Origin of the sequence: Pseudomonas sp. W15Feb9B (assembly GCF_000828175.1) — a bacterium.
Classification (GTDB): Bacteria; Pseudomonadota; Gammaproteobacteria; order Pseudomonadales; family Pseudomonadaceae; genus Aquipseudomonas; species Aquipseudomonas parakoreensis.
Genome location: NZ_JTKF01000006.1, coordinates 1 through 57671 on the forward strand (window position 1 = coordinate 1; position 57671 = coordinate 57671).

Annotated in this window: 51 protein-coding genes (1 of these 51 running past the window's edge); 27 read left to right on the forward strand and 24 right to left on the reverse strand. The window is 60.5% G+C overall.

Going from position 1 to position 57671, the window contains the following annotated elements:
* From pdxJ to lptF, 8 genes are all read right to left on the reverse strand, one after another.
* Positions 1-746, reverse strand: a 746-nt coding sequence (gene pdxJ / locus OC71_RS04220) for a pyridoxine 5'-phosphate synthase (RefSeq protein WP_065118207.1), incomplete at its 3' end; no start/stop codon positions are given.
* A gap of 39 nt (positions 747-785) precedes the next feature.
* Positions 786-1475 carry a DNA repair protein RecO gene (gene recO / locus OC71_RS04225; protein WP_041064726.1) on the reverse strand — a complete coding sequence of 230 codons (690 nt, stop codon included), beginning with the start codon at positions 1473-1475 and terminating at the stop codon, positions 786-788.
* Positions 1476-1642: 167 nt separating this feature from the next.
* On the reverse strand, positions 1643-2545 hold the full coding sequence (gene era, locus OC71_RS04230) for a GTPase Era (RefSeq protein WP_041064729.1): 903 nt from the start codon (positions 2543-2545) through the stop codon (positions 1643-1645).
* Entirely contained in the window at positions 2538-3227 is a 690-nt protein-coding gene (rnc, locus tag OC71_RS04235) for a ribonuclease III (RefSeq protein WP_024011703.1), read from the reverse strand. The genes era and rnc overlap by 8 nt, the downstream gene beginning before the upstream one ends.
* A gap of 183 nt (positions 3228-3410) precedes the next feature.
* Positions 3411-4265: a signal peptidase I gene (gene lepB / locus OC71_RS04240; RefSeq protein WP_041064734.1), complete on the reverse strand. Its 855-nt coding sequence runs from the start codon at positions 4263-4265 to the stop codon at positions 3411-3413.
* 9 nt (positions 4266-4274) lie between these two features.
* A complete protein-coding gene (gene lepA / locus OC71_RS04245; protein ID WP_041064736.1) occupies positions 4275-6071 on the reverse strand; it encodes a translation elongation factor 4 in 1797 nt (598 codons plus the stop codon).
* Between the two features lie 172 nt (positions 6072-6243).
* Entirely contained in the window at positions 6244-7305 is a 1062-nt protein-coding gene (lptG, locus tag OC71_RS04250; RefSeq protein ID WP_041064739.1) for an LPS export ABC transporter permease LptG, read from the reverse strand.
* A complete protein-coding gene (gene lptF / locus OC71_RS04255; RefSeq protein ID WP_041064742.1) occupies positions 7298-8419 on the reverse strand; it encodes an LPS export ABC transporter permease LptF in 1122 nt (373 codons plus the stop codon). Before lptF ends, lptG begins: the two co-directional genes overlap by 8 nt.
* A 308-nt stretch (positions 8420-8727) precedes the next feature.
* Between lptF and OC71_RS04260 the strand changes: the two genes are divergently transcribed.
* From OC71_RS04260 to rlmF, 5 genes are all read left to right on the forward strand, one after another.
* A complete protein-coding gene (locus OC71_RS04260) occupies positions 8728-10218 on the forward strand; it encodes a leucyl aminopeptidase (RefSeq protein ID WP_041064745.1) in 1491 nt (496 codons plus the stop codon).
* Positions 10219-10278: 60 nt separating this feature from the next.
* Positions 10279-10707 (forward strand): DNA polymerase III subunit chi, encoded by a 429-nt coding sequence (locus tag OC71_RS04265; RefSeq protein WP_041064748.1) that lies wholly within the window; start codon positions 10279-10281, stop codon positions 10705-10707.
* A gap of 8 nt (positions 10708-10715) precedes the next feature.
* The gene (locus OC71_RS04270) at positions 10716-11102 is read left to right on the forward strand and encodes a hypothetical protein (protein WP_041064751.1); all 387 of its coding nucleotides are present in this window, start codon (positions 10716-10718) and stop codon (positions 11100-11102) included.
* A gap of 265 nt (positions 11103-11367) precedes the next feature.
* Positions 11368-14214: a valine--tRNA ligase gene (locus tag OC71_RS04275; protein WP_041064754.1), complete on the forward strand. Its 2847-nt coding sequence runs from the start codon at positions 11368-11370 to the stop codon at positions 14212-14214.
* Between the two features lie 226 nt (positions 14215-14440).
* Positions 14441-15460 (forward strand): 23S rRNA (adenine(1618)-N(6))-methyltransferase RlmF, encoded by a 1020-nt coding sequence (gene rlmF, locus OC71_RS04280; protein ID WP_041064757.1) that lies wholly within the window; start codon positions 14441-14443, stop codon positions 15458-15460.
* Between the two features lie 225 nt (positions 15461-15685).
* Here rlmF and OC71_RS04285 read toward each other — a convergent pair whose 3' ends face one another.
* Positions 15686-15967: an HU family DNA-binding protein gene (locus tag OC71_RS04285; protein WP_003221909.1), complete on the reverse strand. Its 282-nt coding sequence runs from the start codon at positions 15965-15967 to the stop codon at positions 15686-15688.
* A gap of 395 nt (positions 15968-16362) precedes the next feature.
* On the opposite strand from OC71_RS04285, the gene yejK reads away from it, so the two are divergent.
* Positions 16363-17367, forward strand: coding sequence for a nucleoid-associated protein YejK (yejK, locus tag OC71_RS04290; protein WP_027610948.1), 1005 nt, complete (start codon positions 16363-16365; stop codon positions 17365-17367).
* Entirely contained in the window at positions 17367-17717 is a 351-nt protein-coding gene (locus OC71_RS04295; protein ID WP_041064764.1) for a glutaredoxin family protein, read from the forward strand. Before yejK ends, OC71_RS04295 begins: the two co-directional genes overlap by 1 nt.
* Positions 17718-17858: 141 nt before the next feature.
* Here OC71_RS04295 and OC71_RS04300 read toward each other — a convergent pair whose 3' ends face one another.
* From OC71_RS04300 to OC71_RS04340, 9 genes are all read right to left on the reverse strand, one after another.
* Positions 17859-18794 (reverse strand): glutathione S-transferase family protein, encoded by a 936-nt coding sequence (locus OC71_RS04300; RefSeq protein WP_041064767.1) that lies wholly within the window; start codon positions 18792-18794, stop codon positions 17859-17861.
* An 84-nt stretch (positions 18795-18878) separates the two neighbouring features.
* Positions 18879-19181, reverse strand: coding sequence for a GIY-YIG nuclease family protein (locus tag OC71_RS04305; RefSeq protein ID WP_041064772.1), 303 nt, complete (start codon positions 19179-19181; stop codon positions 18879-18881).
* A gap of 39 nt (positions 19182-19220) precedes the next feature.
* The gene (locus tag OC71_RS04310; RefSeq protein ID WP_003221901.1) at positions 19221-19691 is read right to left on the reverse strand and encodes a nuclear transport factor 2 family protein; all 471 of its coding nucleotides are present in this window, start codon (positions 19689-19691) and stop codon (positions 19221-19223) included.
* A 236-nt stretch (positions 19692-19927) separates the two neighbouring features.
* The gene (locus OC71_RS04315; protein ID WP_041064775.1) at positions 19928-21214 is read right to left on the reverse strand and encodes a CynX/NimT family MFS transporter; all 1287 of its coding nucleotides are present in this window, start codon (positions 21212-21214) and stop codon (positions 19928-19930) included.
* Entirely contained in the window at positions 21204-21863 is a 660-nt protein-coding gene (locus OC71_RS04320) for a FadR/GntR family transcriptional regulator (RefSeq protein WP_041064777.1), read from the reverse strand. The genes OC71_RS04315 and OC71_RS04320 overlap by 11 nt, the downstream gene beginning before the upstream one ends.
* Positions 21864-22095: 232 nt before the next feature.
* A complete protein-coding gene (locus OC71_RS04325) occupies positions 22096-22860 on the reverse strand; it encodes an amino acid ABC transporter ATP-binding protein (RefSeq protein WP_003221897.1) in 765 nt (254 codons plus the stop codon).
* Positions 22861-22873: 13 nt separating this feature from the next.
* Positions 22874-23971 (reverse strand): amino acid ABC transporter permease, encoded by a 1098-nt coding sequence (locus OC71_RS04330; protein ID WP_041064780.1) that lies wholly within the window; start codon positions 23969-23971, stop codon positions 22874-22876.
* A gap of 10 nt (positions 23972-23981) precedes the next feature.
* A complete protein-coding gene (locus OC71_RS04335; protein ID WP_041064783.1) occupies positions 23982-25163 on the reverse strand; it encodes an amino acid ABC transporter permease in 1182 nt (393 codons plus the stop codon).
* Positions 25164-25228: 65 nt separating this feature from the next.
* Complete coding sequence (locus OC71_RS04340; protein WP_007965188.1) at positions 25229-26260, reverse strand: amino acid ABC transporter substrate-binding protein; 1032 nt, start codon at positions 26258-26260, stop codon at positions 25229-25231.
* 468 nt (positions 26261-26728) lie between these two features.
* Between OC71_RS04340 and OC71_RS04345 the strand changes: the two genes are divergently transcribed.
* The 5 genes from OC71_RS04345 to OC71_RS04365 all read left to right on the forward strand — a co-directional run bounded on the left by OC71_RS04345 (position 26729) and on the right by OC71_RS04365 (position 32018).
* Positions 26729-27385 carry an alpha/beta hydrolase gene (locus OC71_RS04345; protein ID WP_041064786.1) on the forward strand — a complete coding sequence of 219 codons (657 nt, stop codon included), beginning with the start codon at positions 26729-26731 and terminating at the stop codon, positions 27383-27385.
* Positions 27386-27481: 96 nt separating this feature from the next.
* Positions 27482-28954 (forward strand): ATP-dependent RNA helicase RhlB, encoded by a 1473-nt coding sequence (gene rhlB / locus OC71_RS04350; protein WP_041064789.1) that lies wholly within the window; start codon positions 27482-27484, stop codon positions 28952-28954.
* Positions 28955-29091: 137 nt separating this feature from the next.
* The gene (locus OC71_RS04355) at positions 29092-30036 is read left to right on the forward strand and encodes an ornithine cyclodeaminase family protein (RefSeq protein WP_041064792.1); all 945 of its coding nucleotides are present in this window, start codon (positions 29092-29094) and stop codon (positions 30034-30036) included.
* A gap of 135 nt (positions 30037-30171) precedes the next feature.
* Positions 30172-31299, forward strand: coding sequence for an FAD-binding oxidoreductase (locus OC71_RS04360; RefSeq protein WP_041064796.1), 1128 nt, complete (start codon positions 30172-30174; stop codon positions 31297-31299).
* Between the two features lie 92 nt (positions 31300-31391).
* The gene (locus OC71_RS04365) at positions 31392-32018 is read left to right on the forward strand and encodes a transcriptional regulator (RefSeq protein ID WP_041064798.1); all 627 of its coding nucleotides are present in this window, start codon (positions 31392-31394) and stop codon (positions 32016-32018) included.
* Between the two features lie 123 nt (positions 32019-32141).
* On the opposite strand, the gene OC71_RS04370 is transcribed toward OC71_RS04365, so the two are convergent.
* The 6 genes from OC71_RS04370 to OC71_RS04395 all read right to left on the reverse strand — a co-directional run bounded on the left by OC71_RS04370 (position 32142) and on the right by OC71_RS04395 (position 37414).
* On the reverse strand, positions 32142-32918 hold the full coding sequence (locus OC71_RS04370) for an ABC transporter substrate-binding protein (protein WP_041064800.1): 777 nt from the start codon (positions 32916-32918) through the stop codon (positions 32142-32144).
* A gap of 269 nt (positions 32919-33187) precedes the next feature.
* On the reverse strand, positions 33188-33640 hold the full coding sequence (moaE, locus tag OC71_RS04375) for a molybdopterin synthase catalytic subunit MoaE (protein WP_041064803.1): 453 nt from the start codon (positions 33638-33640) through the stop codon (positions 33188-33190).
* Positions 33641-33643: 3 nt separating this feature from the next.
* Positions 33644-33886, reverse strand: coding sequence for a molybdopterin converting factor subunit 1 (gene moaD / locus OC71_RS04380; protein ID WP_041064806.1), 243 nt, complete (start codon positions 33884-33886; stop codon positions 33644-33646).
* Positions 33883-34356 carry a cyclic pyranopterin monophosphate synthase MoaC gene (moaC, locus tag OC71_RS04385; RefSeq protein WP_008080206.1) on the reverse strand — a complete coding sequence of 158 codons (474 nt, stop codon included), beginning with the start codon at positions 34354-34356 and terminating at the stop codon, positions 33883-33885. The genes moaD and moaC overlap by 4 nt, the downstream gene beginning before the upstream one ends.
* A 249-nt stretch (positions 34357-34605) precedes the next feature.
* Positions 34606-36000: a PhoH family protein gene (locus tag OC71_RS04390; protein ID WP_041064814.1), complete on the reverse strand. Its 1395-nt coding sequence runs from the start codon at positions 35998-36000 to the stop codon at positions 34606-34608.
* 337 nt (positions 36001-36337) lie between these two features.
* Positions 36338-37414 (reverse strand): polysaccharide deacetylase family protein, encoded by a 1077-nt coding sequence (locus OC71_RS04395; protein ID WP_371260339.1) that lies wholly within the window; start codon positions 37412-37414, stop codon positions 36338-36340.
* Between the two features lie 373 nt (positions 37415-37787).
* Here OC71_RS04395 and yaaA point away from each other — a divergent pair, with 373 nt between their 5' ends.
* The 15 genes from yaaA to OC71_RS04470 form a co-directional block, all read left to right on the forward strand.
* Positions 37788-38567 carry a peroxide stress protein YaaA gene (gene yaaA, locus OC71_RS04400; protein WP_041064818.1) on the forward strand — a complete coding sequence of 260 codons (780 nt, stop codon included), beginning with the start codon at positions 37788-37790 and terminating at the stop codon, positions 38565-38567.
* Between the two features lie 810 nt (positions 38568-39377).
* Positions 39378-40694: a nucleotide sugar dehydrogenase gene (locus OC71_RS04405; RefSeq protein WP_041064820.1), complete on the forward strand. Its 1317-nt coding sequence runs from the start codon at positions 39378-39380 to the stop codon at positions 40692-40694.
* Between the two features lie 196 nt (positions 40695-40890).
* Positions 40891-42372 carry a glycosyltransferase family 2 protein gene (gene alg8 / locus OC71_RS04410; RefSeq protein ID WP_217436834.1) on the forward strand — a complete coding sequence of 494 codons (1482 nt, stop codon included), beginning with the start codon at positions 40891-40893 and terminating at the stop codon, positions 42370-42372.
* Between the two features lie 35 nt (positions 42373-42407).
* On the forward strand, positions 42408-43577 hold the full coding sequence (locus OC71_RS04415; protein WP_041064824.1) for an alginate biosynthesis protein Alg44: 1170 nt from the start codon (positions 42408-42410) through the stop codon (positions 43575-43577).
* A 9-nt stretch (positions 43578-43586) separates the two neighbouring features.
* Positions 43587-45098, forward strand: coding sequence for an alginate biosynthesis TPR repeat lipoprotein AlgK (gene algK, locus OC71_RS04420; protein ID WP_177327903.1), 1512 nt, complete (start codon positions 43587-43589; stop codon positions 45096-45098).
* On the forward strand, positions 45095-46576 hold the full coding sequence (locus tag OC71_RS04425) for an alginate export family protein (protein ID WP_041064826.1): 1482 nt from the start codon (positions 45095-45097) through the stop codon (positions 46574-46576). The genes algK and OC71_RS04425 overlap by 4 nt, the downstream gene beginning before the upstream one ends.
* A 26-nt stretch (positions 46577-46602) precedes the next feature.
* Positions 46603-48189, forward strand: coding sequence for a mannuronan 5-epimerase AlgG (gene algG / locus OC71_RS04430; RefSeq protein WP_041064886.1), 1587 nt, complete (start codon positions 46603-46605; stop codon positions 48187-48189).
* A 10-nt stretch (positions 48190-48199) separates the two neighbouring features.
* A complete protein-coding gene (locus OC71_RS04435) occupies positions 48200-49660 on the forward strand; it encodes an alginate O-acetyltransferase (RefSeq protein WP_041064828.1) in 1461 nt (486 codons plus the stop codon).
* An 8-nt stretch (positions 49661-49668) separates the two neighbouring features.
* Complete coding sequence (locus OC71_RS04440; protein ID WP_041064830.1) at positions 49669-50781, forward strand: mannuronate-specific alginate lyase; 1113 nt, start codon at positions 49669-49671, stop codon at positions 50779-50781.
* Between the two features lie 322 nt (positions 50782-51103).
* Entirely contained in the window at positions 51104-52669 is a 1566-nt protein-coding gene (locus OC71_RS04445; protein WP_041064833.1) for an MBOAT family protein, read from the forward strand.
* 10 nt (positions 52670-52679) lie between these two features.
* Positions 52680-53852, forward strand: a complete 1173-nt coding sequence (locus OC71_RS04450) for an alginate O-acetyltransferase (protein WP_041064836.1) — start codon at positions 52680-52682, stop codon at positions 53850-53852.
* Between the two features lie 15 nt (positions 53853-53867).
* Complete coding sequence (locus OC71_RS04455; protein ID WP_041064839.1) at positions 53868-54524, forward strand: alginate O-acetyltransferase AlgF; 657 nt, start codon at positions 53868-53870, stop codon at positions 54522-54524.
* A gap of 211 nt (positions 54525-54735) precedes the next feature.
* Positions 54736-56187: a mannose-1-phosphate guanylyltransferase/mannose-6-phosphate isomerase gene (locus OC71_RS04460; RefSeq protein WP_041064843.1), complete on the forward strand. Its 1452-nt coding sequence runs from the start codon at positions 54736-54738 to the stop codon at positions 56185-56187.
* Positions 56188-56421: 234 nt separating this feature from the next.
* Positions 56422-56886, forward strand: a complete 465-nt coding sequence (locus tag OC71_RS04465; protein ID WP_041064846.1) for a hypothetical protein — start codon at positions 56422-56424, stop codon at positions 56884-56886.
* 37 nt (positions 56887-56923) lie between these two features.
* A protein-coding gene (locus OC71_RS04470) for an SDR family oxidoreductase (RefSeq protein WP_041064850.1) crosses the window boundary here: on the forward strand, positions 56924-57671 show its 5' portion. Its footprint extends 77 nt past the window's final position; the window shows 748 of its 825 coding nt (coding positions 1-748); the start codon lies at positions 56924-56926; the stop codon falls past the right edge of the window.

Here is a 57671-nt window from a genome sequence, read left to right on the forward strand (position 1 = left end):
CAGCCTTTGAGCGCAGCCGCCAGAATCAGCGCCTTCATCTCGGACACTGCCGACTTGAAGCCCACGAACAACGCATGCGCCACCAGCGCATGGCCGATGTTCAATTCGTTAATGCCCTTGATCGCTGCCACGGCTTCGACGTTGTGATAATGCAGACCATGCCCGGCATTGACGATCAGGCCCTGCGCCAGACCAAACGCCACGCCGTCCGCCACGCGCTTCAATTCCTCAGCAACTTCGGTCGGGGTCTCGGCATCAGCGTAACGCCCGGTGTGCAGCTCGATGGCCGGCGCACCAACGCGCTTCGAAGCAGCGATCTGGCGTTCGTCAGCATCGATGAACAGCGACACTTCGCTGCCGATCTTCGACAGACGCTCGACCGCTGCCCTGATGCGTTCTTCCTGCCCCGCTACATCCAGACCGCCTTCAGTGGTCAGCTCCTGACGGGTTTCCGGCACCAGGCAGATGTGCGCCGGACGGATGCGCTCGGCGAACGCCATCATTTCTTCGGTGACGCCCATTTCAAAGTTCATGCGAGTCTGCAGCACATCCTTGAGCAGCAACACGTCGCGCTCCTGAATGTGCCGACGGTCTTCACGCAGGTGCACGGTGATGCCATCGGCGCCCGCCTCTTCCGCGTCCAGCGCTGCCTTGACCGGATCCGGGTAGCGAGTGCCACGGGCCTGACGCAGGGTGGCGACGTGGTCGATGTTCACGCCAAGAAGAATGCGATTGCTGGTGGTCACGGATGCGCTCCTGAAGGGAAAGATTCGGCGCACAGCATATCAGGGCTTGCGAAATAGCTCGCGGCTGACGAGGGGGCGACCGCCCAAGTGAACGGCCAGTGCCTGACGCATCAGACGTTTGGCCGCCGACAGTGCACCGGGCGCGGTCCAGTCGGCTTCGGCCATGGCCAGCAGTTCGGTGCCGTTGAACAGCCCCGGCTGCAACAGGAAGACGCGTTCCAGCCCGGCATCCACTTGCAGGCGATAGAGGCCATCCGCAGCCACTGGCTCGCCGTGGATGTCAGTGTTCATCGAGAAGCCGTAACCGAGATCGTCCAGCAGGCGCCATTCGAAGGAGCGCAACAACGGCTCCAGCGGGCGCCCTTCGGCCAGGGCCAGCAGGGTTGCAGCGTAGTGATCGAACACCGCCGGGTGCGGATCTTCGGCGGGCAGCAGGCGGATCAGCAGCTCATTGAGATAGAGGCCGCTGAACAGCGCCTCACCGACCATCCAAGTCGCGTTGCCGGCGCTTTCCATGCGCCCGACATTCTTCAGCTCACCCTTGCCACGAAACTCGACTTCCAGCGGCACGAACGGTCGCGCCAATGTCCCGGCCTTGCCCCGCGCACTGCGCAACACCGCCCGCAGCCGACCTTGCGGCGTGAGGAAATCGACCAGCGCGCTGGTTTCGCGGTAGGCGCGCGAATGCAGGACGTAGGCGGGTTGGGCGGGAGGTGGGTTTGAAGACATGGAACTCTCATGGATAAAACGCGGTTTTATATTCACCCAAAAACCACTGTGGGAGCGAGCTTGCTCGCGAATGCAGGGTGTCAGTCAACAAATATGTCGTCTGGCACTACGCCTTCGCGAGCAAGCTCGCTCCCACAGGTTTTTTCGGTGTTGCGACAACCGCGTAATTACAGGTCGCCGTAACCCAGCGAACGCAGAGCACGCTCGTCGTCGGACCAGCCGCCCTTCACCTTGACCCACAGGTTGAGCATGATCTTGGCGTCGAACAGCAACTCCATGTCCTTGCGCGCTTCGGTGCCGATGCGTTTGATGCGCTCGCCCTTGTCGCCAATGATGATCTTCTTCTGGCCGTCACGCTCAACGAGGATCAGCGCATGGATGTGCAGGGTCTTGCCCTGCTGCTTGAACTCTTCGATCTCGACGGTGATCTGGTACGGCAGCTCGGCACCCATCTGGCGCATGATTTTCTCGCGCACCAGTTCGGCGGCAAGGAAACGGCTGCTGCGGTCGGTGATCTGGTCTTCCGGGAAGAAATGATCGTTCTCCGGCAAGTGATCGGCGATGACCTTTTCCAGGGCGTCGAGGTTGTGCCCTTGCTGCGCGGAAATCGGGATGATCTGTGCGTTCGGCAGCTGTTCCTGCAACCACGACAGGTGCGGCATCAGCTCGGCCTTGTCTTCGATGCGGTCGGTCTTGTTCAGCGCGACGATCAGCGGGCCGGTCACGTACTGCACGCGCTCCAGGACCATCTGGTCTTCTTCGGTCCACTTGGTGCGGTCAACCACGAAGATCACCACGTCGACGTCTTTCAACGCCGCCGAGGCGGTTTTGTTCATGTAGCGGTTCAGAGCCTTTTCGCCACCCTTGTGCATGCCGGGGGTGTCGACGTAGATCGCCTGCACGTCACCTTCGGTCTTGATCCCTAGCATGTTGTGGCGGGTGGTCTGCGGCTTGCGCGAGGTGATCGCGAGCTTCTGGCCGAGGATGTGGTTGAGCAACGTCGACTTGCCGACGTTGGGACGGCCGACGATGGCAACGTAGCCACAGCGAGTTGCGTTTGTATCAGTCATTGCCATTCTCCACGCCCAGGGCAATCAGTGCTGCGGCGGCCGCTACCTGTTCGGCAATACGACGGCTCACACCCTGACCTCGGCTTTTTTCATTCAATAAGACCACTTCGCACTCGACGAAGAAGGTACGGCAGTGCGGCTCACCCTGGATGTCCACCACTTCATAGCGTGGCAGTTCACAACCGCGCGATTGCAGGTGTTCCTGCAGACGGGTCTTGGGATCCTTGTTGGTGTCGACCAGCGTCAGGCCTTCGAACTCACCGGCCAGCCAGGCCAGCACGCGCTCGCGAGCGACGTCCATGCCAGCATCCAGGTAGATCGCGCCGATCAGCGCTTCGAGGGCGTCGGCCAGAATCGATTCGCGACGGAAACCACCGCTTTTCAGTTCGCCCGAACCCAGACGCAGGTAGTCGCCCAGATCGAAACCACGAGCCAGCACGGCCAGTGTCTCACCCTTCACCAGACGTGCGCGCAAACGCGACAACTGGCCTTCGCGAGCCAGCGGGAAGCGATCGAACAGCGCCTCGCCGGCGACGAAGTTGAGGATGGCATCGCCAAGGAATTCCAGGCGTTCGTTGTTACGCCCGGCAAAGCTGCGGTGCGTGAGGGCCAGCAGCATCAGCTCCTGATCCTTGAAGGTGTAACCGAGCTGGCGCTCGAGACGGCTTAGAGAAACGCTCACGGTTTACCCACGCTGAGTTCGTGGCTGGATTCCACTGCCATCGCCGGGGTACGGCGCAGGCCTGGGACAAATAACGCTGTGTTCAAAAATGACGTCCTGAATATCGTGGCTTCATGCCCTGGTGCCGATTTGTGTCGACGCCAGAAATGCATTCGGCGCTGTGGTCAACAGCGCCGTGATTGATTACTTGATCAGGCCAACCCGCGAGAAATTCGGCAGGTGGCTGAGTTTCGGTTCCGGCCAGCTCATCCAGACAGCGAAGGCTTTGCCGACGATATTCTGGTCGGGAACCATGCCCAGCAGATCCTTGGGAATGTTCGGATCATCCCAATAGCGACTGTCGTTGGAGTTGTCGCGGTTGTCGCCCATCATGAAGTAGTGCCCGGCCGGCACGGTCCAGGTATGGTCCGGCGTCGCGCGGTAGCGGCTCATTTCCTTGCGGATCAGGTGCTCGGCGGCGCCGAGTTTTTCCTTGTAGAGTTCCGCGCTGCCCAGCGTGCCCGGCTCGGAGCCGACCAGTTGCTCGGCAATCGACTCGCCATTGACGAACAGACGCTTGTCGGCGGTGTAACGCACCGTGTCGCCCGGCACGCCGACTACACGTTTGATGTAGTTGACGTTCGGGTCGCTCGGGTAGCGGAACACCATCACATCGCCACGCTGTGGATCACCGACTTCGATGATTTTCTTGTCGATCACCGGCAGACGGATCCCGTAAGAAAACTTGTTCACCAGAATGAAGTCGCCGACATCCAGCGTCGGTTTCATCGAGCCGGACGGAATCTGGAACGGTTCTACCAGGAACGAACGCAGCACCAGCACGATGAACAGCACCGGAAAGAACGACTTGCCGTATTCGACCAGCAACGGCTCTTTGTTCAGCTTCTCGACCACCACGGGCTCGGGCTGGCTGACACTGCCTTGATAAGAGGCAATCGCAGCACGCCGGCGCGGCGCCAGGAACAGCAGATCGAGCAACGCCAACAGGCCGCAGACGAACACGGCGATGACCAGCAACAGCGGGAAATTTAGTGACATAGGACCTGACTATTCCAACCTGAGCACGGCGAGGAAGGCTTCTTGTGGAATTTCCACGTTGCCGACCTGCTTCATGCGTTTCTTACCGGCCTTTTGCTTTTCAAGCAGCTTTTTCTTACGGCTTACGTCACCGCCGTAGCATTTGGCCAATACGTTCTTTCTGAGTGCCTTGACGGTTGTCCGGGCAACGATCTGACCGCCAATGGCCGCCTGGATCGCCACGTCGAACATCTGACGAGGAATCAGTTCTTTCATCTTCTCGGTCAACTGGCGACCTTTGAAGTGCGAATTGTCACGGTGCACGATCAACGCCAGGGCGTCGACCTTGTCACCGTTGATCAGCACGTCCAGTTTCACCAGATTAGCCGATTGGTAACGATCGAAATGGTAATCCAGCGAAGCATAGCCGCGGCTGGTGGATTTGAGACGGTCGAAGAAGTCCAGGACCACTTCGTTCATCGGCAGGTCGTAGGTCACTTGTACCTGATTGCCGAGGAACAGCATGTCGACCTGTACGCCGCGTTTCTCGATGCACAGGGTGATGACGTTGCCCAGGTGTTCCTGCGGAACCAGGATATTGGCTCGCACGATCGGCTCGCGCATGTCTTCAATGGCCGACACATCCGGAAGCTTGGACGGGTTGTCGACGTAAATCGTTTCACCGGTTTTCAGCACCAGCTCGAAAATTACCGTTGGCGCGGTGGTGATCAGGTCCAGGTCGTATTCGCGCTCGAGGCGCTCCTGGATGATCTCCATGTGCAGCATGCCGAGGAACCCGCAACGGAAGCCGAAGCCCAGGGCGTCGGAGCTTTCCGGGGTGTACTGCAGCGAGGAGTCATTCAGGGTCAGTTTCTGCAGCGCTTCGCGGAAGTCCTCGAAGTCGTCGGAACTGACCGGGAACAGACCGGCGTAAACCTGTGGCTGGATGCGTTTGAAGCCGGGCAGCACTTCAACGTCCGGGGTCGAGCTCAGGGTCAGGGTGTCACCGACCGGTGCACCGTGAATGTCCTTGATGCTGGCGATGATGAAGCCCACTTCGCCGGCCTTGAGGTCAGCAGTGGCAGTGTGTTTCGGGTTGAACACACCGACGCTGTCCACCAGGTGGATCTTGCCGGTGGATTTCACCAGGATCTTGTCGCCCTTCTTCACGCGGCCATGACGCACGCGCACCAGGGAAACAACGCCCAGGTAGTTGTCGAACCAGGAGTCGATGATCAACGCTTGCAGCGGATCTTCGATGTTGCCGGTCGGCGCAGGAATGGTCGCGACCAGACGCTCGAGCACTTCGTCGACACCCAGGCCGGTCTTGGCACTGCAGGTGACGGCGTCGGTGGCGTCGATGCCGATGATCTTCTCGATCTCGTCCTTGACGCGGTCGGGCTCGGCCTGTGGCAGGTCGATCTTGTTCAGCACCGGCATGACCTCGAGGCCCTGCTCGATGGCGGTGTAGCAGTTGGCCACGGACTGGGCCTCAACACCCTGACCGGCATCGACCACCAGCAATGCGCCTTCACACGCGGCCAGGGAACGGCTGACTTCGTAGGTGAAGTCGACGTGACCCGGGGTGTCAATGAAGTTCAGCTGGTAGGTGACGCCGTCTTTGGCTTTGTAATAGAGGGTAACGCTGTGGGCCTTGATGGTGATCCCGCGTTCGCGCTCCAGATCCATGGAATCCAGTACCTGGGCTTCCATTTCACGCTCGGCCAGGCCACCGCACATCTGGATGAAACGGTCAGCCAGCGTCGACTTGCCATGGTCAATGTGGGCGATGATGGAGAAATTGCGGATATGACTCAAATCACTCACGGATCAACACTCAAAAAGGCTGCAGGCTTGGCCCGCCGAAAAATAGCCGGGAATTGTACCTGATACACGGCGCAAGCGTCACGTTCGCCTGTCACCCGGATTGCATACGAAAACGCCCCGATCTGTCGACCGAGGCGTTTTCGCGGTTAAAGCATTGGCAACAACGTGGCCATCAACCGGCGCGTCGCAGCAACCAGACACCCGCCAGCGCACAGACCGTGGCCGGCACCAGCACCGCGAACAGCGGCGAGAAGCCAAACACCAGGCTCGACGGGCCGAGCAGATCCTGGACGATGCGGAAGGTGAAGCCCACCAGCACGCCGGTGAACACTCGCTGACCGAGGGTTACCGAGCGCAATGGGCCGAAGATGAAGGAGATCGCCATCAGCACCAGCGCAGCGGTGACCAGCGGCTGCAACACCTTGACCCAAAATGCCAGCCAGTAACGACCGTTGCTCAGGCCTTGATCCGCCAGATAGTGGATATAGCCCCACAGACCGGAAATCGACAGCGACTCAGGCGCCATCACCACCGTGTTGAGCAGTTGCGGGCTCAGCGACACGTCCCACTCCTCGCTCGGCGCATTCACCACTTCGGTGCTGCGCTCGTGGAACACCGTGGTGGTCACGTCGCTGAGCAGCCAGCGCTTGCCGTCGAAATCCGCACGTTTGGCGAAACTGGAGCTCAGCAGGTGGCGCTCTTTGTCGAAGTGATAGCGGGTCACCCCATACAAGAGGCCGTTGGGTTGCACAGCGTTGATATGGATGAACTCCTCACCCTGACGGTGCCACATGCCGTGCTTGGCGCTCTGTGCGTCGCCACTGCCTTGCGCCAGCGAGCGATTGGCCTGGGCCATGCTTTCGGTGGCCGGGGCCACGTACTCGCCGATCAGCACGCCAGCCAGCATCAGCACCAGCATCGGCTTCATGACCGCCCAGACAATGCGCCCGATGGACACACCCGCAGCGCGCATGACCGTCAGCTCGCTGCTGCTGGCCAGACTGCCGAGGCCGATCAGACAGCCGATCAGCGCGGCCATCGGCAGCATTTCATACATTCGACGCGGTGCGGTGAGGAGGACGAAGCTCAGCACATCGGTCAGCGTGTAGGTATCGTTGACGTCGCTCATCTCGTCGATGAAGGCAAACAGGGTCGCCAGGCCCAGAATGATCGCCAGCACGGCGATGATCGCCACGAATACGCTGCTGCCGATGTAGCGGTCGAGTTTAACCACGGGCCACCTCCAGCGCAGCGCTGCGACGGCTGGCCAGCTTCAGGCGCAAGGGTTCCCAGTACAACAGGCCGAGACCGATGACCAGGAAGATCCCGTGCACCCACCACAGGCCAAGGGCCGGTGGAATCTTGCCTTTTTCGAGGGCGCCGCGGGCGGCAATCAGAATGGTCAGGTAAGCCATATAAAGAAGAATCGCCGGCAGCAGCTTCAGGAAACGGCCCTGACGCGGATTGACCCGCGACAACGGCACCGCCATCAGGGTCACGATGAACACCAGCAACGGCAGCGAAAGACGCCATTGCAGTTCAGCCTTGGAACGTTCGTCGTTGTTGCCCAGCAGGGTCGAAGTCGAGATCGCGTCTCGGTCGGTGACCTCGTCGCTGGCATCGGGCTTGGGCAGCAAAACGCCGTAAGTGTCGTATTTGATCGCGCGGTAATCGGCCTGACCCGGGCTGCCGTCATAACGATAGCCGTTGTGCAGGATCAGGTAGCGGTTGCCGTCCGGGTGGATCTCCTGACGACCCTTTTCAGCCACCAGCACGGAAATCCCGCGGTCCTTCTGATTGGCCCCAAGGTTTTTCTGCGAGATGAATACGCCGCCGAGGTTGACGCGGTCATCGGTCAGGCTTTCGGTGTAGGTCACCCGGGTGCCGTCACGCAACTCCTGAAAACGGCCAGGCTCGAGGGTATCGAACTCGGTCAGGGCGTCCTGCTTGTTCAGCAGCAGCTGAAACTGGTTGGCGCCCTGCGGGGCCAGGCTCAAGCTCAGCCACGCGACGACCAGCGCCACCAGGGTTGCCGGGAACAGGGTCATGCGCAGCAGACGCTGCTGACTCATACCGGTGGCCGAGAGCACGGTCATTTCGCTTTCGAGGTACAACCGTCCGTAAGCCAGCAGGATCCCGAGAAACAGGCCCAACGGCAGGATCAACTGCATGAAACCCGGCAGGCGGTAACCCATGATCAGGAACAGCGATCCCGGATCGAGTTGGCCCGCAGCGGCCTGGGCAAGGTATTTGATGAAGCGACCGCTCATGATGATGACCAGCAGCACGGCGCTGACGGCGCTCAGGGTCAACATCACTTCACGGGACAGATAACGGAAGACGATCAAACCAGACACTCCAGGGTTGTCAGGCTAAGGCGGCCAAACAAGCAAACGTTTCGAGCGACCCGCAAGGCAGAGCCGTCGAAAAAAGATGCGGCATTATCCTGTGATTGAGGCCGCCTGTCACTGCGCACACTCACCCAAGCGTAGATTCCGTTGAAGATCGCACAACCGAGGGTTGTCAGGCGCGGTGAGCGAGGTTCAAACTGCCGCCTTCGTCGCAGGCACAGACCTGCGCCTCTTCTATCTATAAGCAGGCGACTGCGGACACCGTCGAACGCCTGCGTGTTGACCATTCATTCAGGGATCCGGACATGGAACTGGTTGTAAAAAGCGTTAGCCCAGAAACGTTGAAAACCGCCACCCTGGTGGTTGCCGTCGGCGAAGGCCGCAAACTCGGCGTTGCCGTCAGACAGGTCGACGAGTTGAGCGGTGGCGCGATCAGCGCCGTGCTCAAGCGTGGCGATCTGGCCGGCAAGGTCGGTCAAAGCCTGCTGCTGCACAGCCTGCCGAACCTCAAGGCCGAGCGCGTGCTGCTGGTCGGCGTGGGCAAGGATGAAGAACTGGGTGACCGTCCGTTCCGCAAAATCGTTGCCGGCATCCTCAACACCCTGAAAGGTCTGGGCGGCAGCGACGCCGTGCTGGCCCTGGACGAGATCATCGTCAAAAATCGCGACAGCTACGGCAAGACCCGCCTGCTGGCGGAAACCCTGGTGGATGGCGAATACACCTTCGATCAGTTCAAGAGCCAGAAAGCCGAACCGCGTGCCCTGAAGAAAATCACCCTGCTGACCATCAAAGCCGCTCAGGCCGAAGTGCAGCGCGCGGTGAACCATGCCACCGCGATCGCCAACGGCATGGCCTTCACCCGTAATCTGGGCAACCTGCCGCCGAACATCTGCCACCCGACCTTCCTTGGCGAACAAGCCAAGAACCTGGGCAAAGAGTTCAAGGATCTGAAAGTCGAAGTCCTCGACGAGAAGAAGATCAAATCACTGGGCATGGGTTCGTTCTACGCCGTCGGTCAGGGCAGCGCCCAGCCACCGCGCCTGATCGTCATGCAATACAACGGTGGCAAGAAGTCCGAGAAGCCTTACGCGCTGGTCGGTAAAGGCATCACTTTCGACACCGGCGGCATCAGCCTCAAGCCGGGCGCCGGCATGGACGAAATGAAGTACGACATGGGCGGCGCGGCCTCCGTGTTCGGTACCCTGCGTGCTGTGCTCGAACTGAAGCTGCCGATCAATCTGGTGTGCATCCTCGCCTGTGCGGAAAACATGCCGAGCGGCACTGCGTCGCGTCCGGGCGACATCGTCACCACCATGAGCGGCCAGACCGTGGAAATCCTCAACACCGACGCCGAAGGCCGTCTGGTGCTGTGCGACGCGCTGACCTACTCCGAGCGCTTCAAGCCGCAAGCGGTGATCGATATCGCCACCCTGACCGGTGCCTGTGTGGTTGCACTCGGTGCACACACGTCTGGCCTGCTGGGCAACAATGACGAACTGATCGAGCAACTGCTCAGTGCCGGCAAGGCCGCTGACGACCGTGCCTGGCAACTGCCGCTGTTCGACGAATACCAGGAGCAACTGGACAGCCCGTTCGCCGACATCGCCAACATTGGCGGACCGAAGGCCGGCACCATCACCGCCGCGTGCTTCCTGTCGCGCTTCACCAAGAACCTCAACTGGGCGCACCTGGACATCGCCGGCACCGCATGGACCAGCGGCGGCAAGGACAAAGGCGCCACTGGCCGTCCGGTTCCGCTGCTGACCCAATACCTGCTGGACCGCGCCAAAGCCTGAAACCGATGAACCTGGGCGGCGTCACTCTATGGTGACGCCGTTCCAGGCTCAGGAACCGCAATGACCAAAGTCGACTTCTACATCCTGCCCAGCGCCGACCCTTCGGCTCGCCTGGACTTTGCCTGCAAGCTCACCGAAAAAGCCTGGCGTATGGGCCATCGCATCTACCTGCATTGCAGCGATGCTGCTCAGCGTGATGATCTCGATGCGCGCCTGTGGGCGTTCAAGGGTGAAACGTTCGTGCCGCACGGCCCTGCCGAGAGCGAGCCGGATGGTTTGATCGTGCTGGGACTGAGCGCAGACTGCGGCGAGCATCAGGATCTGCTGGTCAACCTCGACCTGAAAATCCCGGCCTTCGCCAGCAAATTCGCCCGCGTGGCGGAAGTGGTGGTGGAAGATCCGACGATTCGCGCGGCGGCACGGGAGAGTTTCCGTTTCTACCGCGAACAGGGCTATCCTCTGCAAGATCACCGTTTACAGCGACTCTGAGTACGCCGATGGACACTCCAAAACCGCTGCAAAAGCCTGCGCACCTGCTGGACGATCTCGAATCGATCCGCCAGTTGCTCGGCGATGACAACCTGCAACCGCCGCTGCTGACCGACACGGTCGATGACGGTGAACAGGAACAGATTCCGATGCTGTTCGAGGCCGTCGACGCCACGCCGCCGACCATCGAACCGCCACCTGCTCCGGCTCCGGCACCCGCTGCCGCACCTGTGGATAAAGGCCCGGACGCGCTGCTGCACCTGGACAGCGAACTGCGCGCCGCCGCGCAGTTGATCATGCAGGACGTGATCGACGACTTCGCACCGCACATCGAAACCGAAATCAAACGCCGCCTCGAGGCGCGGATGGAACGGCTCCTCAGCCAGTACGAATAACCCGGCCCCCGGTATTTTGTGGCGTGGGAGCTTGCTCCCGCTGGGGTGCGAAGCGCCCCCAAAACCATCCAACAGTGTTTTGTCCGCGAAGCCTGCGTGGCAGTGTTTACGACTGCTGCGCAGCCGAGCGAGAGCAAGCTCCCTCGCCACAGAGTTCGCGACCACATTTAGAGCTCCATCCGGCCCGCCCCGCTCGCCCTCGGCCCCATGCCCCGCTATACTTCCCGGCTTTTCCTGAATAAATGCCAATAGGGTCCCGCCGCGCATGGATAAGACCTACCAGCCGCACGCCATTGAAACTTCCTGGTACAACACCTGGGAGTCCGAGAACTATTTCGCACCGCAAGGCGCGGGCGATTCCTACACCATCATGATCCCGCCGCCGAACGTCACCGGCAGCCTGCACATGGGTCACGGTTTCAACAACGCGATCATGGACGCCCTGATCCGTTTCCGCCGCATGCAGGGTCGCAACACCCTGTGGCAGCCGGGCACCGACCACGCAGGTATCGCCACGCAGATGCTGGTGGAGCGTCAACTGGAAGCCACCGGGCAGAACCGCCACGACCTGGGCCGCGAGAAATTCCTCGAGAAAGTCTGGGAGTGGAAGGATCAGTCCGGCGGCAACATCAGCCGTCAGATCCGCCGCCTCGGCTCGTCCGTGGACTGGAGCCGCGAGCGCTTCACCATGGACGACGGTCTCTCGGAAGCGGTCAAGGAAGCCTTCGTACGCCTGCACGAAGACGGTCTTATCTACCGCGGCAAGCGTCTGGTCAACTGGGACACCAAGCTGCACACGGCGATTTCCGACCTCGAAGTGGAAAACCACGACGAAAAAGGTTTCCTGTGGAACCTCAAGTACCCGCTGGCCGACGGCGCGAAAACCGCTGAAGGTAACGATTTCCTGATCGTCGCGACCACCCGTCCGGAAACCATGCTCGGCGACTCCGCCGTCGCGGTTAACCCGAACGACGAACGCTACAAAGCCCTGATCGGCAAATTCGTCGAGCTGCCACTGGTTGGCCGCCGCATCCCGATCATCGCCGACGATTACTGCGATCCTGAATTCGGCACCGGCTGCGTGAAGATCACCCCGGCCCACGATTTCAACGACTACGAAGTCGGCAAGCGCCACAACCTGCCGCTGCTGAACATCTTCGACAAGAACGCCAACGTGCTGCCCGCAGCCCAGGTGTTCAACCTTGACGGCACGTTGAACCACAGCATCGACGGCAAGATCCCGGCCGAGTACGCCGGTCTCGAGCGTTTCGAAGCGCGCAAGCAGATCGTCGCTGCGTTCGACGCCGCCGGCCTGCTGGTCAGCGTCGACGATCACAACCTGAAAGTGCCGAAAGGCGACCGTTCCGGCACCGTGATCGAGCCGTGGCTGACCGACCAGTGGTACGTGTCGACCAAGCCTCTGGCCGAGCCGGCGATTGCCGCCGTTGAAGACGGCCGCATCCAGTTCGTGCCGAAGCAATACGAAAACATGTACTTCTCGTGGATGCGCGACATCCAGGACTGGTGCATCAGCCGTCAGCTGTGGTGGGGCCACCGGATTCCGGCCTGGTACGACGAGGCGGGCAAGGTCTACGTCGGTCGCGACGAAGCCGAAGTGCGTGCCAAGCACAACCTCGGCCCGGACGTTGCGCTGCAACAGGACAACGACGTGCTCGACACCTGGTTCAGCTCGGGTCTGTGGACGTTCTCCACTCTGGGTTGGCCGGAAAAGACCGAGTTCCTGAAGAAATTCCACTCCACCGACGTGCTGGTCACCGGTTTCGACATCATTTTCTTCTGGGTTGCCCGGATGATCATGCTGACGATGCACCTGATCAAGAACGAGGACGGCACCCCGCAAGTACCGTTCAAGACCGTTTACGTGCACGGCCTGGTGCGTGATGGCCAGGGCCAGAAGATGTCCAAGTCCAAGGGCAACGTCCTGGACCCGCTGGACATCATCGACGGTATCGAGCTGGAAGCCCTGGTGCAGAAACGCACCTCCGGCATGATGCAGCCGAAACTGGCGAAGAAGATCGAGAAGCAGACCCGCGACGAGTTCGCCGACGGCATCGCCAGCTACGGCACCGACGCCCTGCGCTTCACCTTCTGCTCGCTGGCGTCCACCGGTCGCGACATCAAGTTCGACATGGGCCGCGTCGAAGGCTATCGCAACTTCTGCAACAAGATCTGGAACGCCGCGCGTTATGTTCTGGACAAGGGCGAAGACTGCGGCCAGAACGGCGAAGCCTACGAGCTGTCGCTGGCGGATCGCTGGATCATCTCGCAACTGCAGCGCACCGAAGCCGAAGTGACCCGTCAACTGGATCAGTTCCGTTTCGACCTCGCCGCGCAAGCGCTGTACGAGTTCATCTGGAACCAGTACTGCGACTGGTACCTGGAACTGTCCAAGCCAGTGCTGTGGGACGAAAACGCGCCGGTCGAGCGTCAGCGCGGCACCCGTCGCACGCTGGTGCGCGTGCTGGAAGTGGCACTGCGTCTGGCGCACCCGTTCATGCCGTTCATCACTGAAGAAATCTGGCAGCGCATCGCGCCGCTGGCCGGTATTCAGGGCAAGACGATCATGCTGCAGCCTTGGCCAGTGGCCAACGAAGAGCGCATCGATCCGGCCGCCGAAGACGACATCGAATGGCTCAAAGGCCTGATGCTCGGCACGCGCAACATTCGTGGCGAGATGAACATCGGCCCGGGCAAACCGCTGCCGATCTACCTGAAGAACGTCAGCGCTGAAGACCAGCGTCGTCTGACCGAGAACGAAGCGCTGCTGAAGAAGCTGGCGCGTCTGGAATCGATCACCGTGCTGGCCGCTGGCGAAGAAGCACCACTGTCCGCCACCGCGCTGGTTGGCGAGATGGAAGTGCTGGTGCCGATGGCCGGCCTGATCGACAAGGGCGCCGAGCTGGCGCGTCTGGACAAGGAAATCCTGCGTCTGCAAGGTGAAGTCCAGCGAGTTGGCGGCAAGCTGTCGAACGCCGGTTTCGTTGACAAGGCGCCGGCCGAAGTCATCGAGAAGGAACGCGCCAAACTGGCCGAGGCTGAACAGGCCTTGGGCAAACTGGCCGAGCAACATGCGCGGATTTCCAGCCTGTAAGGGCAAGCCGCAATGAAAAAGGGAGGCCAAGTGGCCTCCCTTTTTTATTCCAGAACACCAATCCCCTGTAGGAGCTGCCGAAGGCTGCGATCTTTTGACTTTGATTTTTTTAAAAACAAGATCAAAAGATCGCAGCCTTCGGCAGCTCCTACATGCGTTCGGCGCATGACTCATCAATGTGGGACAATACCCGCCACTTTCAGCCATACCCGAATCGATCACACCCATGAACGCCCCCCGCACCCCCAAACCTGCGCGCAAGAAACCTGATGCCGCGACCCCGGCCAAAGCCGTCGAGCCGCGTGAAAAGGCCAGCCTGCACCCGCGCAATCGCCACCAGGGTCGCTACGACTTCCCGGCGCTGATCAAGACCACGCCGGAACTGGCGAAGTTCGTGATCACCAACCCGTACGGCAAGGAAAGCATCGACTTCGCCAGCCCCGACGCGGTGCGCGTGTTCAACCGGGCGCTGCTCAAGGCGTTCTATGGCATCGAGCATTGGGACATCCCGGCCGATTACCTCTGCCCACCGGTACCGGGCCGTGCCGATTACGTGCACTTTCTTGCGGACCTGCTGGCCAGCATGAACGACGGCAAGGTGCCGCGCGGTGCAATCGTCAACGTGCTGGACATCGGCATGGGCGCCAACTGCGTTTATCCGCTGATCGGCAATAGCGAATACCGCTGGCACTTCCTCGGCTCGGAAATCGACCCGACCGCCGTGGCTGCCGCCCGAGCCATCGTCCAGTCCAACGGCCTGAACAAGGTGATCCAGCTGCGCCAGCAGGAAAACCGCAAACACATCCTGATTGGCCTGCTGGAACCGGGTGAGCGCTTTGACCTGACCATGTGCAACCCGCCGTTCCACGCCTCGATGGAGGAGGCAACCAAGGGCAGCGAGCGCAAATGGCGCGCACTGGGCAAGGCTGATCCGAAACGCAAACTGCCGGTGCTGAACTTCGGTGGTCAGTCTGCCGAGCTGTGGTGTGAAGGTGGTGAAGCGCGTTTCGTGACCCAACTGATCGCCGAGAGCGCGAACTTCCAGCACAAGGTGCTGTGGTTCAGCACCCTGGTCTCGAAAGCCTCGAACCTGCCGGCCATCGAAACCGCCCTGAAAAAGGCCGGCGTGCTGGAAAGCCAGGTGGTGGAGATGTCGCAGGGGCAGAAACAGAGCCGCTTCGTGGCGTGGACCTTCCAGACCAAGTCCGAGCAGCAGATCTGGCGTCGCGAGCGCTGGGTCCGCTAAACATTGCATCGCCGGACACAAATCAATTGTGGGAGCGAGCTTGCTCCGGGCGGCGCTCCGACGAATGCGGCGCATCAGTCAATTCGACTTTGACTGACACACTGCTTTCGCGAGCAAGCTCGCTCCCACAAAGGTTTGCGGAGTTCAGGAGTCAGTCGCCAAATCGCAGGCACAAAAAAACCGTGCCCGGATCGCTCCGGTGCACGGTTTTTTTATCGCTGCGTCTTACTTGTTCACAGCGTCGGTCAGGCCTTTGGCCACAACCAGCTTGATCACTTTCTTGGCAGGGATTTCGATGGCAGCGCCAGTCGAAGGGTTACGGCCAGTGCGGGCAGGACGCTCGGTCACTTTCAGCTTGCCGATACCTGGCAAGGTGATTTCGCCGCCGTTTTCCAGCTGATCGGCAACGATTTGGCCCAGTTGGTCCAGAGCGTTACGCGCGGTGGTTTTCGGCGCGTCGATAGCTTCAGCGATGTCGGCGATCAGTTGGTCTTTAGTAAGAGCCATGTAGTGTTCCTTCCCTATCAAATTCATATGGATTGCAGAGTGCAGTGTCAGCCATCGAGCCCGATCTTCTGGATCTGGCACCCTCGGCGATAACCACGACGAGTCGGGTTATAGATACCGAAATCAGGGTTTGGTTCGACCTGACAAATGCTGATTGCACGCTTAACGCAGTGACTTCGCGTAAGACCGGGCAAAACTAGCACAGAGACGGGGAAATATCCGCCTCTAGCTACCCATTTGGTCAGGTTTATTGCTCTAAATCGGTAAAAAACTGCATAAGGGCGGCCACCCGCCCCGGATTTGCCCTTCACCCCGCGCCAAAACCAGTGGTTGCGGTACACTGGGCGCTTTTTCGGGGGAGCCCGCCCTCCTCCCTTCCACCAGCCGAGAAGCCCATGCCGATCCGTCATTGCATCGTCCACCTGATCGACAAAAAACCCGACGGCACGCCCGCAGTTCTGCACGCCCGTGACTCCGAACTGGCTGAGTCCGCGGCCATCGAGAACATGCTTGCCGACCTCAACGAGAGCTACAACGCCAAGCAAGGCAAAGCCTGGGGCCTGTTCCATCCGGAATCCGGCGCGTTTCCGTTCAGCGGCTGGCTGAAGGAATACATGGAAGGCGGCAAGGACTTCGCCGCGTTCAGCAAGGTTGCGGTCGAGCATCTGCAGAAACTGATGGAAGAGTCGAACCTGTCGGTCGGCGGCCACGTGCTGTTCGCCCACTATCAGCAAGGCATGACCGACTACCTGGCGATTGCCCTGCTGCACCACAGCGAAGGCGTGGCGGTGACCGATGAGCTGGACGTCACCCCGTCGCGTCACCTCGACCTCGGCCAACTGCACCTGGCGGCGCGGATCAACGTCTCCGAGTGGCAGAACAACAAGCAGTCCAAGCAATACATCTCGTTCATCAAGGGCAAGAACGGCAAGAAGGTTTCGGAGTACTTCCGCGACTTCATCGGCTGCCAGGAAGGCGTCGACGGCCCGGGCGAGACCCGCACCCTGCTCAAGGCCTTCAGCGACTTCGTCGAGAGCGAAGACCTGCCGGAAGATTCCGCCCGCGAGAAAACCAAGACTCTGGTCGATTACGCCAGCAGTCAGGCCAAGCTCGGCGAGCCAATGGGCCTGGAAGAGCTGTCGGAGCTGATCGACGAAGAACGGCCGAAAGCCTTCTACGATCACATCCGCAACAAGGACTACGGTCTGTCGCCGGAAATTCCGGCGGACAAACGCACCCTCAACCAGTTCCGCCGCTTCACCGGCCGCGCCGAAGGCCTGTCAATCAGCTTTGAAGCGCACCTGCTGGGTTCGAAGATCGAATACGACGAAGAGGCCGGCACCCTGATCATCAAGGGCCTGCCGACCTCGCTCACCGATCAGCTCAAGCGCCGCAACTGATGCTGGGCAATGTGCTGAAGAAGGTTGCGCTGGTTCTGCTGGTGGTGGTGATCTATCAGAACTGGGGCAAGATCGAGCGGGTGTTCAACCCGTCGCAGGTGGTCTCTGAGCAGACGCGGGCGCAGGCCCGTGTCGTGCTGTATGCCACCGACTGGTGCGGCTACTGCAAGCAGACCAAGCGCTTTCTCGACAGCAAGGGGATTCCTTTCAAGGAATTCGACATCGATAAGGACGCCGAGGCGCGCAAGGCGTATGAGGCGCTGGGTGGACGCGGGATTCCGCTGATCGACGTGAATGGCACGTTGATTCGCGGGTTTGACCCGGACGAGATCCTCGCTGCCCTGAAATAACACACACCTGTGGCGAGGGAGCTTGCTCCCGCTGGGCTGCGGAGCGGCCCGCGCTTTTCAGGGGGAGCGCGCGTTCGCATGTTTTGCGACTGCTGCGCAGTCGAGCGGGAGCAAGCTCCCTCGCCACAGGGTCGGTCGCTGTTACTTGGCTTCGATGCGGAAACCAAAGCGCGGGAAGTGCACGTGCACCACGCCACCACGCGGGTCTTCGCGGCGCAGGATCAGCTCTTCGCGGCCAGCAAACAGCAACTCGCCTTCCACCGGATCCACCCCGTAGTCGATGGCAGCAATCGCCACCTGCTGCCCGGCCTTGAACCCGTTCGGATCGACAAATCGCTCATCCGGCAGCGCCGCCGGCGTCGAGGTGCGCGCCACTTCCAGCGCCGCTTCGGCGGTCATTTCGCTCGCGGCGCCATGGCCAAAGCCCAGCACACGCCCAAGCCAGGCCGTCACGGCCGGATATTCATCGACCAACGGCGCAGTGACGTGCGTCGCCTTGAGGAACCACAGCGGATGCGCCAAGGCGAAGTCGGCAATCGATGGCTCACCGAACAGGAAGTCGCCCTGCTCGCGCTGCAACTGCTGCTCCAGGCGCGCCATGATCGTTGGCCATTGGTGTTTGGCCTGTTCGGCCGGCAACCGCGTGGCGCTGCCACCACTGAACAGACCGGCACGGTCAGCGATAAACGCCTTGATCGCCTCCGGCGGCAACTTGCCGAAACGTACCGCCACCGATTCCGGCTGGAACACCAGGCTGACCGCATGCTGGAACACCACCGAATCGGCCCATGCCGCGAAGCTGGCGCTGGTCATTTCCTGACCTTCCGGGAAAAACGCCGGCAGGGCTTTTTCCTGCTCCAGACGACGGGCGATCAACGAGGTGTCGCAATAGATGTCCGCGCCGATCTGCAACACTGGAGTCTTGCGGTAGCCGCCAGTCAGCGCGGTCAGATCCGGCTTGGGCATCACCGGCGAGATGTGCACCGAGCGCCAGGACAAGCCTTTGAAGCCCAACAGGAGGCGAGCCTTTTCGGCAAATGGAGAGGTCGGGTAATGATGCAGAATCAACTCGGACATGCTCGGCTCCGCCGCACAGAAAGTGAATCGGCAGCTTAGCGTGCATTTGATTAGCAGCCTACAGATCTGGCTGATGGGAACCGATCAGTCAGATTGATAAGACGCCACCAGACATTCCTTGGCGCTCTTGCGCAGCTTCTTGATCAAGCGTTCCTGGCGCAACGCATCGCTCTTGTCGCGGCAACGTTCGGTGTAGACCAGCGCCATCGCCGGGCTGGACAGGAAGAACCGCGCGCCCTTGCCGCTTTGATGCTTGGCGAAGCGGCGCACCGGGTCGTCGCTGATCCCGCAGTACAGCGAGCCATTGGCCGCGCGCACGAGGTAGACGAACCAGGACTTGCTCACGGGTTCGACAACATCAACCGTTTTTTCGCTGAGGCTGGTCACTTCGGGATCTGGACGTGTAGGAAACAGGCCGCGATCTTATCAGCGACCGGCCTGAAATGCCTTCAGCCCTTTCAGCGCCTGCGCCCGGACGGCGTTGCGTACCAGCGGTGTCCAGCCCAGCAGCAAGCCCTTGAAACCCAACGCCTGACGCGACCAGCGCCACAGGTCGAAATGGTCGTGGTGCTCGCAGATCTTGCCGTCACGAAAGACGAAGCGCGCCTGGATATCGTTGATCACCACGTTGCCGGTCTGGCTGAACAGGTAAGTGGCCACCCAGTGAGCGCCGCCGCTGCGCTCGTCAGCACGGACATTGTCGAAGGTCAGGGAAAAGTCCTTGGCGCGAGTGGTGAGCATGCGCCACATGTCGCCGGCATCGCGCCCGCGCAGTTCACCGAAGGCCGGATCGCTGAACACCACATCGTCGGTATAGCACGCGGCCATGGCCTCGGCGTCGAGGCGCTGGAAGGCTTGGTAGAAGCGGGTGATCAGGGCGGCGTGGGCTTCGCTCATGGGCAAACTCCGGGGAATGGACAGATTGCCAGCACGATAAGCTGCAAATCGCAGAAACACTATCGGCATTCGCAAAGCGAATACCACGCAAGATTTAAAGCACCGCAAAAACTGTGGGAGCGAGCCTGCTCGCGAAGAGGCCGGCACATTAAACACGATCTGTGCCTGAACCACTGTATTCGCGAGCAGGCTCGCTCCCACATGGGATATCACTGGCCCCACAAAAGGGTTACGCGTCAGATCTTTTCGCTTTGCACTTGCACGTACAGTGCCCGGCCGGCACCAAGGCCGGCAATGATCGCACCGGTGCCGATGATGCCGAAAATCCAGCCTACGGCATTCCAGCCGCCAGTCCAGTCATGCACCACGCCGACGGCGAACGGCCCCATCGACGCCAAGGTGTAGCCGAAGCCCTGGGACATGCTCGACAGGTTCGCCGCCACGTGCGAATCCCGCGAGCGCAGCACGATCAGGGTCAGCGCCAGACTGAACGTACCGCCCTGCCCCAGCCCCAACAGAATCGCCCAGCCCCACAGCCCTTCAATCGGCGCGTACAGGCAACCGAACAGACCGCCGAGGGTCAGCGCCATCACCACCACGATCGCCAGGCGCTGATCCTTGCCCCGGGTCGCCAGCCACGGTGCCGCGAGGGAGCTGGCGAGCTGAATGATCACCGAACCGGACAGCACCAGGCCGGCCTGGGTCGGAGTCAGGCCACGACCGATCAGGATCGACGGCAACCAGCCGAACACGATGTACGCCAGCGAGGATTGCAGGCCCATGTACAACGTCACTTGCCAGGCCAGCGGATCGCGCAGCAGCCCACGCACCCGATAGGCGACGTGGTGTGCGCCGTGTTTCTGCCCGACTTGCGGCAGCCAGAACAGCGCTGCCACCAGCGCCGGGATCACCCAGAAACCCAGGCCCAGCGCCCAGCTGTGGTCGAAGTGTTCGCTCAATGGCACGGTGGAACCCGCTGCCATTGCCGCGCCCAGGCACAGGGCCATGGTGTAGACGCCGGTCATGGTTCCGGCGTGTTTGGCGAAGTCGCGTTTGACAATGCCCGGCAGCAATACACCGATGATGCCGATGCTCGCGCCACCCAGCACACTGCCGGCGAACAGCCCGATCTCACCGAAGTTGCTGCGCACAATGATTCCGGCGGCCAGGGTCAGCAGAATCCCCAGCACCACCCGTTCGGCGCCGAAACGCCGCGCCAGAATCGGCGCCAGCGGCGCGAACAGTCCCAGGCACAACACCGGCAACGTGGTCAGCAAACCGGCCTTAGCCGCAGACAGACCAAGGCTTTTCGACACTTCGCTGAGCAGCGGCGCCATGCTCGACAGCGCCGGGCGCAGGTTCAGTGCCACCAGAATCAGCCCCAGCAGCAACAGCCACGGCCGGCGCACCAGTGGATGGCTTTGCTGTACTTGTTCGTCGTCAGCCTCGGCGTCGATCAGCAGCTCTTCGAGCTCCGCCGTGCGCTTGGGGGTTGAAAAGTTTTTCTCGCTTTCAAGGTTCATTGATCAACTGCCTCGATATGGCTTTGGCCCGTTCCGGGTCGCGTTGTTCGACCGCATCGAGCAACTCGATGTGCAGGTCGAATACTTCCTGACGGCGCGGGACGATGTTCAGCGTCTGGCGCAATTGCGCGCCGACGATGCTGGAGAAATAGCGATACAGCTCGCTGAGGGTCGGGTTGTGCGCGGCGTCCACCAGACGGCGATGGAACACCAGATCGCAGGCAATGTAAGTGTCGAGATCGCCGTGGTAGTGGCTGCCGCTGGTGCCGAGCGCTTCGCGCAATGCGGCGAGATCTTCATCGGTGCGGCGCAACGCGGCCAAGCCAATCGCCTCGACTTCGAGGATGTGCCGGGTCTCGCGCGCCTGCTCCAGCGAGCAACGGGACAATGCCTTGAGCGTGTCCATCGGATCGACCACTGCGCGCAAATAACTGCCATCGCCCTGCCGGATTTCGATCAACCCGGAAAACGCCAGCACGCGCATGGCTTCACGCACGGTGTTGCGGCTGATGCCCAGCTCGGCGCACAGCTCAGGCTCGGTCGGCAGCCGTTCGCCGACCTGCCACACGCCATCGGTGATGCGTTGGCGCAGTTGATCCAAGGCCTGATCGACCAGGGATCGCTTGATCAAAGGTGAGATGTCTGTCATGAAATTCGCCCTTTCATCCAATCATAGGATGAATTTTCTGACATCTTAGTCAGATGCTCCAGTTCACACAACCCCGGGTAGGAGCTGCCGCAGGCTGCGATCTTTTGATCTTGTGCTTAACGATCAACGTCAAAAGATCGCAGCCTGCGGCAGCTCCTACAGGGGAAAATGAAAATCGCAGGCAAAAGAAAACCCGGCACAGGGCCGGGTTTGTCTGGTGCATCAACCTGAATCAATGCAGGATCTGGCTCAGGAACAGTTTGGTGCGGTCATTCTGCGGGTTGTCGAAGAAGTCGTTCGGCGCCGCCTGTTCGACGATTTCACCCTTGTCCATGAAGATCACCCGGTTGGCCACGGTGCGGGCGAAGCCCATTTCGTGGGTCACGCAGAGCATGGTCATGCCGTCCTCGGCGAGACCGATCATGGTGTCCAGCACCTCTTTCACCATCTCCGGGTCGAGTGCCGAAGTCGGTTCGTCGAACAGCATGATTTTCGGTTTCATGCACAGCGCGCGGGCAATCGCCACACGCTGTTGCTGACCGCCGGACAGTTGCCCCGGGAATTTATGCGCCTGCTCCGGAATGCGTACGCGCTCCAGGTAATGCATGGCGATTTCTTCGGCCTTGCGCTTGGGCATCTTGCGCACCCACATCGGCGCCAGCGTGCAGTTCTGCAGGATGGTCAGGTGTGGGAACAGGTTGAAGTGCTGGAACACCATGCCGACTTCGCGGCGGATCGCTTCGATCTGCTTGAGGTCGTTGGTCAGCTCCACGCCATCAACCACGATGCGGCCCTGCTGGTGTTCTTCCAGGCGATTGAGGCAGCGGATGGTGGTCGACTTGCCGGAGCCCGACGGACCGCACAGAACAATACGCTCGCCCTGCTTGACGTTGAGGTTGATGTCTTTCAGCACGTGGAACTGGCCGTACCACTTGTTCACGCCCTGCATCTGGATAATGCCTTCAGGGCCCACAGGCTTTTTGATTGCTTCGCTCATTTACAGAGAACTCCTAACGCTTGTGGCCAGTGTCGAGCTTGCGTTCCAGATGCATGGAATAGCGCGACATACCAAAACAGAAAATCCAGAACACCAGGGCGGCGAACACGTAGCCTTCGGTGGCCATGCCCAGCCATTTCGGATCGGCAGCGGCTTGCTTGACGCTGTTGAGCAGGTCGAACAGGCCGATGATGATCACAAGGCTGGTGTCCTTGAACAGCGCAATGAAGGTGTTGACGATGCCCGGGATCACCAGCTTCAGGGCTTGCGGCAGAATCACCAGACCCATGGCGCGCCAGTAACCGAGGCCCATCGCCGCAGCCGCTTCGTACTGACCTTTGGGGATCGCTTGCAGACCACCGCGCACTACTTCGGCGACGTAGGCCGACTGGAACAGAATCACCCCGATCAGCGCCCGGAGCAGCTTGTCGAAGTTCATGCCTTCGGGCAGGAACAGCGGCAGCATCACCGAGGACATGAACAGCACCGTGATCAACGGCACGCCGCGCCAGAACTCGATGAACGTCACGCAGACCACGCGAATCGCCGGCATGTTCGAGCGACGGCCCAGTGCCAGAATGATCCCCAGCGGCAAGGCGCCGGCGATACCGACGGTGGCGATGACCAGGGTCAGCATCAGGCCGCCCCACTGGCTGGTTGCCACAGCATCGAGGCCGAACACGCCGCCATGCAGCAGGCACCAGGCGACGATCGGGTAGATCACCAGGAAACTCAGGCCGTACACCGCTTTACGCGGGAAGCGCGAGATGAACAGCGGCGCCACGCCGAGCACTGCCAGCCAAACAGTGAGGTCTACACGCCAGCGCAGTTCCACCGGGTAGTAGCCGTACATGAACTGGCCGAAACGCTGCTGAATGAACACCCAGCAGGCGCCGTCCTTGGTGCAGTCGGCGCGGGTGGTGCCGACCCAGTTGGCGTCGAGGATCGCCCAGCTGAGGATCGGCGGCACGACGAGATAAATCAGGTAAAACGCAAACAGGGTCAGCAGAGTGTTGAGCCAGCTGGAGAACATGTTGGCGCGTATCCACGCCATCGGGCCGAAAACCTTGGCCGGCGGTGGCATGTCGGGTTTGAAAGTATGGGTTGTCATGCGCTATTCCTCACCGCTCGATCAGCGCAATGCGCTTGTTGTACCAGTTCATCAGCAGGGAAATGCTGATACTGATCGCCAGGTACACGCTCATGGTGATGGCAATGACTTCGATCGCCTGACCGGTCTGGTTGAGCACGGTGCCGGCGAACAGCGAAACCATTTCCGGATAACCGATACCGGCGGCCAGCGACGAGTTCTTCGCCAGGTTCAGGTATTGGCTGGTCAGCGGCGGAATGATGACCCGCAGGGCTTGCGGAATGATCACCTTGCGCAGGGTCGGGCCGTTGCGCAAGCCGAGCGAACGCGCCGCTTCGGTCTGGCCATGGCTGACCGACTTGATCCCGGAACGAACGATTTCCGCGATGAATGCTGCGGTGTACACGGTCAACGCCAGGGTCAACGCCAGCAGTTCCGGGATCAGCACCCAGCCACCAACGAAGTTGAAGCCCTTGAGTTGCGGCATTTCCCAGTGCAGCGGGGCACCGAAGATCAGCGCGCACAAGGTCGGGATCACCAGCAGGATCGCCAGGCCGGTCCAGAACTTGTGGAATGGTTCGCCGGTGTCTTCGAATCGCTTGTTGGCCCAGCGGCACATCAGCACGATGGCGACGATGGCCAGCACCACGCTGATGAAGAATGCCCAGAAGCCGTCAGCCATTTGCGCGGCCGGCATGTTCAGGCCCCGGCTGCTGACAAAGAAGGTGTCACCGAAGTTGTGGCTGTTACGCGGTCCCGGCATGGTCAGGAACACCGCGAAGTACCAGAACAGGATCTGCAGCAGCGGCGGAATGTTGCGGAACACTTCCACATACACGGTCGCCAGTTTGCTGATGATCCAGTTCGGCGACAGCCGCGCCACACCGATGATGAAGCCCAGCAGGGTCGCCAGGATCACACCGATGAAGGTCACCAACAGCGTGTTGAGCAGGCCGATCACGAACACCCGAGCGTAACTGTCCGCTTCGGTGTAGGAGATCAGGTGCTGAGCGATGCCGAACCCGGCACTGCGCTCGAGAAAGTCGAAACCGGAGGTGATGCCCCGGTGTTGAAGGTTGGTCTGGGTGTTGTCGAACAGATACCAGCCCATGGCGACCACCGCCACGACGGTGATGATCTGAAACAGCCACGCACGCACTCGCGGATCGCTGAGGCTGAACCTCTGCTTTGGTGCGCCGATTGAATTTTGCATGAAGTGCCCCGGAAAAAATGGAACAGAACATCACCCGGCGGTTGGCCCGCCGGGTGATAGAACCATTAGCGCACTGGTGGTGCGTACTGAATGCCGCCGTTGGTCCACAGCGCGTTCAGGCCACGGTCGATTTCCAGCGGAGTGCTCTTGCCGAGGTTTTTCTCGAAGATTTCACCGTAGTTACCGACCTGCGAAACGATTTTCACAACCCAGTCCTTCGGCAGTTTCAAGTCCTTGCCGTATTCACCGTCAGCACCCAGCAGTCGAGCGACGTCCGGGTTCTTGGTGGATTTGGCTTCTTCCAGCACGTTTTTCGAAGTCACGCCGGCTTCTTCAGTGTTCAGCAGCGCGTAGCCAACCCAGCGAACAATCGCCAGCCACTCGTCGTCGCCATTACGCACGACCGGGCCCAGTGGTTCTTTGGAGATGGTTTCCGGCAGCACCACGTAGTCTTTCGGCGACGCTAGTTTGCTGCGCTGTGCGTACAGCTGCGACTTGTCGGAGGTCAGCACGTCGCAACGACCGGATTCCAGCGACTTGGCGCTTTCATCGGAGGTGTCGAAGGTGATCGGGGTGTATTTCAGGCCGTTGGCGCGGAAGTAGTCGGAGACGTTCAGTTCGGTGGTGGTACCGGCCTGGATGCAGATGGTTGCACCGTCCAGTTCCTTGGCACTTTTCACGCCCAGCTTGTTGTTGGCCAAGAAGCCCACACCGTCGTAGTAAGTGATGAAGCCCGGGAATTTCAGGCCCATACCGGCGTCACGCGAGCTGGTCATGGTGGTGTTGCGCGAGAGCAGGTCGATTTCGCCGGACTGCAGCGCGGTGAAGCGCTCCTTGGCGTTCAACTGGCTGAACTTGACCTTGTTGGCGTCGCCGAATACGGCAGCGGCCACAGCGCGGCAAACGTCAGCGTCGATCCCGAGAATCTTGCCCGAGGCGTCCGGCACCGAGAAACCCGGCAGGCCGTCGCTCACGCCGCATTGCACGAAACCTTTCTTCTGCACGGCATCCAGGGTTGCACCCGCCTGAGCGAACCCGCTGACGCCGAGTACTGCTGCAGCAGTCACGACCGCCAGAGTGGATTTCAACATCTTCATTCAAACCTCCAGTTTTGCTCTTGTTGTGTCGGAGCTTGAGTCCAGTCGCACCCTTTTGAGGCGTTGTTGACCCGTGTTGGCTTTTTTTGGGGTCAACCGACGTAAGACCTTCGCTATGAGTCTAGTAGGAGAAAATCCACATCATGGACAACTCACTTCTCACCAGTCGGCCGAACGGGCTGTAGCCCTTTCACGTTCGCGTTGCCCGTAGCGGCCATTGGCGAACATCCATCACCGGATTCTTTGCAATCCCTTCGCACGACGTACACTGATAGTGTTACCGCCACACGCGAGATCGGTTGCACGCTTAGAGCCATAGCAAAGCCCGTACCACACCGCCTGCTGAAGCGATTGCGCGACAGGTCAATAGCAAAACTTGTAGCCTTGCGACATCTTCTTAACGGATCGACCGGGCGCGCACCTCAATCACGCACTTAATGAGAGCGCCCGCACATTTTTGGAGCAGCCATGACCGAGCCCCTGATTCTTGAACCCGTAAAGCCCGCAGACGCCTGCGTGATCTGGCTGCACGGCCTCGGCGCGGATCGCTATGACTTTCTGCCGGTCGCCGAAGCGCTGCAGGAAAGCCTGCTGAGCACGCGCTTCGTATTACCGCAAGCGCCAACCCTGCCCGTCACCATCAACGGCGGTTACGCGATGCCGAGCTGGTACGACATAAAGGCCATGAGTCCGGCGCGGGCGATTGATCGTGAGCAACTGGAAGAATCGTCAGAGCGCATCGTCAAACTGATCGATGTGCAGCGCGCGGCCGGGATAGACGCCTCGCGGATTTTTCTCGCCGGGTTTTCCCAGGGTGGCGCCGTTGTTCTGCACACCGCTTATATAAAGTGGCAAGGTCCGTTGGGTGGCGTACTTGCCCTGTCCACTTATGCCCCGACCTTCACCGATGAAATGGAGCTTTCAGCCAGTCAGCAGCGTATTCCTGCGCTGTGCCTGCACGGCCAGTTCGATGGCGTGGTGCAGAACTCGATGGGACGCAGCGCCTATGAGCATCTGCTGAAGCATGGTGTCACCGTGACATGGCAGGAATACCCAATGGAGCACGAAGTGTTACCCGAAGAAATTCGCGACATCGGGGTCTGGCTGGGTGAACACCTGCGTTGATCGTTTCAGTTCGAACGTCCCTTTGATCATCCCACTACGCCGAGCCCGCTTCTTGCATTACACTGGCCGGCGTACATTCCTTAACCAATTGATGAGATGACCGTGCTCAAAGCACTCAAGAAAATGTTCGGCAAAAGCGAGGCTGAGCAGCTCGCGCCAGCCCCCAGTGCGCCCTCACGCGCCCCCGGCCCTCGCAGCGATACGCCCAAAGCCGAACGTCCGGCACCGGTAGCGACACCTCAGCCCGAGCCGCAGCCTGCCATCGCCACCGAATCTGTCCGCGCCGAAGCACCGAAACCGCCTCGGCCGCGCCGCGAACCGAAGCCCAAGGCACCGGTCATTCCCTGGAAACTCGAAGATTTCGTCGTCGAACCCCAGGAAGGCAAAACCCGCTTCCACGATTTCAAACTCGCTCCGGAACTGATGCACGCCATTCAGGACCTGGGCTTTCCATACTGCACACCGATTCAGGCGCAGGTGCTGGGTTTCACCCTCGCCGGCAAAGACGCCATCGGCCGCGCGCAGACCGGTACCGGCAAGACGGCCGCGTTCCTGATCTCGATCATCACCCAGCTGTTGCAGACCCCGCCGCCGAAAGAACGCTACATGGGCGAACCCCGTGCACTGATCATCGCGCCGACCCGTGAGCTGGTGGTGCAGATCGCCAAGGATGCTGCCGACCTGACCAAGTACACCGGTCTCAACGTGATGACGTTCGTTGGCGGCATGGACTTCGACAAGCAGCTCAAGCACCTCGAAGCGCGCCACTGCGACATTCTCGTTGCCACTCCGGGCCGTCTGCTCGACTTCAACCAGCGCGGCGACGTGCACCTGGACATGGTCGAAGTGATGGTGCTGGACGAAGCCGACCGCATGCTCGACATGGGTTTCATCCCGCAAGTGCGGCAGATCATTCGCCAGACTCCGCCGAAGTCCGAGCGTCAGACCCTGCTGTTCTCCGCGACCTTCACCGAAGACGTGATGAACCTGGCCAAGCAATGGACCACCGATCCGGCAATCGTCGAAATCGAAGTCACCAACGTGGCCAACGAAAACGTCGAACAGCACATCTATGCGGTGGCCGCGGCTGACAAATACAAATTGCTCTACAACCTGGTCAACGACAACGGCTGGGAACGCGTGATCGTCTTCGCCAACCGCAAGGACGAAGTGCGCCGCATCGAAGAGCGCCTGGTGCGCGACGGCATCAACGCCGCGCAACTGTCCGGCGACGTGCCGCAGCACAAGCGCATCAAGACCCTCGAAGGCTTCCGCGAAGGCAAGATCCGCGTACTGGTGGCCACCGATGTCGCCGGTCGCGGCATCCACATCGACGGCATCAGCCACGTGATCAACTTCACCCTGCCGGAAGTCCCGGACGACTACGTACACCGCATCGGCCGTACCGGTCGGGCGGGCGCCGACGGCGTGTCGATCAGCTTCGCCGGTGAGGACGACTCGTACCAGTTGCCGTCCATCGAAGAGAAGCTCGGCCGCAAGATCAGCTGCGAAACACCGCCGACGCACCTGCTGCGCGCAGTAGAACGCAAGCGTCCGCAGCCGCAGTAAGCAACTTGTAACGCAAAAAGCGCAGCCGGCAACGGACTGCGCTTTTTTTTGCCCGACGTTTTCACCAGGCGCTTGCGATAGATATCTAAAAGTCCATAATGGACAAATAAGTTCATATCCAGACCGCGGAGCCTGACATGTCCAGTACACCCTACGTGATCGACCACACTCAGGCCCGCGAGCTGCTGGCGCGCATCGACGTGCCGCAGACCCTGCGCAAACTGTTCCGCGACCTCGCCGCCGGCCACGCCGTGCAACCGGCGCAGCAGTTGGTGGAGTTTCCACAGGGCGCCGGCGACTTCATCAATTATCTGGGGGTGCTGGCCGAGGACGGCTTGTACGGCGTGAAAACCTCGCCGTACATCGTCCGCGAGCAAGGGCCACTGGTGACAGCGTGGACGCTGTTGATGTCAATGCAAACCGGCCAGCCACTGCTGCTGTGCGACGCCGGCGAACTGACCACCGCCCGTACCGCTGCGACCACCGCCGTGGCGGTCGACGCCCTCGCCCCGCTGAATGCCACACGACTGGCGATCATCGGCAGCGGCAAGGTTGCCCAGGCGCATCTGCATTACGTGAAAGGGCTGCGCGACTGGCAGCGCATCAGCGTGTATTCGCCGAGTCTGTCTGAAGACGCTGAAACCCGGGCGCTGCTGAAAGAGATCTACCCCGGAGTGACCATTGCCGACAGCCGCACAACCGCCCTCGCCGAGGCCGACGTGATCATGCTCTGCACCTCGTCCGCCGGCCCGGTCATCGACCCGGCCAGCTTGAGCAAACCGGCACTGATCACCTCCATCAGCACCAACGCTCCGCGCGCCCATGAGGTGCCCCCACAGAGCTTGGGCGACATGCAGGTGTTCTGTGACTATCGGCTGACCACGCCGGGTTCGGCGGGTGAAATGCTGATCGCCGCCGAGCAGCATGGCTGGAACAAGGATTTGATCATCGGCGACCTGGCCGATCTGCTCAGCGAGAAAGTGCCGCGTCCCGGTTACGACCGTCACGTATTTTTCCGTTCAATTGGCCTGGGCCTGGAAGACATTGCACTGGCCAATGCGATTTATCACCTCAAGCACTGACACCTCGATCCCTTGTGGGAGCTGACGAGTGAAACGAGGCTGCGATCTTTTGATTTTCAAAAGACAAGATCAAAAGATCGCAGCCTCGTTTCACTCGTCAGCTCCTACAGAATTCCAGATAAATTGGGAGATTTCATGAGCCAGGCAGATTTCATCATCATCGGCGGCGGGATTGCCGGCGCTTCCACCGGTTTCTGGCTGTCGCGCCACGCCAAAGTGATCGTGCTCGAACGCGAATCACACCCGGCCTATCACTCCACCGGACGTTCCGCCGCGCTGTACACCGCCGCCTACGGTACGCCGCAGGTGCGCGCGCTGACGCTGGCCAGCCGCGAGTTTTTCGACCATCCGCCGAGCGGTTTCTGTGAGCACCCATTGCTGACGCCGCGCGGCGAAATGACCGTGGATTTCAGCGGTGACGCCGCCGAACTGAACAACCAGTACCTCAGCGCCAAAGCCACGGTGCCAGAAATGCAGCTGCTCAGCGCCGACGAAGCCTGCGCCCGTCTGCCGATCCTGCGTCGGGAAAAAGTCCACGGCGCGATCTACGACCCGACCGCCAGCGACATCGACACCGATGCCCTGCATCAGGGCTACCTGCGCGGTATCCGCCGCAACAACGGCGAGGTGCACACCGATTGCGAAGTGCTGGGCCTGACGCGCGACGCCGATGGCCTCTGGCAGGTGCAAACCAACGGTCAGACCTTCAGCGCGCCGGTCATCATCAACGCCGCCGGCGCCTGGGCTGACCAGATCGGCGCGCTGGCTGGCGCCCAGGCGCTGGGCCTGCAACCGAAACGCCGTGCGGCGTTCATTTTCGCCGGCCCCGAGGGCGTGGACATTCATCACTGGCCGATGCTGGTCAGCCTCGACGAATCGTTCTATATGAAGCCCGACGCCGGGATGTTCCTCGGCTCGCCGGCCAACGCCGATCCGGTCGAACCGCATGACGTGCAACCGGAAGAGCTGGACATCGCCATGGGCATCTACCAGATCGAAGAGGCCACGACCCTGACCATCCGTCGTCCGACCCGCACCTGGGCCGGTTTGCGCAGCTTTGTCGCCGACGGTGATCTGCTCAGCGGTTTCGATCCGCAGGTGCCCGGGCTGTTCTGGGTCGCGGCCCAAGGCGGTTACGGTATTCAGACCTCACCGGCCATGGGCCAGGCCAGTGCGGCATTGGTACGCGGTGAAGCCTTGCCTGAACATCTGCAGCAGTTCGGCCTGAGCAGCGCCATGCTCTCCCTCGCAAGGCTCGGCTGAACCCCTTGGCGGATGACGCGCCCAACGGATTGCGGCACACTCGCAGCGCCCCCGTGCACGGGGGCGTTGACGCCGCCTGGAGCTCCACAAACATGACCGCCCCCGAATTCGATCCGGCACTGGATAATTTCCGTGCCATCGCCGACGCCATCGCCACGCTGTTCTTTCCCCACGCCGAAGTGGTGCTGCACGACTTGCGCACGCAAAAGGTCGACTACATCGCCAACAACTTGTCCAAACGCGAGATCGGCGACGATTCATCGCTTGAAGATATGCTCAGCGAGGAGGTCAGTGAGCGCAACATCGGTCCGTACGAAAAGCTCAATTGGGACGGCCAGAAGATACGCAGCCTGAGCACGGTGCTGCGCGACAGCAAAGAGCGGCCACTGGCGGTGCTGTGCATCAACCTGAATATTTCGTTGTTCGAGAATGCCAAGGCTGCGCTGGACCTGTTCCTGTCGCCGAGCAAACTGATCCCGCAGCCGGATTCACTGTTTCGCGATGACTGGCAGGAGCGCATCAATACCTTCCTCCACGCCTGGCTGCGCGAGCGCCAGCTGAGCCTGAATCTGCTGACCCGCGATCACAAGCGCGAACTGGTGCTGGCGCTGCATGCCGAAGGCGCGTTCAAGGGCAAGAGCGCCTCGAACTATGTGGCCAATGTGCTGAACATGGGGCGGGCGACGGTGTACAAGCATTTGAAGGAATTGAAGGGCTGAAGATCTGCATTGGCAGTTCCGGCCCCATCGCTGGCAAGCCAGCTCCCACAGTTTTTTGGTGTACACAAAATCTGTGCACGACTCGGTCACTGTGGGAGCTGGCTTGCCAGCGATAGCGGGCTGTCAGTCGCCGTAAATGTCAGACTTGAAGTACTTCTGGGAAATCTTCTGATATTCGCCACTCGCACGAATACCGTCGATGGCCGTATTCAACTCGCTGACCAGCTCGGTATTGCCCTTGCGCACCGCAATCCCCGCGCCCTCGCCCACGTACTTCGGATCCTTCAGTTCCGGCCCGACAAACGCGTAACCCTTGCCGCGTGGCATCGACAGGAAGTCGGTCAGCGGAATGGTGTCGGCAAAAATCGCATCGAGCCGCCCTGCTGCCAGGTCCATGTAGATTTCTTCGTTATTGCCGTAGCGCTTGACGATGATGCCCTTGGGCTCGAACACCTCGGTGGCATAACGGTCGGTGGTGGTCGCGCGCTGCACACCGACGGTCTTGCCCTTGAGGCTGGCGTATTGGTCGTCGACCGTGGCGCCTTCCTTCATCACCAGCCGCGACGAAGTGAAGTAGTACTTGTGGGTGAAATCCACCGACTTCTTGCGGTCTTCGTTGATGGTCATCGACGACAGCGCCATGTCGATTTTCTTCACTTTCAGCGAAGGGATCAGGCCATCGAACTCACCCTCGACCCACACACACTTGACCTTCATCTGCGCGCACAGGGCGTTGCCGATGTCGTAGTCGAAACCGACGATCTCGCCCTTGTCGGTTTTCGAGGCGAACGGTGGATAAGCGGCCTCAATGCCGATGCGCAGGGTTTTCTCCGCAGCAAACGAATGGGTGCACGCCAACAGGCTCAGGGCCAGACCGGTGATGAGGGGGAGTTTCTTCATGTTCGTTCTCTCGCGGGTTGTTGTTGGTTTGGCAAGACAGAAGAAAAGAGCTGGAAAGGGGAATGCCTTTTTTGTACTTATAAATCCATATTGGACTCGCGCGTACAAATCGTCAATTAGCTGAAGAAAGGTATTTGGTGTTGCGGATGGCCTCATCGCTGGCAAGCCAGCTCCCACAGGGTTCAGTGGTGTACATGAATACGTGCATGACACAAAACACTGTGGGAGCTGGCTTGCCAGCGATGACTGACTAGAGGGCGATGCAGAAATTACTTCTTCCAGCGATCCGCCGCAGCATGATCGCTGTCACGCCCTTCGACCCAGCGCGGGCCGTCGCGGGTGTTCTCTTTTTTCCAGAACGGCGCGCGGGTTTTCAGGTAGTCCATGACAAAGGCGCAGGCGTCGAATGCCGCCTGGCGATGGGCGCTGGCCGCGCCGACAAACACAATCGGCTCGCCCGGCTCCAGCGCGCCGATGCGGTGCAGCACTTCCAGCTTCAGCAGCGGCCAGCGCTGCTCGGCCTCGACGGCAATCTTGGCCAACGCCTTTTCGGTCATGCCCGGATAGTGTTCGAGGAACATCCCGGCCACATCCAGCCCGTCATTGAAGTCGCGCACGTAGCCGACAAAACTCACCACCGCGCCAACGCCGACATTCGCCGCGTGCATCGCGTTGACTTCAGCGCCGGGATCGAACGCCATTGACTGCACCCGAATCGCCATGCCTCAGCCTCCGGTCACGGTGGGAAAAAACGCCACTTCGTCGCCGTCGCTCACCGGCTCGTTGAGCTGGCACAGGTCTTCGTTGCGCGCGCACATCAGGTTCTGCTCGCTCAAGACCTCGGCGCCATCGCGTTGCGCGAGCAGCGCACGGACATCGTCGACCGTGGCGAAATCGCCTTCGACCTTGACCGAGTCCACGCCCAGCGCTTCACGATAACGCGCAAAGAATTTAACCGTCAGTTTCATGGTTGCTCCGCCTGAAAATGCCCGCTCTTGCCGCCGACCTTTTCCAGCAAACGCACGCTTTCGATGGTCATGCCCCGATCCACGGCCTTGCACATATCGTAAATGGTCAGCGCGGCAACGCTGGCAGCGGTCAGTGCTTCCATCTCCACGCCGGTCTGCCCGGAGAGCTTGCAGCGGGCGACGATGCGTACGCTGTCTTCGCCTTCTGCACTGAGTTCGACCTTGACACCGGTGAGCATCAGCGGATGGCACAACGGGATCAGATCACTGGTTTTCTTCGCGGCCTGAATGCCGGCAATCCGAGCGACGGCAAACACGTCACCCTTGGGGTGGCCGCCGCTGACGATCATCTGCAGGGTTTCGGGCAGCATGCGCACCAGCGCCTGGGCGGTCGCCTCACGGAATGTCACGGCTTTTTCGGTGACGTCGACCATGTTGGCGCGACCTTGGGAATCGAGATGAGTCAGCACGGGATTACTCCTGATCAGGAGCGTGGATTGTAAACCTGTGGGTCAAATTTCCGCATCCACGAATATGACGCTCTTTGTGTAGGAGCTGCCGCAGGCTGCGATCTTTTGACTTTGATTTTTAAAGCAGGATCAAAAGATCGCAGCCTTCGGCAGCTCCTACATCGGATCAGTGGTGCATCAATCAAGGGATTTGTGGTTCAGGCATAAAAAACCGGGCGGCTTTGCGGCCGCCCGGTTTTGTTGGAAGGGTTACAGATGCGATTCGGCGTATTCGGCCAGAATCGAGCGTGGCACGCCCTGCAGGGTGATGTGCACCCCGTTGGGGAAATCCTTGAAGCGTTCGGTCAGGTAGGTCAGCCCGGAGCTGGTCGCGGACAGGTAAGGGGTGTCGATCTGTGCCAGGTTGCCCAGGCACACCACTTTGGAACCGGCGCCGGCCCGGGTGATGATGGTTTTCATCTGGTGCGGCGTAAGGTTCTGGCATTCGTCGATCAGGATCAGGCTCTGCTGGAAGCTGCGACCGCGAATGTAGTTGAGCGATTTGAACTGCAACGGCACTTTGCTGAGGATGTAATCGACGCTGCCATGGGTGTTTTCATCATCCATGTGCAAGGCTTCGAGGTTGTCGGTGATGGCGCCCAGCCAAGGCTCCATTTTTTCCGCTTCGGTGCCGGGCAGGAAGCCGATCTCCTGGTCCAGGCCCTGCACGCTGCGGGTCGCGATGATGCGGCGATAGCGCTTGCTGACCATGGTCTGCTCGATCGCCGCGGCCAGCGCCAGAATAGTTTTACCGGAACCGGCAGCACCCGACAGGTTGACCAGATGAATGTCCGGATCCAGCAGCGCGTAGAGCGCCAGACTCTGATAGATGTCCCGTGGTTTGAGGCCCCAGGCTTCCTGGTGCAGCAGCGGTTCCTGGTGCAGGTCGAGGATCAGCAGCTTGTCTTCCTGGATTTCCTTGATCCAGCCTACAAAGCCTTGTTCGTCAATGATGAACTCGTTGATGTGCACTGCGGGCAGGTTGTCGATCAGCTGCACCTGATGCCAGGTGCGGCCGTGATCCTGACGGGTATCGACCTTGCTCACGCGGTCCCAGAAGGAGCCGGTCATGTTGTGATAACCGTTGGGCAGCAGCGACACGTCGTCGACCAGTTGGTCGGTGCTGTAGTCCTCGGCATCGATGCCGCAGGCGCGTGCCTTAAGGCGCATGTTGATGTCTTTGGTGACCAGCACCACCGCCTTCTGCGGATCACGGGTGTGCAGGTCGATCAACTGGTTGATGATTTTGTTGTCGTTCAGGTGCTCGGGCAGAATCAGGTTCGACTCGGCCTGCTTGCTCATCAGAATTGACAGCAAGCCTTTCGGCCCACCCTTGCCGCGCTGGATCGGCACACCCAGCTCGACGTCCTCGGGGGAGGCATCGCCCAGGGTCTTGTCGATCAGCCGGATCGCCTGGCGGCATTCGGCAGCAACGCTATGATGGCCGCTCTTGAGCTTGTCCAGCTCCTCAAGCACGGTCATCGGGATCGCGACGTGGTGTTCTTCGAAATTCAGCAGGGCATTTGGATCGTGAATCAATACGTTGGTATCGAGTACATAAAGGATTGGCTGGTTGGAAGAAGGGCTACGTCCGTGATCATCCATACTCGGTCACCTTTGTGGGAGCCATTCGACGCAATACCTGGGCGGTGCTGCGCCTCGAAGTGACTGCCGAATTCATCCACGAGGGCCTGGATGAACTGCACACAAAAGGAGTCTTGGAAGACGCCACCTGTGTTGCAGGTTTCGGCGGTCTGTCTTCGTAATACTCCAAAACTCATGACATAAAAAAGCACTTTGACGGTTTTTTTAAGTTTATTTTGCAGAGTGACGAAAAGCCCTTGGCGGACCGTCCAGACCCCGCTAAAGTCGGAAGTCCGCCTGCATCGAATTCTCTAGAAAAATCGCCCCAAGCCCAATGTTTCCGGGCTTTTTCCGTTTGTCAGCGAAACCCGTCCTGACAGTCTTCAAAGCCGATGCCACTTTGCGCAGTTTGCGTGATCAGCCACGGCAACGCGGTCTTCACCGCATCCTGTTTCATGTTGAAATTGATCACCCCGTGACGCCATAGCAGCATTAGGGTCAGCACTCGCTGCGCGCTCTGCGCACCCTTCAGCTTGCCGGCACCATCCTGGGCATCGATGTCCCACAGCGCCACTTGCAGGCCCTGATTGCGCAAGAAACTGCCAGCATCAGAGCGACGCTGCCCCTCCGGCGGACGGAACAGCGGCACGTAGTTTTCCGGCAACTTGTTCTTCACCAGGTCACTGCTGCGGCGCACCGAGTCCTGCCAGTCCTGCCAATAGCTGTGGGAACGGAACTCCCAACCCTGCACCCCGACACACTGTTTCGAGAACTCCGATTGCAGATTGCTCACCGAGCGATCCGCCAGTCGCGCCTGCACGTCCTTGCCCAACAGGAAGAACGTGCCGCTGAGATTGGCTTTGCGCAGGTAGTCGGCGATCCAGTCGGTGTTGTCCGGCTGCAGGTTTGCAGCGCTGTCGAAACTCAGCAGAAACAGCCGGTCATGCATCTCGTCGCCGCTGCGTTCATAGTCGCCGAAACGATCGATTTCACTGCTGGTCTGCGGCGACAGCGCGGCCTTGCGCATCAGCTCGTCCAGGTACTGCAGATGAAACAACCGGCTCGGTTCGGCCCATTTGGTGTAATAACTGTCGTCGCTGACCACGAACTTGGCGGCCTGCTCGCGCAGGGTCGGCAGGTCTTCGACGAGGAAGCAGAACGAGGCATCCTGATCGCAGCTCTGCTGGGCGAAGTTGTAGTTGGCCAACAGACGTTCCCAGAGCCGCTGACGCAGGTGGCTGATCGCGTCGACGTTGACCGTGCGCAGCCCAAGGCGCTGGGCCAGCGCGGCCTCGTCCAGCGCCTCGGTGCCTAGCAGGCCCCGGGCGAACATGAGGATTTCCGCGCGCGAGGCGACGTCGAACAGCGTCGGATTGCTGAGCTGCTCCGGCCAGGTGCTGCGATCCAGCGTCGCCACATCGCCCGGTGCCGCCATGGCCCCGCAGCTCAGCAGCCACGCCGTGAATAAAAGAACAATGCGCAAAGGGGTGTCTCCATAACCAAACCCGCGCGGCACTATAGCTGATGTGCAAGCTTCAAGGACGCTGCCCTCACCCCAGCCCTCTCCCGGAGGGAGAGGGAGCCGATCTTCATGTTTTCAAACCTGAGTTCGACTGGATATTTCAGGTCGATGTATGACTCTAGAACAACACGGTCAGCTCCCTCTCCCTCCGGGAGAGGGCTGGGGTGAGGGGAAAATCCACCAGCCGTCGCAAAAGCCCGAGCTTCCTGATACCTATTACCCTCATAGCTGGAGTCCACTCGGCCAACCCCCTAGAATCGCCCCCACGATTAAAGGAGACGACTTCATGCTGATGGTGATTTCCCCCGCCAAGACCCTCGATTACGAAACACCGCCGGCGACCCAGCGCTTCACCCAGCCGCAATACCTCGACCATTCCCAGGAGCTGATCCAGCAACTGCGCGAACTGAGCCCGGCGCAAATCAGCGAACTGATGCACGTGTCCGACAAGATTGGTGGCCTCAACGCCGCGCGCTTCGGCAGCTGGACGCCCGCCTTCACCCCGGAAAACGCCAAGCAGGCCCTGCTCGCGTTCAAGGGTGACGTGTACACCGGGCTAGACGCGCAATCGTTCAGCGAAGCCCAGTTCGACTATGCGCAAAAGCACCTGCGCATGCTCTCCGGGCTCTATGGTCTGCTGCGTCCGCTGGATCTGATGCAGCCGTATCGTCTGGAAATGGGCACCAAACTGGCCAACGCCCGTGGCAAGGACCTCTACGCGTTCTGGGGCACCCGAATCAGTGAATGGCTCAACGAAGCGCTGGCCGAGCAAGGCGACGACGTGCTGCTGAACCTGGCCTCCAACGAGTACTTCTCGGCGGTCAAGCGCAGCGCCCTGAATGCGCGGATCATCAACACCGAGTTCAAGGACCTGAAGAACGGTCAGTACAAGATCATCAGTTTCTACGCGAAAAAGGCCCGCGGCCTGATGAGCCGTTTCGTGATTCAGGAAAAAATCAACGATCCCGCCCTGCTCAAGCAGTTCGATGTGCAGGGTTATCGCTACAGCGCCGAACAATCGAAACCGGACAATCTGGTGTTTTTGCGCGATCACGCCCCGGAATAAAGCATGCCCATTGCACGACTCTTTCTATAAAGAGTCGTGCAGCTCGCACGACGTCAAAAATCCCCCGCCACATTTCGCCGTTTTATTGGCGCCATAAAATCGTCCCACCCAATTCTAATTTTAGTTTCACTCGACAGCCGCACTTTTTTTCAGTAGTGGCACGCAAATTTTTTTACGGTAGTGGCACAAAACTATCTAGCTCAATTACGCACCGATTAACAAAGGCCCAAATCGAAAGTGCTATCAAATTGAGACCAGTGCCATCTTTGGCAATATTTCAAAAAATTTCAGATTTCGCGATGAGCGGGTAGGAACTATGTCCAAATGCATAGCTCATACCACCGGTAACGATTCTCGCCGAGTTTGTACGAGATAACTTACGCAGAGCGGAGAACCATGTAACCAAGTTGTCACAGCAACTTGCCTAGATGGTTCACTCATCTGATCAACTAACGATGGATAGGTGATACGCACCATAAACATCCTCTACAAGGCCAAGGCTGCGCCCCTGTAATTGTGCTCGCCTGAGCACCCAACCGCTTGATCTACGGGCCTTTCGTCCGACATCAGGTGGACTGAACACATGCACAAGAGTCTTCCAGCAAGAAGATCCGCTGCATAACAGGGCAAGTCATAACAACCAGGCCTAGTTGCGCACATCTTGAGTGCACTTATTTAGACACTCGGAACTTAGTATGCCTGCACACGGCATTGTGGCGCCTGTTTGCCGCACTTTCGAGTGCACTATGACCGCTGAACACCATTAACTCCGGCCATCTAATGGCTTGATAAAACACAGAGGTATTTGCGATGCGCATCAGCATATTTGGTTTGGGTTACGTTGGCGCAGTATGTGCCGGTTGCCTGTCTGCACGGGGCCATGACGTGGTTGGCGTCGATGTTGCCAAAGACAAGATCGACATGATCAACGCCGGCAAGTCGCCGATTGTTGAACCGGGTCTGGGCGAACTTCTGGCCCAGGGTATCGAGACCGGTCGTCTGCGCGGTACAACCAACTTCGCCGAGGCAATTCGTGACACCGACCTGTCGATGATCTGCGTCGGTACACCGAGCAAGAAGAACGGCGACCTGGAACTGAACTACATCGAGGCGGTGTGCCGCGAGATCGGTTTCGTGCTGCGTGAAAAATCCACCCGTCACACCATCGTGGTGCGCAGCACCGTGCTGCCGGGCACCGTCGCCAACGTGGTCATCCCGATCCTCGAAGACTGCTCGGGCAAGAAGGCCGGTGTCGACTTCGGCGTCGCGGTCAACCCGGAATTCCTGCGTGAATCCACCGCGATCAAGGACTACGACCTGCCACCGATGACCGTCATCGGCGAGTTCGACAAGGCCTCGGGCGACGTTCTGCAATCGCTGTACGAAGAACTCGACGCGCCGATCATCCGCAAGGACATCGCGGTCGCCGAGATGATCAAGTACACCTGCAACGTCTGGCACGCAACCAAGGTCACCTTCGCCAACGAGATCGGCAACATCGCCAAAGCGGTCGGCGTCGATGGTCGTGAAGTGATGGACGTGGTCTGCCAGGACAAGACGCTCAACCTGTCCCAGTACTACATGCGCCCGGGCTTCGCCTTCGGCGGTTCGTGCCTGCCCAAAGACGTACGCGCCCTGACCTACCGCGCCGGTTCGCTGGACGTCGAAGCTCCGCTGCTCAACTCGCTGATGCGCAGCAACGAATCACAAGTGCAGAACGCCTTCGACATCGTTGAAAGCCACGACAAACGCAAAGTCGCCCTGCTCGGCCTGAGCTTCAAGGCCGGCACCGACGACCTGCGCGAAAGTCCGCTGGTGGAACTGGCCGAAATGCTGATCGGCAAGGGCTATGACCTGAGCATCTACGACAGCAACGTCGAGTACGCCCGTGTTCACGGCGCGAACAAGGACTACATCGAGTCGAAGATCCCGCACGTGTCGTCCCTGCTCAACGCGGACTTCGATTCGGTGATCGACAACTCTGACGTGATCATCCTCGGCAACCGCGACGAGAAATTCCGCGCGCTGGCCCAGGAAGCACCGCAAGGCAAACAGGTCATCGACCTGGTCGGCTTCATGGCCAAAGCCACCAATCCAGGTACTCGCACTGAAGGTATCTGCTGGTAAACAGCCCTGTAGGAGCTGACGAGTGAAACGAGGCTGCGATCTTTACCCCGGCCACTTGAGTCTTGAGTGAACCCGCAAAGATCAAAAGATCGCAGCCTTCGGCAGCTCCTACATGTCCTTGCAAGTTTTTGTATGCCTGCCTTAACCCCATCGGGCCACCCGACAGGCTCGCCCGAGATAGAGACGGATGCAGATTATGCACAGGCTAAAGCACGGCCTACTTCAGGCCGCCGGTTGGCTGTTTTACCTCAGTTTATTGATGGGCCTGGCCTTGATGCTGCCCACGTCCACATTCGACTCCGAGTCGAAGGACTTTATTTTCCTGATTGGCGCCGTGGGTATCTGGCGCTACTCGATGGGTGCAACGCACTTTGTGCGCGGCATGATTTTTCTCTACATCGTTTACCCGCACCTGCGCCGCAAAGTGCGCAAGCTGGGTAAAGCGGCGGACCCGTCGCATGTGTTTCTGATGGTCACCAGTTTCCGTATCGACGCGCTCACCACCGCGCAGGTCTACAGCTCGGTGATCCGCGAAGCTATCGACTGCGAACTGCCGACCACCGTGGTCTGCTCGATCGTCGAAATGTCCGATGAGCTGCTGGTCAAGGCGCTGTGGGCGCGGATGAATCCGCCAGACCGGGTGAAGCTCGACTTCGTGCGCATTCCCGGCACCGGCAAGCGTGATGGCCTGGCCTACGGTTTCCGCGCGATCTCCCGTCACCTGCCGGACGACCGCGCCGTGGTGGCCGTGATCGACGGTGACACCGTGCTCGGTGAAGGCACCGTGCGCAAGACCGTGCCGTGGTTCCAGCTGTTCGGCAATGTCGGCGGCCTGACCACCAACGAATTCTGCGAAGTGCGCGGCGGCTACATCATGAGCGAATGGCACAAGCTGCGTTTCGCCCAGCGTCACATCAACATGTGCTCGATGGCCCTGTCCAAGCGCGTGCTGACCATGACCGGGCGTATGTCGGTGTTCCGCGCCACCGTGGTGACCGACCCGGAATTCATCGCTGACGTCGAAAGCGACTCGCTGCAACACTGGCGCCTGGGGCGTTTCAAGTTCCTCACCGGTGACGACAAATCGAGCTGGTTCAGCCTGATGCGCCTGGGTTACGACACCTTTTACGTGCCGGACGCCGCGATCAACACCGTTGAACACCCGCCGGAAAAGAGCTTCATCAAGGCCAGCCGCAAACTGATGTTCCGCTGGTACGGCAACAACCTGCGCCAGAACTCGCGAGCGCTGGGCCTGGGTGTGAAACGCCTCGGCGCCTTCACTTCGGTGGTGCTGTTCGACCAGCGCGTATCGATGTGGACCTCGCTGCTGGGCCTGACCGTGGCGATCATCGCCAGCTTCAAGTACGGCGGCGCGTTCATCCTCGCCTACCTGCTGTGGATCGGTATCACCCGCCTGATTCTGACCTTGCTGCTGTCGTGCTCCGGTCACCGGATCGGCCCGGCCTATCCCGTGATTCTGTATTACAACCAGATCGTCGGTGCGCTGGTGAAGATCTACGTGTTCTTCCGCCTCGACCAGCAATCCTGGACGCGCCAACCCACTTCCCTGACCCGTGATCTCGCCAGCTTTCAACGTTGGTTCAACACCTGGTCGTCTCGGACCATGACCTTCTCCGCCGGCAGCATTTTCGTCGCCGTGCTGCTGATGATGGTCTGACCTGCCCCTATTGAATTAACAAGGAAATCGCCCCCATGAATACCGCCGTCAACGCCAACGTAGTGCATGAATCCGAAGCCCAGCGTCAGCACGCCCGAGTGAAAATCCCGGCCAAACTGCGCTTCTTCGGCCCGGACCGGACGCCGGTCGAGGCGCGGGTCCTGGACCTGTCCGCCGGTGGTCTGGCGTTCAACGCCGGACAACTGCCGCTCAAGACCGGCGACGTGTACAAGGCACGCCTGCAATTCGTGATCGACAACCTCGGCCTGGCCATGGACGTCGAACTGCAAGTGCGCTCCTATGATCGCCAGAGCGGCCGCGCCGGTTGCCAGTTCCAGAACCTGGAACCACAGGACATCTCGACCTTGCGTCACCTGATCACTTCGCACCTGGCCGGCGACATCGTCAGCATGGGTGAAGTGCTGGCGACCCTGCAGCGCGACAACTTCACCAAGGCGCGCAAGGTCAAGGACGGCGGCAGCGGCATGACCCCGTTCGGGCGTCTGAAAGCCGTGACTTTCAGCGCCGGCATTTTCGCCATCGGTCTGGTCGCGTTCGGTTTCGTCTTCAAGTCGGTGTACGGCATGTACTTCGTCAGCCATGCGCAAGCCGGTCTGGTCAGCGTGCCGGGGATGAACATCACCATGCCGCGTGACGGCACCGTGCAGAGCCTGGTCAAGTCCGACGGCGTGGCCGCCAAAGGCGCGCCGCTGGCGACCTTCAGCACCAGCATGCTCGACGTGCTCAAGGGCCATCTGGACGAAGACCAGTTGCAACCGGCCAAGGTGGAAGAACTGTTCGGCAAGCAAATGACCGGCACCCTGACCTCGCCGTGCGATTGCACCGTGGCCCAGCAACTGGTGGCTGACGGTCAGTACGCAAGCAAGGGCGACGTGATATTCACCCTGGTACCGCGCAATACACAGGCCACCGTCGATGCACGCTTCTCCTATCGCCAGTTCGGCGACGTGCGCCCGGGTACGCCAGTAAGCTTCCAGATCGCCGGCGAAGACCAGACCCGCACCGGCAAGATCGTCAGCAGCACCAGCCTGAAAAGCGCCGACCTGTCCTCCGACATCCGCGTGCAGATCCAGCCGGACGAGCCGCTGGACAGCAGCTTCGCCGGCCGTCCGGTAGAAGTGAACAGCGACCGTGGCCCGAACCTGAACTGGCTGATCGACAAAGCCATGGCTGCCGGTCTTTAAGTCGAGGACATGCCTGTGACTATCATCAGTCTCCTGAGAACACCGCGATCCCTGTGGGAGCTGGCTTGCCAGCGATTGGATCAACGCGGTCTGTCTGACACACCGAGCCGCCTGAATCGCTGGCAAGCCAGCTCCCACAAAGGTCATATGGTGTGCTCGCTGGCGCTGGCGGTGAGTCTGGCCGGTTGCGCCGGCCTGCCCGACCAACGCCTGGCCAACGAAGCGCTCAAGCGTGGCGACACCGCCACCGCCGCGCAGAACTACCGCGCACTGGCCGATCTGGGTTACAGCGAGGCGCAAGTCGGTCTCGCCGATATCCAGGTCGACAGCCGCGACCCCGAGCAGATCAAACAGGCCGAAGCGACCTACCGCGCCGCCGCCGACGTGTCGCCACGGGCTCAGGCCCGTCTCGGTCGCCTGCTGGTGGCCAAACCGGGCTCCACCGAAGCCGAGCACCACGAAGCCGAAAGTCTGCTGAAAAAAGCCGCCGCCAATGGCGAAGGCAACACGCTGATCCCGCTGGCGATGCTGTACCTGCAATTCCCGCACAGCTTCCCGAACATCAACGCGCAGCAGCAGATCGATCAGTGGCGCAAATCCGGCTACCCGGAAGCGGGTCTGGCGCAAGTGCTGCTGTATCGCACCCAAGGCACTTACGACCAGCATCTGGATGACGTGGAAAAGATCTGCAAGGCCGCGCTCAACACCACCGACATCTGCTACGTCGAACTGGCCACGGTCTATCAGAAACGCGCCCAGCCGGAGCAACAGGCCGCGCTGCTCAAGCAGATGCAGGCCGGTTACAGCCGCGGCACGGTCAGCGCGCAGCGCGTCGATTCGGTGGCCCGCGTGCTGGCCGATTCGACCCTCGGCAAAACCGACGAGAAGACCGCGCAGTCGCTGCTCGAACCGATCGCACCGGGCTACCCGGCGTCGTGGGTGACCCTCGCGCAACTGCTCTACGACTTCCCGGAACTGGGCGACGTCGATCAGATGATGAAGTACCTGGACAACGGCCGCGCCGCCGACCAGCCGCGCGCCGAACTGTTGCTGGGCAAGCTCTACTACGAAGGCAAACTGGTGCCGGCCGACGCGAAAGTCGCCGAAGAACACTTCCAGAAAGCCGTCGGCCGCGAAGTCGCCGCCGACTACTACCTCGGCCAGATTTATCGCCGTGGTTACCTGGGCAAGGTCTATCCGCAGAAGGCTCTCGACCACCTGCTGACCGCTGCGCGCAATGGCCAGAACAGCGCCGATTTCGCCATCGCCCAACTGTTTTCCCAAGGCAAGGGTACCAAGCCCGATCCGCTCAACGCCTATGTATTCAGCCAATTGGCCAAGGCGCAGAACACCCCGCAAGCCGATGAACTGGCGACCACCCTCGCAGCGCAATTGCCGCCCGAGCGTCTGGCCGAAGCCCAGCGCCTGCTGCAACAGGAACAGGCCAGCCGTGGCGCCCTGAACCAGAACACGCTGCAACTGCACGCCCTGCAAGAAGAAGACGGCGAGGAATCCCTATGAAGTTGAATCCCTTTGTGAAGGCCGGCATTGGCCTCACGTTCGCGCTGATCTGGTCTTGCCCGACACTGGCCGCGATCACGGAAACCAAGAACTTCGGTCTGGAAGTGAAAATCACCGGCCAGTCCGAAGACGACCGCGACCTCGGCACCGCCAGCGGTGGCGACGTCAACGGTGTGGGCCTGGACCTGCGTCCATGGATCTACGGCGAAAGCGGCGCGTGGAGCGCCTACGCCATGGGTCAGGCCGTGACCTCGACCGACATCATCGAGACCGACACCCTGCAGCAGTCCGACGGTGAACAAACCACCGACAACAGTGATCGCAAAACCAAGAAAAACTACCTGGCGATGCGCGAGTTCTGGGTCGGCTACAGCGGCCTGACGCCGTACCCCGGCGAGATGCTCAAGTTCGGTCGCCAGCGTCTGCGCAATGACGACGGCCAATGGCGCGACACCAACATCGAAGCGCTGAACTGGACCTTCGACACCACCCTGTTGCGCGCCAATGTCGGTGTTGCCGAACGCTTCAGCGAATACCGCACTGACCTCAAAGAGCTGGCGCCGAAAGACAAGGATCGCCTGCACGCCTACGCCGATGCCGCCTACCAGTGGACACCGGGTAACTGGGTCGGCATTCGCGGTCATCACACCCACGACAACGGCAAGCTCGATTACGCCGAACCGGGCGTGCCCCGCGACACCCTCGACAAAACCCAGAACGGCGACATCAGCTGGCTCGGTCTGACCGCCGACAGCGACGCCTACAACTGGCGCAACACCAACACCGTCAACTACTGGGGCAGCATCACTGGCATGAGCGGCGACCTCGATTCGGTCAACCCGCTGAACGCCGATGGCAGCCGTCCGGCGCAAGCCAAGCGCAGTGATGACATCAACGGCTGGGCCACCGACCTTGGCGTGCGTCTGCGCCTCGATCCGCAATGGCAGGTCGGTGCGGCCTACGCCCGCGCCAGCGCCGATTACCAGCAGAACGGTCTGGAAAGCAACCGCTCCAACTACACCGGTACCCGCTCGCGCGTGCACCGTTTCGGCGAAGCGTTCCGCGGCGAAATGAACAACATGCAGACCGCCACCCTGTTCGGTTCGTGGATGCTCAACGACCAGTACGACGCCAGCGTGATTTACCACAAGTTCTGGCGCGTGGACGGCAACAAGCCGGTGGGCAGCAACGGCATCAACGCCGTGGAAAACAACACTGACGACGTCACCGGCGCGATCCTCTCCAGCACCTCGCTGCCGCTGCAGGATGGCAACAAGGACCTGGGTCAGGAAATGGACCTGGTGGTGACCAAGTACTTCAAGCAAGGCTTGCTGCCGGCGGCGTTGAGCCAGTCGATCGACGAGCCGTCGGCGCTGGTGCGTTTCCGTGGCGGTGTGTTCAAGCCGGGTGATGCCTATGGCAGCCAGGTCGATTCGTACATGCACCGCGCGTTCATCGACGTGATCTGGCGCTTCTGATGCAAACCGCCAAGGGAGTGCCCGACATGCACCACGCAAGGAAAGGCTCGCTCAGCCTGTTGGCCGGCGCCATGCTGCTGGCCTCCGCTGGCGCGTTCGCCACGGTGGAACCGGCCGTGCCTCAACAGGGCAAGCCGGTGACCACCGCCAAAGAGCTGCAACAAGCCAAGACCTACACCGTCAGCAGCGCGCCGACCGAGGCGCTGGAACTGGCCAAGCCGAAACTGCCCGACCTGTCCGGCTTCACCGCCGAGGCTGCCGCTGCGAAGATCAACCGCAGCAAACCGGGCAAGATCAGCGTGCGCCGGATGATGCAGGAAGACGCCCTGAAGGACTTCATCGGCGGCGACAACAAGATGGCTGAATGGGTGGTGCGTCAGCACGGTATCCCGCAGGCGATCTTCGTCGACGACGGTTACCTGAACCTCAAGGACCTGGCGCAGAAGCTGCCCAAGCAGTACTTCAGCGAGACCTCGCCGGGCGTGTACCTGGCGAAGCTGCCGATCGTGGTGGGCCGTAAAGGCATCCTCGAAATCGACGGCCAGACCCAGGAATTGCGCCTGTCGCAAGAGGCTGGTTCGTTCCTGGTCAACGACGGTCAGCTGTTCGTGCGTGACACCAAAGTCACTGGCTGGCGCGAGAAGGACAACGGCCCGGCGACCTTCCGTTCGCCGAAGGAATTCCGTCCGTTCCTGCTGGCCTGGGGCGGCACCGAGACCTACATCGTCAACAGCAAGATGGCCAGTTTCGGTTACGCCAACAGTAAGTCGTACGGGGTGAGTATTTCCCAGTACACGCCGAACATGGCCAAGGTCCTCAAGCGTCCAGAGCCGACCGGCTGGATCGTCGGCTCCGAGTTCTCCGACATGTGGTACGGCTTCTACTGCTACGAGACCCGCGACTTCGTGGTCAAGGGCAACACCTACAAGGACAACATCGTCTACGGCATCGACCCGCACGACCGTTCCCACGGTCTGATCATTGCCGAGAACACCGTCCACGGTACGAAGAAGAAGCACGGCATCATCATTTCCCGTGAAGTGAACGACAGCTTCATCTTCAACAACAAGAGCTACGACAACCACCTCTCGGGCCTGGTGATCGACCGTAACAGCGTCAACAACATCATCGCCTACAACGAGATCTACAAGAACCACACGGACGGCATCACCCTCTACGAGTCCGCCGACAACCTGCTGTGGGGCAACAAGGTCATCAGCAACAAGCGCCACGGCATCCGCATTCGTAACAGCGTGAACATCCGCCTCTACGAAAACGTCGCCATGGCCAACGGGCTGACCGGCGTCTACGGCCACATCAAGGACCTGACCGACACCGACCGAGACATCAAGCTCGACCCGTTCGACGCCCAGGTCTCGCTGATCGTGGTTGGCGGTGAACTGGCGGCCAACGGCAGCGGCCCGATGGCCATCGACTCGCCGTTGAGCGTCGAGCTGTATCGCGTATCGATGCTGGCGCCGACCAAATCCAGCGGCATCAGCTTCAACGGCATCCTCGGTGAGCGCCAGGATGAAATTCTCGACCTGCTGGTACGCCAGCAGAAAGCCGTACTGATCGACCCTGTCGAACGCCAGACCGAACTGCGGGACTGAGGATAATTTTATGCACCCACACTTGATCAAATTACTCAGCCTGTCGGCCCTGACCGTGGGCATTCTGGCGGCCAGCAATGCTGCCCGCGCCGATGAAGCGGCGGGCGCCACCGCACCAAAATTCAGCGCCGAACCGTGCTGCAACCTGTGCCCGGCCGCGCACGACGCGAAGAACTACACCACGCGTTATCAGCAGAACTTCACCACCCTGGTGCAGGCGCAGGGCGACTGGCTGTTCCGTACCCAGGAAGATCTGCGCACCGAGTTCAACACCACCCCGGCCGGCTACAAACGCCTGCAACAGCTGCACGATGCGTTCAAGGCCAAAGGCGTCGAACTGGTGATCGTCTATCAGCCGACCCGTGGTTTGGTGAACCGCAACAAGCTCAACCCGCAGGAAAAAGCCGCGTTCGATTACGAGAAAGCGCTGGGCAACTACAAGACCATGCTCGGCCGTTTCGCCAAGATGGGTTACGTGGTACCGGACCTGTCGCCGCTGACCAACGAATCGCTGCCGGACACCCTGCCCGCCCACGATTTCTACTTCCGTGGCGACCAGCACTGGACGCCATACGGTGCTCAGCGCACAGCGAAAATCGTCGCCGAGAAGGTCAAGCAGATCCCGGCCTTCGCCGACATTCCCAAGCGTGAATTCGAGACCAAGCGCACCGGGCGCATGGGCAAGACCGGCACCCTGCACAACATGGCCGGGCAACTGTGCGGCACCAGTTACGCGATCCAGTACATGGACCAGTTCACCACCGAGCCAAAAGGCGAGGCCGGTGACGGCGACCTGTTCGGTGATTCCGGCAACCCGCAAATCACCCTCGTGGGCACCTCGCACAGCGGCAAGAACTACAACTTCGCCGGCTTCCTCGAAGAGGCAATCGGCGCCGACATCCTCAACGTCGCCTTCCCCGGCGGTGGTCTCGAAGGTTCGATGCTGCAGTACCTCGGTAGCGACGAATTCCAGAAGACCCCGCCGAAGATTCTGATCTGGGAATTCTCGCCGCTGTACCGTCTCGACCAGGAGACCATCTACCGCCAGATGATGTCGCTGCTCGACAACGGCTGCGAAGGCAAAGACGCGCAAATGTCCGCCAGCACCACGCTCAAGCCTGGCGGCAAACAGGAACTGCTGGTCAACAGCAAGAACCTGAACCTGCAGAACAGCAGCCATCAGGTCGACATCCGCTTCGCCGACACCTCGGTGAAAACCCTGCAAGCCACCCTCTGGTACATGAACGGTCGCCACGAGGACATCAAGATCGAGAAACCGGAAACCTCCGACACCGACGGTCGTTTCGCCTTTGAGCTGCGCACGGACGAAGACTGGGCCTCGCAAAATCTGCTGGCAGTCGAAGTCCAGGGCCCGGAAGCGGGTACTGCGCCGCAAAAAGTCGAAGCGAAAATCTGCAAACGCAACGTATTCCCGGGCGCTGGGCCACAAACCGCTCAGCTCGGGCAATGAGGTCTGCTATGCGAAATCGAACGATCAAACACCTGCTTGCGCCATCCCTGCTGACCCTGGCGATGTTCGCCGGGGCCACTCAGGCCGCCGCGCCACTGCGCCCGCCGCAGGGCTACTTCGCCCCGGTGGATAAATTCAAGTCCGGCGACAAGAGCGAAGGCTGCGATGCGATGCCGGCGCCGTACACCGGACCGCTGCAATTTCGCAGCAAATACGAAGGCTCGGACAAGGCCCGCGCGACCCTGAACGTGCAGTCGGAAAAAGCCTTCCGCGACACCACCAAGGACATCACCACGCTGGAGCGCGGCACCGCCAAACGCGTCATGCAGTTCATGCGCGACGGTCGTCCGGAGCAGCTCGACTGCACGCTCAACTGGTTGACCGCGTGGGCCAAGGCCGATGCGTTGATGTCGAAAGACTTCAACCACACCGGCAAGTCGATGCGCAAATGGGCGCTGGGCAGCATGGCCTCGTCGTACATTCGCCTGAAGTTCTCCGACTCGCATCCGCTGGCCACGCATCAGCAAGAAGCGCAGCAGATCGAGGCGTGGTTCAGCAAGATGGCCGATCAGGTGGTCAGCGACTGGGACAACCTGCCGCTGGAAAAAACCAACAACCACTCGTACTGGGCCGCGTGGTCGGTGATGGCGACCTCGATCGCCACCAACCGTCGCGACCTGTTTGATTGGGCGGTCAAGGAATACAAGGTCGGGGTCAATCAAGTCGATGCCGACGGCTTCCTGCCCAACGAACTCAAGCGTCAGCAACGCGCCCTCGCCTATCACAACTACGCCCTGCCGCCACTGGCGATGATCGCCAGCTTCGCCCAGGTCAACGGTGTCGATCTGCGTCAGGAAAACAACAGCGCGCTCAAGCGTCTGGGTGACCGGGTGCTGGCCGGGGTGAAAGACCCGGATCAGTTCGAGAATAAGAACGGCAAAGAGCAGGACATGACCGACCTGAAAGAGGACATGAAATTCGCCTGGCTCGAACCGTTCTGCACCCTCTACACCTGCCCGGCGGATGTGATCGAGAAGAAGCACGGCATGCAACCGTTCAAGACCTTCCGCCTCGGCGGCGACCTGACCAAGGTCTACGACCCGTCCCACGAGAAGGGCTAAAAGCCCCTCACCCTAACCCTCTCCCGGAGGGAGAGGGGACTGACCGAGGTGTTTTTGAGAAATCCGCCGACCTGATACATCGAGTCGATCTCAGGTGTTGAAAAACAATCGAGATCAGGCTGCACAGAAATACCGAGTCGATCTCGATATTGGCAGCGCCAGAGATCAGGCTCCCTCTCCCTCCGGGAGAGGGCGGGGGGTGAGGGAAAGATTTCAAGTCCCTCCGCAACCCTGAAAGAAACACGCATCACCCCTCCAATAGCACGGGGGGTTTGGGGGGGCTTTGGCCCTTGACTGTTGGTTCAAACATGGAGAGATCGGGATGGTATTTTCATCCAACGTGTTCCTGTTTCTGTTCTTGCCGATCTTTCTCGGCTTGTACTACTTGAGCGGGCAACGCTATCGCAACCTGTTGCTGCTGATCGCCAGCTACGTGTTCTACGCGTGGTGGCGGGTGGACTTCCTGGCGTTGTTCGCCGGCGTCACCCTGTGGAACTACTGGATCGGCCTGAAAGTCGGTGCCGCCGGCGTGCGTACCAAACCGGCGCAGCGCTGGCTGCTGCTCGGCGTCGCGGTCGACCTGTGCATCCTCGGCTACTTCAAGTACGCCAACTTCGGCGTGGACAGCATCAACGCGATCATGACCTCGTTCGGTCTGGAGCCGTTCATCCTGACCCACGTGCTGCTGCCGATCGGTATCTCGTTCTATATCTTCGAGTCGATCAGCTACATCATCGACGTGTACCGCGGCGATACCCCGGCCACGCGCAACCTGATCGACTTCGCGGCGTTCGTGGCGATCTTCCCGCACCTGATTGCCGGCCCGGTCCTGCGCTTTCGCGACCTCGCCGACCAGTTCAACAACCGCACCCACACCCTCGACAAGTTCTCCGAAGGCTGCACGCGGTTCATGCAGGGTTTCATCAAGAAGGTCTTCATCGCCGACACCCTCGCGGTGGTCGCCGACCATTGCTTCGCCCTGCAAAACCCGACCACCGGGGATGCCTGGCTGGGCGCACTGGCGTACACCGCGCAGCTGTATTTCGACTTCTCCGGTTACAGCGACATGGCCATCGGTCTGGGCCTGATGATGGGTTTCCGCTTCATGGAAAACTTCAAGCAGCCGTACATCAGCCAGTCGATCACCGAGTTCTGGCGTCGCTGGCACATCAGCCTGTCGACCTGGCTGCGTGACTACCTGTACATCACCCTCGGCGGTAACCGCAAAGGCACGCTGATGACCTACCGCAACCTGTTCCTGACCATGCTGCTGGGTGGTCTGTGGCACGGCGCGAACATCACTTACATCGTCTGGGGCGCCTGGCACGGCATGTGGCTGGCGATCGAAAAAATGCTCGGCATCAACACCTCGCCGCGCAGCCTCAACCCGATCCGCTGGGCGCTGACCTTCCTGCTGGTGGTGATGGGCTGGGTGATCTTCCGTGCCGAAAACCTGCACGTCGCCGGGCGCATGTACGGCGCGATGTTTAGCTTCAGCGACTGGTCGCTGTCAGAACTCAACCGCGCCAGCCTCACCGGTCTGCAAGTGGCAACGCTGGTGGTGGCGTACGCAACGCTGGCGTTCTTCGGCCTGCGTGATCTGTACACCAATCAGCCTCCGGTGAAGAGCAAACCTGAAGTCAACGTCGAGGCCAACGGCCCTGCCACCGCGACCCCGGGCATGATCAAAGCCGCGCCTGGCGAAAACCCGGCGAACATCCATGAGCCTGGCTACACCGTCGGCGTCGAAGCCCAGGTGCAACCGGCGTACTGGACGGCGGACTGGTCGCGCTACGTGATGCGCGGGCTGATCCTGCTGTTGTTCATCGCCTCGATTCTCAAACTCTCGGCGCAAAGCTTCTCGCCGTTCCTTTACTTCCAGTTCTGAGGGATCTGACATGACCCGCTCATTACGCATCTTCTACATCGCGCTGTTTCTGCTGACCCTGCTGGTGCTCGGTCTGTGGTCGGTGCGCAGCTTCTTCGGCTTCAACACCAATGCCGACGCGACGGTGCTCAACGGTCGCTGGACCAAAGCCGTGGAAACCCACTACGACGATCAGTTTCCGATCAAGCGACTGGGCACCAACCTCTGGGCGGCGCTGGATTTCAAACTGTTCAACGAAGGGCGTCCGGGCGTAGTGCTTGGTCGCGATCAGTGGCTGTACAGCGACGAGGAATTTAACCCGATCGTCAACGAAGAGCTGAACCTGCAAGGCAACTACGCGCTGGTCGAAGGCGTGCGTCAGACCCTGAAAGAGAAAGGCGTGAAACTGGTGATGGCGATCGTGCCGGCCAAGGTGCGCCTGTACCCGGAACACCTGGGTGAAGTGAAACCGGCGAGCATTCACGCCAACCTTTATCAGGACTTCCACGCCCGTGTCGCGGCGGACAAGATCCTCGCCCCGGACCTGCTCGGCCCGCTGCAACAGGCCAAGCAAAACGGTCAGCAAGTGTTCCTGCGCACCGACACCCACTGGACCCCGGAAGGCGCCGAGATTGCGGCCAACACCCTGGCCAAGACCATCGCCGACAAGTTCCCGCTCAGCGGCGAGCCGCAGCGCTTTGTCACCACGCCAGCGGAAAGGGTCACGCACAAGGGCGACCTGCGTCTGTTCCTGCCGCTGGATCCGCTGTTCGAAAACCTGATGCCGGCGCAAGAGCCGCTGCAAAAGCGCAACACCGTGGCCGCCGAGCAACCGGCCGGTGACGACGCGCTGTTCGCCAGCAACGAAGTCCCGGTCGCACTGATCGGCACCAGCTACAGCGCCAACCCCAACTGGAACTTCGTCGGGGCGCTGAAACAAGCGCTGCACAGCGACGTCGTGAATTACGCCGAGGACGGCCACGGCCCGATCCTGCCGATGCTCAGCTACCTGAAAAGCGATGACTTCAAGAACAGCCCGCCGCAGGTGCTGATCTGGGAGTTTCCTGAACGATATCTGCCTGTGAACAACGAAATCGGCGACGCCGACCCGCAGTGGGTCGCAGAGCTCAAACAAGCCGGTGCTCGCCAACAAAACGTAGCCATCAACACTAAATCCGAGACGCCCGATCGGGCGCAAAACTGAAAGAGAGGTAACACCATGACTTTCACTACTACTCCTCGTCGTCTCGCCAAACGCTTCGCACTGGTTGCAGGCCTCAGCGTGCTTTCCGTCCAGGCTTTCGCCGGTGGCGACGCCGCGCTGTACGGCCCGACCGCACCGAAAGGCTCGACCTTCGTGCGGGTCTACAACGCCAGCAACGCCGAAGTCAGCGCCACCGTCGGCAGCACCAACCTGAGCGACGTTGCGCCACTGGCCAGCAGCGACTTCAGCTTCATGCCGGGCGGCGACTACAGCGCCAAAGTCGGCAGCCAGACCCTGCCGGTCAAACTGGCCGGTGACCACTACTACACCCTGGTCAACAACGCGTCCGGCGCACCGCAACTGATCGAAGAACCGCCGTTCAAGAACAAGCAGAAATCCCTGGTGCGCGTGCAGAACCTCAGCGACAAGCCGCTGACCCTGAAGACCGCCGACGGCAAGACCGAGGTGGTGCCGAACGTGGCTGCCAAGGGCCGTGGCGAACGTGAAATCAACCCGGTGAAAGTCAGCCTGGCGCTGTACGAAGGCGACAAGAAAGTCGGCGACGTGAAACCGGTCGCGCTGGAGCGTGGTGAAGCCGCGGTGCTGTACGTCACCGGCTCCGGCAGCAGCCTGTCGCCAGTCTGGGTAAAACGCCCGGTGTCGACGCGCTAACACATTTCATGAACTGACCCGGCCTCCTGTGGGAGCTGGCTTGCCAGCGATGCAGACACCTCGGTTCTGCAGATACACCGAGGTGATGCCATCGCTGGCAAGCCAGGCTCCCACAGGGACCGAGGCAAGAGTTCGGATACGAGACAACAACAAGAGTGAAACGACACAACGTTCGTGCCTCTAACCAATCGATTTTTATGGAGTAAACAACATGATTCCGGTGATCTTGTCAGGTGGTAGCGGTTCACGTCTTTGGCCGCTTTCGCGTAAGCAATTTCCTAAACAATTCCTGGCCCTGACCGGTGAACACACGCTGTTCCAGCAAACCCTGGAGCGCCTGGTGTTCGAAGGTATGGACACGCCGATCGTGGTCTGCAACAAGGATCACCGCTTCATTGTCAACGAACAGTTGGCCAACCGTAATCTCGAATGCCAGCGCATCCTCATGGAACCGTTTGGCCGCAACACCGCGCCGGCGGTAGCGCTGACCGCGATGATGCTGGTCAATGAAGGGCGTGACGAACTGATGCTGGTGCTGCCGGCCGACCACGTGCTGGAAGACCAGAAAGCCCTGCAACGCGCCCTGGCCCTGGCCACCGTCGCCGCCGAAAACGGCGAGATGGTGCTGTTCGGCGTGCCGGCGACCAAACCGGAAACCGGCTACGGCTACATCAAATCCACCGGCGACTCGCTGCTGCCCGAAGGCGTCAGCCGCGTTTCGCACTTCGTCGAGAAACCTGACGTCAAACGCGCCACCGAATACGTCGAATCCGGCGGCTACTACTGGAACAGCGGCATGTTCCTGTTCCGCGCCAGCCGCTTCCTCGAAGAGCTGAAAAAGCACGATCCGGACATCTACGACACCTGCCTGCTGACCCTCGAGCGCAGCCAGCAGGACGCCGACACCATCACCTTCGACGAAGCCACCTTCGCCTGCTGCCCGGACAACTCCATCGACTACTCCGTCATGGAAAAAACCCAACGCGCCTGCGTGGTGCCGCTGACCGCCGGCTGGAGCGATGTCGGTTGCTGGTCGTCGCTGTGGGAAGTCAACGAGAAGGATGCCAACGGCAACGTCAGCAAAGGCGACGTGGTGATCCAGGACAGCAAGAACTGCATGATCCACGGCAACGGCAAACTGGTGTCGGTGATCGGCCTGGAAAACATCGTCGTGGTCGAAACCAAAGACGCGATGATGATCGCCCACAAGGACAAGGTTCAGGGCGTCAAGCAGATGGTCAACACCCTCAACGAGCAGGGCCGCAGCGAAACCCAGAACCACTGCGAGGTCTACCGTCCGTGGGGCTCGTATGACTCGGTGGACATGGGTGGCCGCTTCCAGGTCAAGCACATCTCGGTGAAGCCGGGCGCGTGCCTGTCGTTGCAGATGCACCACCACCGCGCCGAACACTGGATCGTGGTCAGCGGCACCGCCGAAGTGACCTGCGATGACAACGTGTTCCTGCTCTGCGAGAACCAGTCGACCTACATCCCGATCGCTTCGGTGCATCGCCTGCGCAACCCGGGCAAGATCCCGCTGGAAATCATCGAAGTGCAGTCGGGTTCGTACCTGGGTGAAGACGATATCGAACGATTCGAAGATATCTACGGTCGCTCCACCCCGATCGAACGCGGCGTGTCGGTGAAAACCATCGCGCAGTGATCTCCCGGCAATAAGAAGCCCCCGTCCAGCCCGCTGCGTCCCCTATCCGCATTGGGTTGGGCGGGGGCTTTTTTTAGAAGCAAAAGATCGCAGCCTGCGGCAGCTCCTACAGGGAAAACGCGTTCCAACTGTAGGAGCTGCCGCAGGCTGCGATCTTTTGACTTTACCCTGCCCATCGCCAACCTCACCTACGCTTAGGTAGGATGCCCCTCTATTCCTGCGAGGTTGTGCGACATGTTCATCGGCGTCTTGCTGGTCATTACCTGGCTGATCCTGTTGCTGCGCTATCCGGCCAAGGCTGTGCCGGTATCTGTCGCGGCTGCCATTGGTTTGGGATTGGTCGCGGTCTGGGTGGTGTGGCTGGACAACCGCGAGCTCAAGCAACTGGCGCGTCTGGAGATGCGCATTGTCTATGCGCCTGAACAATGCCCGGCGGATCGTCCGCTGCAACTGAAAATGAAAAACGGCAACGACGTGCCGCTGACCGAATTACGCTGGCGCATTGCAGCCTACGCGCCCGGCGACACGGTCAATCTGGCCGACAACCAATACACCGCCCCGCGCTATCGCGGCCCCGGCGAACTGCAGGCCGGTGGCGACTGGGAAGACTGCCTGCCGCTGCCTCCGCTGCGCCCCGGTTATCGCCCACAAACCCTGGAGTTTCGCGCCGAGCGTTTGCAGGGCAGTTTCTCCGACTGATCCTTCTCCCCAGCTTTTTTTGCACAAGGAATGCGCCATGCCCGTTGCGTTGATTACCGGTTGCTCCAGCGGCATTGGCCGCGCCCTCGCCGATGCATTCAAAGCCGCCGGCTACGAAGTCTGGGCCACTGCGCGCAAAACCGAAGATGTCGCGGCCCTCACCGCTGCCGGGTTCACCGCCATTGCGCTGGACGTCAATGACAACGTGGCGCTGGAACAGCTCGCCGAACGCCTCAACCAGCAACACGGCGGCCTCGATGTGCTGATCAACAACGCCGGTTATGGCGCCATGGGGCCGCTGCTCGACGGCGGCGTGCCGGCCATGCAGCGCCAGTTCGAAACCAACGTGTTCTCGATTGTCGGCGTGACTCGCGCACTGTTCCCGGTACTGCGCCGGGCCAAGGGCCTGGTGGTGAACATCGGCAGTGTCTCAGGGGTACTGGTCACGCCGTTCGCCGGCGCCTACTGCGCCTCGAAAGCCGCGGTGCATGCGCTGAGCGATGCGCTGCGCATGGAGCTGGCGCCGTTCGGTATCCGCGTGATGGAGGTCCAGCCTGGGGCGATTCAGTCGAGCTTCGCCAAGAATGCCGGGCATGAAGCGGAGCAACTGATCAACGAGCAATCACCGTGGTTTCCGTTGCGTGAGGGGATTCGTGCGCGGGCCAAGGCCTCGCAGGACAAGCCGACCCCGGCCAGTGAGTTTGCGGCTGAGTTGCTCAAGGCTGTGCAACAAAGCACACCGCCACGACTGATCCGCCTGGGTAATGGCAGCCGGGCGTTGCCGT

What these genes read in the sequence shown, in the direction of transcription:
- recO (WP_041064726.1), bottom strand. Translation starts at nt 1,475, where the DNA reads ATGTCTTCAAACCCACCTCCCGCCCAACCCGCCTACGTCCTGCATTCG.
- era (WP_041064729.1), bottom strand. Translation starts at nt 2,545, where the DNA reads ATGACTGATACAAACGCAACTCGCTGTGGCTACGTTGCCATCGTCGGC.
- lepB (WP_041064734.1), bottom strand. Translation starts at nt 4,265, where the DNA reads ATGTCACTAAATTTCCCGCTGTTGCTGGTCATCGCCGTGTTCGTCTGC.
- OC71_RS04260 (WP_041064745.1), top strand. Translation starts at nt 8,728, where the DNA reads ATGGAACTGGTTGTAAAAAGCGTTAGCCCAGAAACGTTGAAAACCGCC.
- OC71_RS04265 (WP_041064748.1), top strand. Translation starts at nt 10,279, where the DNA reads ATGACCAAAGTCGACTTCTACATCCTGCCCAGCGCCGACCCTTCGGCT.
- OC71_RS04270 (WP_041064751.1), top strand. Translation starts at nt 10,716, where the DNA reads ATGGACACTCCAAAACCGCTGCAAAAGCCTGCGCACCTGCTGGACGAT.
- OC71_RS04275 (WP_041064754.1), top strand. Translation starts at nt 11,368, where the DNA reads ATGGATAAGACCTACCAGCCGCACGCCATTGAAACTTCCTGGTACAAC.
- rlmF (WP_041064757.1), top strand. Translation starts at nt 14,441, where the DNA reads ATGAACGCCCCCCGCACCCCCAAACCTGCGCGCAAGAAACCTGATGCC.
- OC71_RS04285 (WP_003221909.1), bottom strand. Translation starts at nt 15,967, where the DNA reads ATGGCTCTTACTAAAGACCAACTGATCGCCGACATCGCTGAAGCTATC.
- yejK (WP_027610948.1), top strand. Translation starts at nt 16,363, where the DNA reads ATGCCGATCCGTCATTGCATCGTCCACCTGATCGACAAAAAACCCGAC.
- OC71_RS04295 (WP_041064764.1), top strand. Translation starts at nt 17,367, where the DNA reads ATGCTGGGCAATGTGCTGAAGAAGGTTGCGCTGGTTCTGCTGGTGGTG.
- OC71_RS04300 (WP_041064767.1), bottom strand. Translation starts at nt 18,794, where the DNA reads ATGTCCGAGTTGATTCTGCATCATTACCCGACCTCTCCATTTGCCGAA.
- OC71_RS04310 (WP_003221901.1), bottom strand. Translation starts at nt 19,691, where the DNA reads ATGAGCGAAGCCCACGCCGCCCTGATCACCCGCTTCTACCAAGCCTTC.
- OC71_RS04315 (WP_041064775.1), bottom strand. Translation starts at nt 21,214, where the DNA reads ATGAACCTTGAAAGCGAGAAAAACTTTTCAACCCCCAAGCGCACGGCG.
- OC71_RS04320 (WP_041064777.1), bottom strand. Translation starts at nt 21,863, where the DNA reads ATGACAGACATCTCACCTTTGATCAAGCGATCCCTGGTCGATCAGGCC.
- OC71_RS04325 (WP_003221897.1), bottom strand. Translation starts at nt 22,860, where the DNA reads ATGAGCGAAGCAATCAAAAAGCCTGTGGGCCCTGAAGGCATTATCCAG.
- OC71_RS04330 (WP_041064780.1), bottom strand. Translation starts at nt 23,971, where the DNA reads ATGACAACCCATACTTTCAAACCCGACATGCCACCGCCGGCCAAGGTT.
- OC71_RS04335 (WP_041064783.1), bottom strand. Translation starts at nt 25,163, where the DNA reads ATGCAAAATTCAATCGGCGCACCAAAGCAGAGGTTCAGCCTCAGCGAT.
- OC71_RS04340 (WP_007965188.1), bottom strand. Translation starts at nt 26,260, where the DNA reads ATGAAGATGTTGAAATCCACTCTGGCGGTCGTGACTGCTGCAGCAGTA.
- OC71_RS04345 (WP_041064786.1), top strand. Translation starts at nt 26,729, where the DNA reads ATGACCGAGCCCCTGATTCTTGAACCCGTAAAGCCCGCAGACGCCTGC.
- rhlB (WP_041064789.1), top strand. Translation starts at nt 27,482, where the DNA reads ATGACCGTGCTCAAAGCACTCAAGAAAATGTTCGGCAAAAGCGAGGCT.
- OC71_RS04355 (WP_041064792.1), top strand. Translation starts at nt 29,092, where the DNA reads ATGTCCAGTACACCCTACGTGATCGACCACACTCAGGCCCGCGAGCTG.
- OC71_RS04360 (WP_041064796.1), top strand. Translation starts at nt 30,172, where the DNA reads ATGAGCCAGGCAGATTTCATCATCATCGGCGGCGGGATTGCCGGCGCT.
- OC71_RS04365 (WP_041064798.1), top strand. Translation starts at nt 31,392, where the DNA reads ATGACCGCCCCCGAATTCGATCCGGCACTGGATAATTTCCGTGCCATC.
- OC71_RS04370 (WP_041064800.1), bottom strand. Translation starts at nt 32,918, where the DNA reads ATGAAGAAACTCCCCCTCATCACCGGTCTGGCCCTGAGCCTGTTGGCG.
- moaE (WP_041064803.1), bottom strand. Translation starts at nt 33,640, where the DNA reads ATGGCGATTCGGGTGCAGTCAATGGCGTTCGATCCCGGCGCTGAAGTC.
- moaD (WP_041064806.1), bottom strand. Translation starts at nt 33,886, where the DNA reads ATGAAACTGACGGTTAAATTCTTTGCGCGTTATCGTGAAGCGCTGGGC.
- OC71_RS04390 (WP_041064814.1), bottom strand. Translation starts at nt 36,000, where the DNA reads ATGGATGATCACGGACGTAGCCCTTCTTCCAACCAGCCAATCCTTTAT.
- OC71_RS04395 (WP_371260339.1), bottom strand. Translation starts at nt 37,414, where the DNA reads ATGGCGGCACCGGGCGATGTGGCGACGCTGGATCGCAGCACCTGGCCG.
- yaaA (WP_041064818.1), top strand. Translation starts at nt 37,788, where the DNA reads ATGCTGATGGTGATTTCCCCCGCCAAGACCCTCGATTACGAAACACCG.
- OC71_RS04405 (WP_041064820.1), top strand. Translation starts at nt 39,378, where the DNA reads ATGCGCATCAGCATATTTGGTTTGGGTTACGTTGGCGCAGTATGTGCC.
- alg8 (WP_217436834.1), top strand. Translation starts at nt 40,891, where the DNA reads ATGCACAGGCTAAAGCACGGCCTACTTCAGGCCGCCGGTTGGCTGTTT.
- OC71_RS04415 (WP_041064824.1), top strand. Translation starts at nt 42,408, where the DNA reads ATGAATACCGCCGTCAACGCCAACGTAGTGCATGAATCCGAAGCCCAG.
- algK (WP_177327903.1), top strand. Translation starts at nt 43,587, where the DNA reads ATGCCTGTGACTATCATCAGTCTCCTGAGAACACCGCGATCCCTGTGG.
- OC71_RS04425 (WP_041064826.1), top strand. Translation starts at nt 45,095, where the DNA reads ATGAAGTTGAATCCCTTTGTGAAGGCCGGCATTGGCCTCACGTTCGCG.
- algG (WP_041064886.1), top strand. Translation starts at nt 46,603, where the DNA reads ATGCACCACGCAAGGAAAGGCTCGCTCAGCCTGTTGGCCGGCGCCATG.
- OC71_RS04435 (WP_041064828.1), top strand. Translation starts at nt 48,200, where the DNA reads ATGCACCCACACTTGATCAAATTACTCAGCCTGTCGGCCCTGACCGTG.
- OC71_RS04440 (WP_041064830.1), top strand. Translation starts at nt 49,669, where the DNA reads ATGCGAAATCGAACGATCAAACACCTGCTTGCGCCATCCCTGCTGACC.
- OC71_RS04445 (WP_041064833.1), top strand. Translation starts at nt 51,104, where the DNA reads ATGGTATTTTCATCCAACGTGTTCCTGTTTCTGTTCTTGCCGATCTTT.
- OC71_RS04450 (WP_041064836.1), top strand. Translation starts at nt 52,680, where the DNA reads ATGACCCGCTCATTACGCATCTTCTACATCGCGCTGTTTCTGCTGACC.
- OC71_RS04455 (WP_041064839.1), top strand. Translation starts at nt 53,868, where the DNA reads ATGACTTTCACTACTACTCCTCGTCGTCTCGCCAAACGCTTCGCACTG.
- OC71_RS04460 (WP_041064843.1), top strand. Translation starts at nt 54,736, where the DNA reads ATGATTCCGGTGATCTTGTCAGGTGGTAGCGGTTCACGTCTTTGGCCG.
- OC71_RS04465 (WP_041064846.1), top strand. Translation starts at nt 56,422, where the DNA reads ATGTTCATCGGCGTCTTGCTGGTCATTACCTGGCTGATCCTGTTGCTG.